This is a genomic window from Amycolatopsis sp. M39 (assembly GCF_001651785.1).
Classification (GTDB): Bacteria; Actinomycetota; Actinomycetes; order Mycobacteriales; family Pseudonocardiaceae; genus Amycolatopsis; species Amycolatopsis rubida.
This window is the reverse complement of sequence record NZ_LWSF01000001.1, coordinates 896418-954088: the sequence shown is the minus strand read 5'-3', so window position 1 is coordinate 954088 and position 57671 is coordinate 896418. Positions and strand designations below refer to the sequence as shown.

Below are 57671 nucleotides of genomic sequence, written 5' to 3'. Positions count from 1 at the left end.
CTGGAGGCCCGCGGCCGCAAGGGAATCACCGTGCTCGACCTCGACTACCGGCCGATGTTCTGGGAGTCCCGCGAGCAGGCGCGCGAATGGGTCGGCAAGGCACTGGACCACGCGACGGTCGCGGTCGGCAACCTCGACGAATGCGAGACCGCGGTGGCGTTGCGCGAGCCTCGGGAAGCGGCGAAAGCGTTGCGGGACAAGGGTATCTCGCTCGCGGTGGTGAAGCAGGGGCCGAAGGGCGTGCTCGCGGCGGACGACACCGGCGAGGTCGAGGTGCCGCCGGTGCCGGTGGAGGTGGTCAACGGTCTCGGCGCGGGTGACGCGTTCGGCGGCGCGCTGGTGCACGGACTGCTGGCGGGCTGGGGCACCGAGCGGATCATGCGGTTCGCGAACGCGGCGGGCGCGCACGTCGCCGGCGAACTCGCCTGTTCGGACGCGATGCCGACGGAAGACCAGGTACTGCGCAGGCTCGGAGGCACGAAATGAACACCGTCGAGCGGATCGTCGCCAAACGAGTGCACGACCCGGGCGCGATCGCCGAAGCCGCCGCCACGCGGATACGGGCGAAATCGCCGTTCAACGACAAAGGCGCGGCGATGATCATCGCCGCCGACCACCCCGCCCGGGGCGCGACCGCCGTCGGCGCGGATCCGCTGGCGATGGCCGGCCGCGGCGAACTGCTGGAGCGGCTGTGCCTCGCGCTCGAACGCCCGGGCGTCACCGGCGTGCTCGCGACCCCGGACGTGATCGACGATCTGCTGCTGCTCGGCGTGCTGGACGGCAAGACGGTGCTCGGGTCGATGAACCGCACCGGACTGGCCGGGTCGAGCTTCGAGATCGACGACCGGTTCGCCTGCTACGACGCGGAAACCATCGCGCGCATGCGGTTCGACGGCGGAAAGATGCTCACCCGGATCTGCCTGGCCGATCCGGCGACACCGAGCGTGCTGGAGAACACCGCGAAGGCCATCGACTCGCTCGCCGACCGGAAACTGCTCGCGATGGTCGAGCCGTTCCTGTCCGGATGGATCGACGGGAAGATCAAGAACGACCTCTCCCCCGAGGCAGTGATCCGGTCCATCACGATCGCCTCCGGCCTCGGCCGGTCTTCGGCCTACACCTGGCTGAAGCTGCCGGTGGTCCCTGACATGGAGCGGGTGCTGGCCGCCTCGACGCTGCCCGCGGTGCTGCTCGGCGGCGAGGTGACCGACCCGGACGCGGCGTTCGCGTCCTGGCAGGAGGCGCTGGCGTTGCCGACGGTGCAGGGTTTGGTGGTCGGGCGGTCGCTGCTCTATCCGCACGACGGCGACGTGGCCAAAGCGGTCGATACGGCGGTGGGGTTGCGGTGAACCAGTTCAGTCTCGAAATCACTCCCGAATCGGCGGGATGGGGCTACTCCGGCCTGCGCGTGCTGGAACTCGACGGCGCCGAGACCGTCTCCACCGGAGACGCGGAAACGCTCGTGCTTCCGCTGTCCGGCAGCTGCTCGGTGTCGGTCGACGGTGAAACGTTCGAGCTGGCCGGGCGTACCGGCGTCTTCGACGCGGTCACCGATTTCGCTTACCTGCCAAGGGATGCCGAAGCGGTCGTGACCGGCCGAGGCAGGTTCGCCCTGCCCTCGGCGAAGACCTCGAAGCGGCTGCCCGCCCGCTACGGGCCCGCCGGCGGTGTGCCGACCGAACTGCGCGGTGCCGGAAACTGCAGCCGCCAGGTCAACAACTACTGCCTGCCGCACACCTTCGACGCCGACCAGCTGCTCGTCTGCGAAGTCCTCACCCCGGGCGGGAACTGGTCGTCCTATCCGCCGCACAAGCACGACGAGGCGCGCGAGGGCGAAAGCGAACTCGAAGAGATCTACTACTTCGAGGTCGCCGGCGGCGGGATGGGCTACCAGCGCGTCTACGGCACTCCGGAGCGCCCGATCGACGTCCTGGAAGAGGTCCGCAGCGGCGACGTCGTGCTGATCCCGCACGGCTGGCACGGCCCGTCGATGGCCGCGCCCGGCTACGACCTGTACTACCTCAACGTGATGGCCGGTCCCGGCCCCGAGCGGGCGTGGCTGATCTGCGACGACCCCGCGCACGCCTGGGTGCGCCAGAGCTGGGAATCGCACGACGTCGATCCGCGGCTGCCGTTCGGAGGCCCGCGATGAGGCTGACCACCGCGCAAGCCCTGGTGCGATTTCTGGCCAGCCAGTACTCCGAACGCGACGGCGTCGAACACCGGCTGATTCCCGGCTGTTTCGGGATTTTCGGACACGGCAACGTCGCCGGACTCGGCCAGGCGCTGCTGCAAGCCGCGCACAGCGGGACTTTCCCCTACTACCTCGCCCGCAACGAACAAGGCCAGGTCCACTCCGCGACCGCGTTCGCGAAAATGCGCAACCGGCTCCAGACGTTCGCCTGCACCGCGTCCACCGGCCCCGGGTCGACGAACATGATCACCGGAGCCGCGCTGGCGACCACGAACCGGCTGCCCGTGCTGCTCTTGCCGAGTGACGTTTTCGCCGGCCGCGGCCCGGATCCGGTGCTCCAGCAACTGGAAGACCCGCGCTACGGCGACGTCTCGGTGAACGACGCGTTCCGTCCGGTGTCGAAGTACTTCGACCGGATCACCCGGCCCGAACAGCTCATCCCCGCCGCGCTCGCCGCGATGCGCGTGCTGACCGACTCGGTCGAGACCGGTGCCGTCACGCTCGCCCTGCCGCAAGACGTCCAGGCCGAAGCCTACGACTGGCCCGAGGACTTCTTCCGCCGCCGCGTCTGGCACATCGACCGCGCGATGCCCGCTCCGGAAGCGCTCGGCCGCGCGGTGGACCTGCTGCGCGCCGCGAAAGCACCACTGATCGTCTCGGGCGGTGGCGTCGTCTACTCCGAGGCTTGGGAGCAACTCCGCGCTTTCGCCGCCGCGACCGGGATTCCCGTCGCCGACACGCACGCGGGCAAGGGAGCGGTGCCGTGGGACCACCCGTGCGCGGTCGGCGGGCTCGGCTCCACCGGTGCTTCCGCCGCGAACGCGCTGGCCGCGGATGCCGATGTGGTGCTGGGCATTGGTACGCGGTACAGCGATTTCACCACCGCTTCGCACACCGTCTTCGGCAACCCGGACGTGCGGTTCGTGAACCTCAACGTCGCCCGGTTCGACGCCGCGAAGCACTCCGCCGAGATGGTGGTCGCCGACGCCCGACGCGGTTTGGAAGCCTTGTCGGCCGCGCTGTCCGGCTGGCAGGTCTCCGGCGCTTACCGCGCGCGGACCCGGCGGCTCGCCGACGAATGGAACCGCGCCGCCGACGCCTGTTTCGGCCTCGGGCACGCTCCCCTGCCCGCGCAGACCGAGATCCTCGGTGCGCTGAACCGTTCGCTGGACGACCGCGACGTCGTGATCAACGCCGCCGGTTCCATGCCCGGCGACTTGCAAATGCTGTGGCGGGCACGGGATCCCAAGGCGTACCAGGTGGAGTACGCGTACTCGTGCATGGGATACGAGATCGCCGCGGGCGTCGGGGTGAAGCTGGCCGCGCCGGACCGCGAGGCGGTCGTGCTGGTCGGCGACGGTTCGTACCTGATGATGGCGCAGGAAATCGTCACGATGATCGCCGAACGGCTCAAGGTGATCATCGTGCTGGTGCAGAATCACGGATTCGCTTCGATCGGGTCGCTGTCGGAATCGCTGGGCTCGCAACGGTTCGGCACGTCCTACCGCTATCGCGCCGAGAACGGCCTGCTGGAGGGCGACGTGCTGCCGGTCGACCTCGCGGCCAACGCGGCCAGCCTCGGCGCGACCGTCCTGCGGGCGTCTACTGTGGACGAATTCCGGGCGGCGGTGAAGCAGGCGAAGGCGAATCCGGTGACGACGGTCGTGCACGTGGCGACGGATCCGCTCGCGCCCGATCCGCCGGGGTCGGCCTGGTGGGAGGTGCCGGTGAGCGAGGTGTCCGATGTGGACTCCACTCGGGCGGCTTACGAGACGTATGTCGCGGAGAAGCGGAACCAGCGGCGTTACCTTTGACCCACGATGGGGTTCCCCTCACGTACGTTCGCACCGGTCCCGCCGCGGAAGCTTCGGTCCGCACCGAAGCGTTCCCGCGCCACGATTGTCCCGTGACCGCACCGACCTCCGCACGCAGGCAACGGCTCGCGCTGCTCGCGCTCTGCCTCCCCTTCTTCATCGTCCAGCTCGACGCGACCGTGGTGAACGTCGCCGTCGAAGCGATCCGGCGCGACCTCGGCGGCGGGCTGGGCGGTGAACAATGGGTGATCGCCAGCTACACCGTCGCACTGGCCGCGGGCATGCTCACCGCGGGCTCGCTCGGCGACCGTTACGGCGCGCGACGAGTCTGCGTGCTGGGGACCGTCGTGTTCGGTGTCGGCTCCGCGCTGTGTTCGCTCGCTCCGACCCTTCCGGTGCTGGTCGTCGCGCGGACGCTGCAGGGCGTCGGCGCGGCCGCGCTGCTGCCGTGTTCGCTCGCGCTGATCGTCCGCCAGTTCCCGGAACCGCGGGCCCGGGCGCACGCGCTCGGCCTGTGGGGCGGCATCGCGGCCATCGGGCTCGCGACCGGACCGGTGGCGGGCGGCGTGCTCATCGCGCTGGTCGACTGGCGGGCGATCTTCTGGGTCAATGTTCCGTTCGCCGCCCTCGCCATCGCGCTGACCTGCCNCCTGCCAGTACGTCGTCGAGTCCCCGCCGAGGGAGCGTCGCCTCGATCCGTACGGGCTCGTCCTCGGCACCGTCGCCCTCTCCGCGCTCGCCGGCGGGCTGATCCAGGTCGGCCGCTCCGGCTGGGCACTTCCGCTGATCGCCGCCGGATCGCTGACCGGCCTCGCGTTCGTCCTGGCCGAGCGGCGGCGGCGCGACCCGATGCTGCCGCTGGCGATCTTCTCGTCCCGTCCGTTCTCCGCGGCGAGCACCGCCGGGCTGCTCTTCAATTTCTGCTTGTACGGCACCCTGCTCTGCCTGTCGCTGTACCTCCAGGGCCCGCTGCACCAGTCCGCGTTCGCGACCGGCATGCTGACGCTCCCGCTCACCGTCACGGTCGGCCTCGGAGCCACCGCCAGCGGACGGCTCACCGCCCGTTTCGGCGCCCGCGTCCCGATGCTGACCGGGTTCAGCCTCGCCGGGCTCGGCGCGATCCTGCTGGTCGCGGCCGATTCCCTGCCGCTGGTGCTGGCCGGCGGCGTGGTGCTGTGCTGTTGCTCGATCGCGATGCCCGCGATGACCTCGGTCGCGATGTCGACGCCTCCCGAGGAGCACACCGGACTGGCCAGCGGGGTGTTGAACACCGCCCGGCAGACCGGTGGCGCTCTCGGCACCGCGGTGCTGGGCACGCTGCTCACCGCGGGCTCGGCGATGTCGCTGAGCGTCCCGATGACCGTGGTCGCCCTCGGTTACGCCGCGGCGGTCGGGTGCACCCTGCTGGCCACCCGGCCGCGGGACCTTGCGGCCCTACCTCGCTGACCCGGGGGGCACGAGCAGCGTCGCCCGGTGCACCAGCCATTCCAGCGGACCGGGCCGCCGCCAGTGCCGCCACGCCGCCGAGGCGGCCAGCAGCACCGCGACCACGATCGCCAGGAACACGAGGGAGTACGGCTTCGGTATCAGCTTCAAGGCCGCGAAATGCGCCGCGTACCAGGTGAAAGCCATCCCGCCGGCCGCGGCGAGCGACCACAGCGCGCGGCGGCCGGAAGGGCGGTCCAAGGCGATCAGCAGTCCGCCGAGCAGCACCATCGCGACGCCGATCGCGCGGGGCGGCGGGCACGGGCTGGGGCTGACGATCGCCGTCGCGCAGGCGCGGGTGCTGGGAGCGGAGCTGGAATTCGGAAACCTCCCCGACGGCGGGGCGCGGGCAATGCTCCGGCTGCCCGGCTCAATCCGTGCCTGACCGATCTCCCACGCGGCCCCGGTGAACGGTCGTGCGGGCCACCCTCGGGGAATCTGATTCCGTCCGGGTTCCCCTCACTGACAGCGGCGGGGGCGGAAGCTGTCCGGTTGTCGGGCTTCTCAAACCCCCGCCGGGATGACAAGCTGCTCACCAGCCGGTCGGCTCCGCACCGGCTCGCATGATGACAACGTTGTCAGCCCTGGAGGTAGCGCGTCCATGTGGTCGCAGAAGAGACGGGTGGCCGCGGTCGCGGCGGCGGGCTTCGCGGTCGCCGGGCTGGTGTCCGGCACGACCGGCACGACCGGCGCGGCCACCGCGAGCACGGCGGCTGCCGCGGATCCGGTGTCGCTGGTCAACCCGTTCGTCGGCACGCAGAACTTCGGCAACACCTTCCCCGGAGCCAGCGCGCCCTTCGGCATGGTCCAGGTCAGCCCCGACACCGGCGGCCAGGGCGGCTACGACTACCAGCAGAACTCGATCTACGGCTTCAGCCAAACCCACCTCTCCGGCGTCGGCTGCGGTGTGATGGGCGAACTCCCGGTCATGCCGACCACGGGAGCCGTCGGCTCCGTCGACAAGAACGCCTACAAATCCGAGTACAGCCACGACGACGAAAAGGCCGAACCCGGCTACTACCGCGTCGGGCTGAAGAAGTACGGCGTCAACGCCGAGCTGACCGCCACCCCGCGCACCGGCTGGCAGCGCTACACCTTCCCGTCGACCGGCCAGGCCAACGTGCTGTTCAACACCGGCCAGGCGAACCAGCCGGTCAAGGATTCCGAGATCCACGTCGTCGGCGACCGGGTCATCGAGGGTCGCGTGCGCGCGGGCGGCTTCTGCGCCGGGCACGACGAGCACACCGTCTACTTCACCGCCGCTTTCGACCGCCCGTTCGCCTCCTACGGCACCTGGCGCGGCACCACCCGCACCGTGGGCAGCCGCGACGCCGCGGGCACTGGCGGCAACGGCGCGTGGGTCAGTTTCGACGCTGCCACTGACCACGACGTCGTCCTGAAAGTGGGGCTCTCCTACACCGGTCTCGCCGGCGCGCGGGACAACCTCGCGAAAGAAACCCGCGACAGCTACGACTTCGACGCCACCCGCACCGCGTTGCGCAAGCAGTGGGCGGACCGGCTCGGCGCGATCAAGATCAGCGGCGGCAGCACCGAACGGCAGACCGCCTTCTACACCTCGCTCTATCACGCGCAGCTGCACCCGAACCTGGCCGGCGACCTCAGCGGCGACTACGCCGGTTTCGACGGCAAGGTCCACCGCGCCACCGGCTACCCGCCGTACCAGAACTTCTCCCTCTGGGACACCTATCGCCCGCAGAACCAGCTGCTCGAAATGCTGGAACCGCAAGTGGCCCGCGACGTCGCGCTGTCCGTGCTGGCGATCGGCCGCGACGGCGGCTGGCTGCCGAGATGGGCGCTGGCGGGCAGCGAGACCAACATCATGACCGGCGACCCGGTAACACCGTTCCTCGTCGAAGCCTGGTCGAAGGGTTTGCTGGCCGGGCACGAGGACGAGGCGTACGCGCTGCTCAAGAAGAACGCGACCAGCACGCCACCCGCCGATTCGCCGTACAACGGACGCTCCGGGGTCGATTACTACAACGCCCGCGGCTACCTCCCGAGCGGCCTCACGCTCGGCAAGGACTGCGCGGCCAAAGGCGGCGACAACGACTGCGAGCATCCGGCGTCGGCGACGATGGAGTACTCCGCCGCCGACGCCGCGCTCGCGTTGATGGCCAAGGGTCTGGGCCACCAGGCCGACGCGCGCATGTTCGCCGACCGCGGCCAGTGGTACCGCAATGTCTGGAACGCCGCCGACAAGCAGTTCCGGCCGCGCACCACCGACGGCACCTGGCTCACGCCGTACAACCCGGTCGACGCCGATCACCAGTTCCACGAAGGCGGCGCCTACCAGTACCAATGGCTGGTCCCGCAGGATCCGGCCGGGCTGGCCGAGCTGATGGGCGGCAAGCAGGCGACCGAAAAGCGGCTCGACTCCTTCTTCGCCTACGGCAATCTGCTCAAGGACCCGGCGGGCACCGCGCGCAAGGACTGGATCGCCAGCCCCTACGACTACTACGCCAAGGCCACCTACAACCCCAACAACGAACCCGACCTGCTTTCCCCGTACCTGTACAACTGGGTCGGCGCGCCGGCGAAGACCGCGACCGTCGTCCGCGCGGCGATGACGCTGTTCACCACCGGCCCGGACGGCATGACCGGCAACGACGACCTCGGCACGATGTCCGCGTGGTACGTCTTCTCCTCGCTCGGTCTCTACCCGACGATGAGCGGCGCGAACTTCCTCGCGGTGTCCAGTCCGCAGTTCGAATCGGCGACCGTCCGGATCGGACAGTACGAGGGCAGGCAAGGCGGCACGCTCACCGTCACCGCGCCGGGCGCGAGTGATACGAACCGTTACGTGCAAAGCTTTTCGCTCAACGGCCGGGACGTCCGGCAGACCTGGCTCGACTGGGCCGCGGTCGAGCACGGCGGTCAGCTCGCCTATCAGGTCGGCGCGACGCCGTCCCGCTGGGGCACGCAGCCGGGCACGGAACCGCCGTCGGTGAACAAGGCCGCCGGCGACCTGCGTCGGCACGTGGACGCCACGCTGCGGCCGAGTTCCGTAGTGCTGCCGCAGCAATCTTCAGCGCAGACTGTCCACTTGAACCTGGACGTGCTCGGCCAGAATCCCGGAGCACAGCCGGTCTTCGTGACCTCGTCGGCACCTTCGGGCTGGCGGGTGCGGACCGACCAGCTGCAGCTGTTGTGGTCCTTCCGGCTGCCGGCGCAGAAGACCGCTCCGGTCACGGTGACCGTTCCGGCGAACACGCCAGCCGGCACGTATTCGGTGCAGCTCAAGGCATCCGGGCCAGGAGCCAATACCGTCGTCCGCACCGCGAGCGTCGAGGTACGGGAACCGGCGGTATGCGCGACGACATCCGGAACCCAGTGCGCGGTCGACCTCGGCCACGACCGCAATCACGACGGGACCGCGACTGTCGCAGCCTCGACGGAGGGCGACTTCGACGGCAGCGGCTGGAGTTACGACGCTGACCTGATGCCGCAAGCCGGAATCTTCGTCCACAATGGAGTTTCCTACGCGGCACCCGATCCCGCTGGCACCGCGGCGAACTTCGTGGAAGCACGCGGGCAATCACTGCTGCTGCCCGCCGGAAAGCACCAGGCGGTGCAGCTGATCGGCTCTTCGCACAACGGCCCGGTGTCCACTTCGCTGACCGTGCACTACAGCGACGGATCCAGCGCGGATCTCCCGGTGACGTTCGGCGACTGGGCCGGTTCGACCCCGTCCGGCACGACCGTCGTGCTCGAACTGCCGCACCGGATCAAGGCGGGCAGCGGGGTCGACGGTCCGCCGGTGCGGCTGTTCGGCATCGCCTCCGCAGTGGACAGTGCCAAGACTGTCCAGTCGGTGAGCCTGCCGAACGACCCGCGCGTCCAGCTCTACGCTCTCACCCTGGCCTGAGCCCGGCCGGGTTCGCCGGATCCCTCCCCTTCGTCCGGCGAACCCGGCCATCCCCCCCGTTCCCCCAGAAGTCTCAGGCGGCCGCGGGCACCGCGGCGACCCGGCCCATCGCCTCGGCGTAGCAGGCCTCGAACGAATCCACAGTGGACTCCAGTGCGTGCCCGGCGATCATCTTGCCGCTCGCCGCCCCCATCCGCGCCAGCGTCGCCGGATCGGCGACCACCGCGTGCAGCCGCTCGGCCAGCTCCCCCACGTTGCCCGGCGCGAACAGCCAGCCGTTGTATCCCGGACGGCACAGGTGCGGCAGCGCCATCGCGTCCGCGAGCACCACCGGCTTCCCCGCCGCCATCGCCTCCATCGTCGCGAGGCTCTGCAGTTCGGCGATGCCCGGCATGCAGAACAGATCCGCGGCCGCATAGGCGTCCAGCAGGTCCTCTTCGGACACGAATCCGCGGAACCGCACCCGGTCGGCGATCCCCAGCTCGCCTGCCAGTTTTTCCCAGCCTGCGCGGCAGGAACCGTCGCCGATGATCTCCGCACGCAGGCGAGGCACGAGCGCGACCGCGCGCACCAGTTCGTCGACGCGCTTCTCTTCGTCAAGCCGTCCGACGAACAACACCGTCGGGTCGTCGGACGTCCGCGGAACCGCGCGCAGCCGGTAGCGGTCGATGTCGATGCCGCAGGACACCGGCACCACCCGTTCCGGGAAACCGTTGTCGTGCAACAGGTCCACCGCACGCGGCGTCGGCGCGGTAACCACGCGGGCCGTCGAGAACACGCGCGTCAGGTCGCGCCAGGCCCACCGTGCGGCCGCGCCGCGCAGCCACGCCGGCACTCGCACGTGGCCGAACAGATTCTCCGGCATGAAGTGGTTCGTCGCCACCCCGGGGACGCCCATCGCCGCGGCGTGCTTCAGCACGTACCTTCCGACCACGAAATGCGCCTGGACGTGCACCAGGTCGGGCCGCAACTCCTCCAGCAGCGCAGCGACGTCCTTGCTCACCTCCCAGGGCAGGCCGATCCGGAAGGTGCGGTGGAACGGGGTGCGATGCGACCGGACGCGGTGCACCACGACGTCGCCGTCTCGTTCGGTGCGCGCCGGGCCGTCCGGGTCGACGCTGATCACGTGAACCTCGTGGCCGCGGCCGGCGAGACCGGTGGACAGCCGGTACGCGAACTGCGCCGCGCCGTTGACGTCCGGCGGATAGGTCTCGGCGGCGACCACGATGCGCAAAGGCCGGTCGTCGTTCACTGGGTGCTCCGATCTGGTGGAATGGACAGAAGAAGAACTGCTGCGGCTCAGCACGGCGACGCCGCCGACCGCCAGCACCGCCGCGGTCAGCGCGACCGCGGTCGCCGCGGCGTCGAGGTGCGTGGCTTCGCCGAGCACCCCGGCGCCGAGACCCACTGCGACCAGCGGATCCACGACCGTCAGGCACGCGACAGCGAGGTGCGGCGGACCGCATCGGTAGGACAACTGCACGAGCCAGCCGCCGGCCAGCAGCGCCGTCACCATCGCGGCGACGGACACCGCGGTGCTGAAGCCGACGCTCCCCTCGCGTATTTCGAGGGAAACCGCTCGCATCAACACCGAAACGAAGCCGTAGGCAGCGCCACCGGCCGCGCCGAAACACAATCCGCGGATCGACGGACGCGAAGCGAGCGCGCCGATCAGCGTCAGCAGCGCCACGGCCCCCAGCACCAGCAACGCCGCCCGCGTTTGCGCGTCGGCACTGACCTCGGTGCTCGTGGTGCTGCCGGCGGCGACGGTCACGAACGTCCCGACGCCGAGCATGGTGACCGCGACCGCGGGCAGATCCCGCCGCCTGCCGAGAATCGCGGTGATCGCCACGGCGATGACCCCGACCGGTTGCACGACGGTCAGCGGAGCCATCCCCAGCGCGACCGCGTGCACGCCCGCCCCCGAACCGAGCAGGACCAGCCCGCCGAGCCAGCGCCGTGCCCGGATCAGCTCCCCGATCCGCGGGCGGCCGGGCGACGCGGTAACGACGCCGTGCTGCAGAAGCGCGCCGGCGGAAAAGAAAACCGCGCCGAGCACGGCAAGCGCGATGGCGAGGATCGTCATGAGTCCGCCTCGGCCCGGGCCATCGCGGCGACCGCGAAAAGCTGTGCGTAGAGCAGGGCGTACAGCACGCGTTCGAACAACCCCAGGAACTCGGGCACGGACTGCTCCAGCAACGGCGCGTGTGCCAGCAGAAAGGCGAGCGAAGCGGCACCGGACGCCAGCGAAAGCCAGCGCACCGCCTTCGCTTCCGGTTGGCGGCGTGCCAGCAACCAGCCCGCCAGCGGCAGGCACACGAACATCGCCGCGCCGGCATACCGGTGCACCGCACCGGAAAGCGACGTCTCCACGCCGGTGGGATCAGTCGGGAAGAACGTCGCGATGACCAATCCGGCCGCCCACAACGCGATCAGCACCGACTCCGGGCCGCGTTTCGGCAGCCCCTGCTTGAGCAGTGCGTGCCGGACCAGCAGTGACGCACCGGCCAGCCCGAGCGAAGCGGCGGCCAGCAGCACCGCCCCGCCCGGCGGGAAAACGTAGTCGCTGATGACGTCGCGGACCGGGTCGATCGTGCCCGCCGCCACCAGGTGCAACAGGAGAATCGGCACCAGCGAAAAAGCCAGCGCGCCGGCAGCGATCACGGGCGCCGCCGCCTTGGCCTTCCGCGTTATGAGGGTCACATCGATCAGCATGCTGGGGGCCGTGACTGCCCGGCATCGGGGAACACCCTGAGATGCACCCCGGGAATCCGCGGCGCCCCTGGGGCCTTTCGCCCCCCCTGGATCGGACCGGACGCGCGCCTCCGGTTCGCCGTCTGCGCAGCCGGGCAAACCGCCCTGACGTGAGCTGAATAGGGCGTTATACACTGCCCGGCGCGCCGCGGTCTCACTGTCCTTTATGGACTTGGCGGGTCCCTCACCCGGGTGGATGTCAGGTCCGGCGGGCGGGGCAGGGAGCCGCCGCCCTCGCCCTGCTGACGGCGCGAAACCGCGTGGTGGCTCGGCGCGTTCACCGGGTGCGCCCCGGTTGCCGCCGCCTTGGCCCCGTGTTCAGATCCCGGCGAACCCAGCCGAAGGAGCGCAATTCTCATGCAGAGGGCACTCGTCAAGGCGGTCGTCGGGGCCGCAGCCGTCGTCGCGCTGGTCAGCGCGTGCGGGTCGGGCGGATCGAACGACTCGTCCGGATCCGGAGCGTCCGGGCAGAACCCCGCCCAGTCCAGCGGAGCCGCCCAGCCCAGCGGGGCCGGCCAGTCCGGCGACGCCGGGCAGAACGGCGCGTCCGGCCAGAACGGAGCCCCCGGGCAGAACGGCGGCCCGGCCGCGCAGGCGGTCACCGCCGCGATCCAGCAGGCCTCGCAGGCCTCGCCGATCAAGTTCGAGCCGGAGAAGGCGGAATTGGCCGGCCAGGCCAAGGAAGGCCTCACCGCGATCGCGAAAGCCATGCAGGGCAACGACGTCAAGCTGAAGGTCGAAACCCACGCCGGCTATCCGGACGCGGACAAGGCCAAGAAGCTGTCCGAGGAGCGCGCACAGGCGATCTCGACCGCGCTCGAAGGCGACGGCGTGGCCAAGGACCGCATCCAGGCCGAGCCGAGCGGAAGCGAGAAGGCTCAGGGCGACCAGGCGTTGGACACGCAGCTCAGCGTCGCTTCGTGACTCGTTCCCGGTAACCCGCCGGCATTGCCTGATCGGGCCGAGCGGCTGTCCGGACTTCGGCGGCGAACTGATCGCCGCCGCCTGGATCCGCCGCTCGGCTCGTACCTAACCGGACGCCGAAGTCCGGGTCCGGCACAGCATTTGTTCGGCGACCCGCACCCGCGGGAAGTCGCGTCCTGGCGCGGGGATCGAACTGCCCGGCACGCTCGACGTCGTGCATCTGATCGGCGGCTACGTCAACGCGCGGTGGCCCTGGCACCTGGGACTGGTCGCCGGGCGCGGCCGGACTGGTGAGCGCACTCGCTGAGCGATTCGACGTCCCCGGCGATTCGTCCGCCGAACTTCTGCACGGTGTCGCGGGTGTCGAACGGTCCTGCGACGACGCCCACGACACCCGAGTTCAACCTGTGCGTGCAGTCGGACATCGGAGCCGAGCGACCGTCCGCGCAGGTGCTCGACCTGGTGCGCGCGTGGCGGCTGCCACCGGGCGAACCCGCTGTGACGGAAGGGATTCCTCGCGTCGACCGCGAGGTTTTCACGTTGCTGGAACACGGACTTCCCGGCGCGGAGTTCCACCCGTTCCGCGACGTGTGGCACCGCGGTCACCAGCCGCTTCCATCTGACGTTTCACCGGAGCACTACACCACGAAGCACCAGAGCCTGATCGAACTCGGTTCCGGGTGGACGCTCGTGGCCGCCGGTGCCGAGAAGCCGCCGGAACGCCCTTCCGGCAACGGTTTTCCGGCGCACGTCCTGCCTCACCGCGCGAGCCTGAAACGCTCGGTCGCCGAAGCCGGGTCCGGCCCCGAACTGCCCAAGACCCGCACCAGGTGGCCGCGGCTCAGTTGAGTGCGTTGCGGCTCTGATCGGCGAGCGCGCCGAGCCCGATGCACAACGCACCCGCGAGGAACAGCAGCGAAACACCCCAGGTCGCGTGCGTCGCGGAGGATTCCACGATCGCCAGCGCGGCCAGCGGCGCGAGCCCGCCGGACACCGCTCCCCCGACCTCGCGGCCGGTGCCGAGCCCGGTCGAGCGGACTTCGGCCGGGAACTGCTTGGCCAGGAACGCTCCTTGCGCCGAGAGCATCGCCGGAACCACGATGCCGGTCGCCATCACCAGGCCCAGCCAGACGAACCAGCTGGTGCCGGTGTCGAGCAGCCAGAAGAACGGGAACGCCAGCAATCCCGTCGCGACCGCACCGGCGACCACGACCTTCTTCGCGCCGATCCGGTCGCTGATCCACCCGGCGATCGGCACCGTCGCGATCGCCGTCCCGCTCGCGATGCTGATCCCCAGCGCGCCGACATTCGCCGGCACTCCGCGGAAATTCGTCAGGTAGGCGAGCGAGAACGTCTTGAACACATAGCTGACGCCGTTGTAGCCGATGGTGATCACCATGACCACCGCGAGCGCCCGCCAGTCGCTGCGGAACAGCTTCACCAGCGGCCGGTTCGCCCAGCCGCGCGGCCGGTTTTTCTCGCTGCGCACCAGGTTCTCGAACTCCGGGGTTTCCGGCACCCGGCGGCGCACCCACAGTCCGACGCCGACGAGCAGGAAGCTGGCCAGGAACGGGATCCGCCAGCCGAACCCGTGCAGGAATTCCTTGTCCAAAGTGGTCAGTCCGGCGACGGCGAGCGAGGAGACGAGCAACCCGACGTTCACGCCCAGCGCGGGCCACGAGCCTTGCCGCCCGCGCTTGCCCGGATCAGCGTGTTCGTACGCGACCGCGATCGCGCCGCCGAATTCCGCGCCGGCGCCGAGTCCTTGCGCCAGCCGCAGCACCACGAGCAGCACCGGCGCGAGAAGCCCGGCGCTCGCGTAACTCGGCAGCAATCCAATGCCTGCCGAGGAAACCCCCATCAGCACGAATGTCCACGACAGCACCTTCTTGCGGCCGATCCGGTCGCCGAGCGCGCCGAAGACGATGCCGCCGACCGGGCGGGCCAGGAAGCCGACCGCGAACGTCGCGACCGAGGCCATCGTCGCGGCCGCGTCGTTGCCGGGCGGGAAGAAGACCTGGCCGAACACCAGCGCGGCCATCGACGCGTAGAGGTAGAAATCGAACCACTCAAGCGCGGAGCCGACGACCACCGCCACGCCGACTCCGCGCGGGGCTTTCCGGGTCGTTCCGACGCTGTCGTCCACAACACTGGGCATGGTCCTGCTCTCCGGAACTGGGGCACAGGCGAGCGGAAGCCAGCCGGCGCGCGCCCTTGCGTGCGTATTTGGGAACGCTTGATGCGTATATCCGGATGCTAAGAGGCGTGCGGGCGCAGGGTCAAGGGGCGGGGGCGGGTCTCGTGAGTGTTGATCACGGTTCTCACCGCGGTCAACACTCGCGAGCAGTCAGCCCTGGCGCGCGGCTTCCCAGCGCTTCACGACCGCCGCGGTGATGCCGGCCAGCGCGTCGCCGATCTCCGGCAGACGGCCGGAAATCCGCGGGGTCGGGCCCGCGACCGCGATCGCCGCGACGACCTCTCCGTCGACCAGGATCGGCCGCGCCGCCGCGCTCACGTCGGGCAGAGTTTCGCCGCGATTGAGCGCGACCCCCTCGGCGCGGACAGTGTCGAGTTCGTCCATCGCGGCCCGCACGCGCTCGGCGTCCGGGAGCACTGACCTCAGGTACGCCTCGCGTCGGCGCGCCGGCCAGTACGCGAGGAAGATCTTGCCCGCGCTCGGCGGATACAGCGGCCGCCGGGTGCGCAGCGGCGCCGAATAGCGGATCGGCTGCTCGGACTCGACCGCGTCGACGTAGATCAGCGAATCCCCGACCGCGGCGCCGAGCATCACCGTCTCGCCGAACCGGCGGCGGAGTTCTTCCAAGGCGGGCCGGGCCGCGGTCGCGATGCCGGGCAGGCCGCCGGTGAGCAGGTTCCCCAGCGCCGGGCCGAGCCGGTAGGCACCGTCGGCCTCGACCAGGTAGCCGGTCGACACCAAGCCTTTGACCAGGCCGAACACCGAGGATTTCGGCGCGTCGAGAGATACCGACAGCTCGTGCAGCCGCATCCCGGGCTGCCGCGCGACGCATTCGAGGATGCTGGTGACGCGGCCGACCGTCCGGTGGGCCTTGGCCGTCGACTCGGTCATGGCAGCCTCCCCTGCGTTCGTACATGCGAACCCTATCGCGGCGACCACCCCGCACGGCGCTTGACCCGAGCCGCGCGCCGTCTTACGTTGGACGTATATCCGAACTTCGCGTTCTCATATACGCACAATGGAGAGCAGCACTGTGGACTTCCAGCTGAGCCAAGACCAGGAGGACATCCGGCGCGCCGTGCGCGAGCTGGCCGCCCGGTTCCCCGACGAGTACTGGGCCGAACGCGACGAACGAGCCGAGTTCCCGCGCGAGTTCTACGACGCGTTCGCCTCCGCGGGCTGGCTCGGCATGGCGATCCCGGAGCAGTACGGCGGCGGCGGGCTCGGCATCCTCGAAGCCGCGCTGCTGCTCGAAGAAGTGGCCGCGTCCGGGGCCGGGATGAACGGGTGCAGCACGATGCACCTGACGATCTTCGGGCTGAACACGATCGTCAAGCACGGCAGCGAGGAAATGCGCCGGGAGATCCTGCCGGGCGCGGTCGACGGTTCGCTGCACGTCTGCTTCGGCGTGACCGAACCCGATGCGGGCACCGACACCACGCGCATCTCCACCTTCGCCCGCCGCGAGGGCGATTCCTACGTCGTGCACGGCCGGAAAGTCTGGATCACCAAGGCCGGCCAGTCGCAGAAGATGGTGCTGATCGCCCGCACCACGCCGCGCGAAGAGGCGGAGAAGCCGACCGACGGCATGTCCCTGTTCGTCGTGGACATCGAGTCCGACGCGGTGCAGTTGCGCGCGATCCCCAAGCTCGGCCGCAACGCGGTGTCCTCCTACGAGGTGCTGATCGACGGGCTGCGGGTGCCGGAATCGGCGCGCGTGGGCGAGGAGGGCAAGGGCTTCCGGTACCTGCTCGACGGGCTCAACCCGGAACGCATCCTGCTCGCGCACGAGGCGCTCGGCCTCGGCCGGGCCGCCCTGCGCCGGGCGGTCCGCTACGCCGGGGAACGGCAGGTGTTCGGCCGTCCGATCGGGCAGAACCAGGGGCTGGCGTTCCCGCTGGCCGAGGCCGCGACCCGGCTCGACGCCGCGGAGCTGATGGCGCGCAACGCCGCCTGGCGCTACGACAACGGCCGGCCGGCCGGCAAGGAGGCGAACATGGCGAAATGGCTGTGCGCGGACGCCGGGTTCCAGGCCGCCGACCAGGCGGTGCAGACCCACGGCGGGATGGGCTACGCGCGGGAGTACCACGTCGAGCGCTACTTCCGGGAGGCGCGGCTGCTGCGGCTCGCGCCGATCAGCCAGGAAATGGTGCTGAACTACGTGTCCCAGCACGTGCTCGGGCTGCCGAGGTCGTACTGATGGGCGCGCTCGACGGGCTGCGGGTGCTGGACCTGTCGCGGGTGCTGGCCGGGCCGTACTGCACGCAGATGCTGGCCGACCACGGGGCCGAGGTGGTCAAGGTCGAATCGCCCGCGGGCGACGAGACGCGCGGCTGGGGGCCGCCGTTCCTGCCCGGCGGGACCAGCGCGTATTACGCGAATCTCAACCGGGGCAAGAAGAACATCGTGCTCGATCTGTCCGGTCCGGACGGCCGCGAGCTGCTCGGCACCCTGCTCGCCGGCGCGGACGTGGTGGTGGAGAACTTCAAGGCGGGCACGCTCGCGCGCTGGGGCTGGCCGGACGAGACGATCCGGGCGGAGCATCCGGCGCTGATTCATTGCCGGATCACCGGGTTCGGCACCGACGGGCCGCTCGGCGGGCTGCCGGGATACGACGCGGTGCTGCAGGCCTATGGCGGGCTGATGAGCGTGAACGGCGAAGCTGAGGGCCCGCCGTTGCGGATCGGGGTGCCGGTGGTCGATGTGGTGACCGGGGTGCTCGGGTTTTCCGGGATCCTGCTGGCGCTGCACGAGCGGGCGCGGTCCGGGCTCGGGCAGCTGGTGGATTGTTCGTTGCTGGACACGGTGATCAGCTTGCTGCACCCGCATTCCGCGGCCTGGCTCGCGGACGGCGCGGTGCCGCGGCGGACTGGTTCGGCGCATCCGTCGATCGCGCCTTACGAGACCTTTTCGACGGCGGACGGGCCCTTCTTCGTCGGCGCGGGAAACAACCGGCAGTTCGCGGCGCTGGCCGACGTGCTCGGCGCGCCTGGGCTGGCTTCTGATCCGCGGTTCGCGTCCAATGCCGATCGGGTCGGCAATGCCGGCGAGTTGCGGGCTGAGCTGAGTGTCTTGATCGGACAGTACAAACGGGACGACTTGGCCGAGTTGTTGCTGGCGAAGGGAGTCCCGGCGGCTCCGGTGCACGACATCGCCGAGGCGATGAACGCGCCGCAGGTGCGGCACCGGGAGATGGTCGTGGAGCGGGACGGGTATCGCGGGGTCGGGGTGCCGGTGAAGCTCGGCCGTACCCCGGGGTGTGCTGCGGAGTCGCCGCGGCGGCCGGGGGCGGATACGCGGGAGGTGCTGGCGGCGGCGGGGTTGTCGCGCGAGGAGGTGGAGGGGGCATTGGCGAAGGGGGTGGTGCGTGAGGGGCGTTCGTAGGGGGTCGTGAGTGGTTATGCCGGTTAGAACCGGCATAACCACTCACGACCCCCTCACTTCCAAGGCCGAACCGGCGTCCCCCGCCACCGGGTCCGCGGCGGAACCGTCTCCCCCGCCATCACCAGCGACCCCGATCCCACCGTCGCCCCCTCGGAAATCGCGCTGCCCGGCAGCTGGAACGCCCGTGGCCCCAGCGTCGCGCCGGAGCCGAGGCGGACCGGATCCAGCCGCATGACGCGGTCGTGGAACAGGTGCGTCTGCAGCACGCAGCCACGATTCACCACGGCGCCGTCGCCGAGGTGGACGAGGTCCGTTTCCGGCAGCCAGTAGCTCTCGCACCAGACGCCGCGGCCGATGCGGGCGCCGAGGGTTCGCAGCCACCAGTTCAGCACCGGCGTGCCGAGGAAGGAACCGGCGAACCACGGGACCGCGAGCGTCTCGACGAACGTGTCGTACAGCTCGTTCCGCCACACGAACGCGCTCCACAGTGGATGCCGTCCCGGCCGGAATCGGCCGACCAGCGTCCATTTCATCAGCGTCGTCAGCAGCGCGGCGAAGAGACCGGCCGAGACGAACACCGCGGGCGCGAGGGCGGCGGCGGTCCAGAAGCCGTCCGCGATGTCCGCTCCGGTCAGTACCGCGCTCACGGCGAGTGCGAGCAGGCCCGCGATCAGCAGCGGCGCGATCCGGCAGGACTCGACCAGCGCGCGGGCCAGCTTCACCCGGCGCGGCGGCGCGAAAGTGCGGGCGGGATCGACGGTGTCGGCGCTCCGGCGAAGCTCCAAAGCGGGGCGGCCGAGCCAGGACGTGCCGTCGGGGACGTCTGCCGGGGTGTCGGACAGGACGCCGACGAGCGAGGCCGAGCCGAGCGTCCGGCCGGGGCCCACGACTGCGGAGTTGCCCACGAACGCGCGTTCCCCGACCTCGGAGACGCCCAGCCGGACCCAGCCCCGGTCGAGTTCGTACGGCGCGGCGAGGACGTCGTCGGCGAGGAACGCGCCGTCCCGCACTCGCAGCAGCGACGGCAGACTGAGCACAGTGGACAGTTCGACGCCACGGCCGATTCGGGCGCCAAGCAGTCGCATCCAGACCGGAGTCGCCAGTGCGGCGTAGAGCGGGAACAGCTGCCGCCGGGCGATTTCCAGCAGTTCGTGCACGAACCAGGCCGCCCAGCCCGCGCGGCTCAGCACCGGATAGACCCCCGGTCGCACGGCCAGGCCGGCCAGCCGCACGAGCAGCACGATCGTCAAGGCGTGCACCACGATTCCGGCGAGGACGAGCAGCGGCGTCCACGGCAGGATCGCCAGTGCGGCGCCGCGCGGGTCGTCCGCCGCCGGGATCAGCAGCAGCGCGACCGCGCCCAGCGGAATCGCGGACACGAACAGGACCATCGACCGCAGCGTCCCGCCCAGCGCGAAAGCCAGCAAGTACCGCTTCGCTCGCGGTGCCGCCGCGGTCGGCCGCGACGGGCGTTCGCCCGCGGGCCCGGCCGGGGAGCCGCCCCAGACCGCGCCGTCCGGTACGCGGGTGTCGAGCGTCGAGCCGGGCAGGAGCACCGATCCGGCACCGAGGTCGGTGCCCGGAAGCAGCGTGCTGCGGCCGCCGGCCCGGGCACCGGCTCCCACGCGGACGCGGCCGATCCGCAGCACCGCGCCGTCCAGCCACCATCCGGCCAGGTCCGCTTCGGGTTCGATCGCGCAGCCGTCGCCGAAGTCGGCGAGCCCGCTCACCGGCGGCGGAGCATGCAGGTCCACGCCTCGGCCGACCCGATTGCCGAGCAACCGGGCATACGGCGCGGCGAGCGGGGTTCCGGCGACTCCGGGCGGACCGGCCACGGCAGCGAACCGTTCCGCCGTCCACAGTCGCATGTGGACAATGCCGCCGCGGCGGTACTCCCCCGGCGCGGGCTTTCCGCGCAGCATCCGCACGCCGCCCGCGGCCAGCAGCATCCGGCCGGGCGGGCTCAGCAGCACCAGCCACGCGGGCACGAGGATCCACCACGACATCCGCGGCAGCCACTGCAACGGCAGCACCAGCGAAACCAGCGAGCCGAGCAGCGAGACCGAGAGCAACCACCGCATTCCGGACAGAGCCAGCAAAACCAGCTGCACCCCGGCCTGCCACCAGCCGCTGCCGCGCACCGGAGCGACCTGCGGCTGTTCCACCTCGACGGTTTCGGCCGGTGCTCCGGCGAGACGTTCGTACAGTTCCCGCGGCGTCGGGCAGGAGTACACATCGGACACTGCCGCGCTCGGATACCGTTCGCGCAGCGCGGAAACCAGCCGCGCGGCGGTCACGCTCGAACCGCCGAGGTCGAAGAAGTCGTCGTCCGGCCCGGCCGCGGCCGCGAGGTGTTCGCTCCACACCCGCAACAGCCATGCCAGCTTCGGATCGGACGGCGCCACCGGCGCGGCGGCCGGTTCCTCCAGCGGCCACGGCAACGCGTCGCGGTCGAGCTTGCCCGACGCGCGCACCGGCAGCTCCGGCACCAACGCGAGCCGGGGCACCAGAGCCGCGGGCAACCGGTCCCGCAGAAGACCGCGCGCGGCGGTGCGATCAAGGCTCTCGCCTTCCGGCACCACGTATCCGACCAGCACCTGCGCGCCGCTGTCCGTGCGCCGCACGACCGTCGCGGCCGCGGCGACTCCGGGCAACGCACGCAGCGCGGCGTCGATCTCGCCCAGCTCGACGCGTCGTCCGCCGATCTTGACCTGACCGTCCGCGCGGCCGACGAACTCCAGGCCCTCCGGCACCGCCCGCACCAAGTCTCCGCTGCGGTACGCCCGGCTCCAGCCGAGGCCCGGCAGCGGCACGAACTTCTGCGCGTCCTTCGCCGCGTCGAGGTACCGGGCGAGGCCGACGCCGCCGATCACCAGTTCTCCGCTGCGGCCCCACGGCACCGGAATGCCCGCCGGGTCTTCCGGGTCGACGACCGCGAGGTCCCAGCCCGCTAGCGGCAGCCCGATCCGCACCGGTTCGCCCGCGTGCAGCCGTTGCGCACACGCGACGACGGTGGTTTCCGTTGGGCCGTAAGTGTTCCAGATTTCCCTTTTGCCGTCGTCGAAGCGCGTCACGACCTCCGGCGGGCACGCTTCGCCGCCGAGGATGAGCAGCCGGACGCCGGCCAGAGTGTCCACTGGCCACAGTGCGGCGAGCGTCGGCACCGTGGACACGACAGTGACGCCGCGCTCGACGAGCCACGGCCCGAGGTCGGCGCCCGCGCGGACGAGCGAGCGCGGTGCCGGGACCAGGCACGCGCCATGTCGCCACGCCAGCCACATTTCCTCGCACGAGGCGTCAAACGCGACACTCAGCCCGGCCAGCACGCGATCGCCCGGGCCGAGCGGCCGCGCGGTGCAGAACAGCCGCGCTTCAGCGTCGGCGAAGGCCGCGGCCGCGCGATGCGTGACCGCGACGCCCTTGGGCTTGCCGGTGGAACCGGAGGTGAAAATGATCCACGCGTCGTCCTGCGGCTGCGGACGGACTCGCGGCCACTGCGGTCCGCGCGCGGGCGGCAACCCCGCATCGCTCAGGACCAGGCTTACCCGAGCTTCCGTCCACACCGTCCCGGCGCGGTCGGCCGGATCGTCGGCGTCGACCGGAACATAAGCCGCACCAGCGGAAAGAACGGCGAGAATGCCGCGGTACAGCGCCGCGGTGCCGGAGGTCATCCGGATGCCGACGCGGTCGCCCGGCCGGACCCCGGCGGCGCGGAGGCGTCCGGCGAGTTCTTCGACCTGCGCGGCGAAATCGCGGTACGTCGCGCGCTCGATTCCGTCGTCCAGCGCGAGCGCGTCGGGGTGTTCGCGCACCGTTTCGGCGAAAATGTCGCAAAGCGTGCGCATGACGGGTGCGGGGCCCGCCCGGTAAACCGCCGTCGCCTTTTCGGCGAGCCTCTCGGGCGCGCCTGTGCGCGCCCGATCCGCGTCCAGCGTCACAGGAAAACCTCTTTCCAGGAGAACAGGAGTGACGAAACCGGCCGGACGCCACTCAACAACGGGCGACGTGAGGCCGGGCTGAAGCAGCAGCGCCGTTCCCGGACGCTGAGATCGGAACAAAAACAGATATCGGGCAATCCCCCGGCCGCTGCTGTGCGGCTCGTCACGCGGATCCGGACATGAGCGGACGGAGTGCCGCCGACGTCACTCGGCAGAGTTAATTTCGGAATTCGTTCTCATCGGGTTCACCGGATCTTTGTGCCTCTCCCGTTCACCGCACGCAGGGCACCCCGCCTCCGGACAGTTCGTCGGCGGGCGAAACCGGGGCGACCGGCACCGGGTCCACCTGGCCGTCCTTTTCCCGGAAATCGGTGCCGAGCACCAGTTTCAGCTCCCCCGCGGCCAGCGCGCCGTCGTAGCCCACGCCGTATCCGCCGCCGAGCGCGGCCACGAGTTTCGCCGCCGCCGCGGAATCCCCGCGCCCGTAACGGACGACGGTGCGATGGGTGTGCCGTGCGTTGGACGTGCGCCCGGCGCGGTATCCCCGCGACGGGAGCGTCCTGAGCACCCGGGCAGCCGCGCCCGCACGGCCGCTCGCGTTCACCACGTCCACCGCGGGCCCGGCCGTCGCGGCGGGCGGCGGCGGGACCGTCCGGCCGAGCAGCCGGGCCGCGGCGGCGCGGATCTCCACCGGATCGACGATGTCGACGTCTTCGCCGCGCGCGTCTTTTTCGAACCGTTCGACCGGAAGCGACGCCAACGTCAGATCCCCGCCTGCGAACGATTCCGCCTGCCGCGCCAGCGCGTTGAGGTCGAGTCCGGAATCGGTCGCGACATTCTCCCGCGCGACCGAAACCAGCTGCCCGAGTTTCTCCGGGTCGCCGAACACCCGGCTTTCTTTCAGCTGATGCGCCAGCGAAACGAGAAACGCCTGCTGACGCCGTTCCCGGTCCAGGTCGGTGAACTCGTGCCGGGAATCCCGGCGCTGCCGCACGAACGCGAGCGCCTGTGCCGCGGAAATCCGCTGCTGCCCGCTCGGGAAATCCGCGTCCGAGTAGCTGTCGTGCGCGGCCTCGGTCAAACACACCGTGACCGGCTGCACGACCTGAGCCAGCTGATAGAACGCGACCAGGGTGACTTCGACGAAATGGTCCACCGCGACTCCGCCGAGGAACTGGCGCACCGTCGCGACTTCCGCCGCGCGACCGGCGTCGCGGGACCGCTGTTCTCGATCCGCCTTCTCGGTGACGCCTTGCGCGGCAAGACGTTTGGCCGCCGCGGCGAACGCGTACCCGTAAGCCTCCTTGATCCTGCCCTGGCACACCCCGTCCGGACAGCCGGCGAGATCGGTGTAATCGTCGCGCGGGACGGAGATGACCGTCGGATGTCCGCCGTCGGCCGGAACGTGCAGCAGCATCAGCACATCGGTGTTGTAGCCGCCGACGTGCTGGTCTCCCGCGTGCAGCTGCTCGTACAGCTCGGCGGGCAGCGGTTCGCCCCGCTCGTCGAGCCGCGAATCGAGTCCCATGACGAGGATGTTCGTGTCCCCGCCCGGCCGGGCCTGCCCGTCGAGCGCGGTCGACGCGGTCACCCCGGACAGCAGCGCGCGCAGCTCGGCCCACCCGTAGGCGGCTCCGCCCAGCAGAACCGAGACCAGCGCGACCACGCCGATCCGCTCGGCCCAATGCCCGTTCGCGCGCTCCATCGTGCACCGCTCCTCCCTCCGGCGCACCCGGTCTACTCCGGAGTTGCTGTGAGAGCGATGAGAGGAAAGGCCCGCCGGGCGGCCCGCCAAGGTCAACCGGGCACCCGCCGGCGAAGCTCACACTTTGGCGGGTCGGCACCGCCTGGTTCGGCGGACCCGGCACCGGACGCCGGCAGGGAGGGTCAGCGGCGGCGTTCGCGAAGATCGCCGGGCCGGACGCCGACGAGCAGCACCACGACGGCGAGCAGGATGATGCCCGCGCTGATCTGCAGTCCCAGCGACAGGCTTCCGGTCGAGGACTCGATGAACCCGAGCAGCGACGGCGAAGCGGCGGCCGCGAACGAACCCATCGACGTCACCACCGCGATTCCGGTGGCCGCGGCCCGGTCGGTCAAATAGATCGACGGGATCGAGTAGAACACCGTAAGCCCCGAGTAGTGTGCCGCCGCCATCACCGCGAGCAACAGGATGACCACCACGACGTTGCCGCCGGACACCGAGATCGCGAGCATCGCGAACACCGCCACGATCCAGCTCGTCGCCGCGTGCCAGCGCCGTTCCAGGGTCCGGTCGGAATGCCTGCCGACCAGCAGCATCACCACGATGCCGAGCAGCGGCGGGATCGCCGAGAAGAACCCGAGGTTCAGGACGTTGCCGACGCCGGCGTTGGCGATGATCCGCGGCGTCCAGTACGAGACGGCGTTCGCCAGCGTGTACGCGCCGCACGCGCAGAGCCCGAGGATCCAGACCTTCGGGTCGCGCAGGGCGAGCAGCAAGCCGCTGTGCTTTTGCGTCTCCGCGCCCTTGTCCCGCAGGTCCGCGTCGAGGTCCTCGCGCACGGCCGCCTTCTGCTCCGCGGTGAGCCACTTCGCCTGCTCCGGGCCGTCGGTGACGAAGAGCAGCACGAGCCCGGCCAGCAGGATCGGCGGGATCCCCTCGATCAGGAACAGCCACTGCCAGTCCGCGAGCCCGCCGACGCCGCCGAGCGAGTGCATGATCCAGCCCGACATCACCGAGCCGAGCGCGCCGGACACCGGGATGCCGATGAAGAACACGGCCGTCATCCGGGTCCGCCGCGACGACGGGAACCACAGCGACAGCAGGTACAGCGCGCCGGGGAAGAACCCGGCTTCCGCGACGCCGAGCAGGAAGCGCGCGGCGTAGAACATGATCTCGTTCTGCACGAACAGGGTCACCACGGTCATCACGCCCCAGGTGGCCATGATGCGCGCGAGTGTCTTGCGCGCGCCGATGCGGGCCAGCAGCGCGTTGCTCGGGACCTCGAAGAGGATGAAGCCGACGAAGAACAGCGTGACGCCGAGCCCGTACACGGCGGGACCGAAGCCGAGATCCCGTTTGAGACCCTGCTGCGCGATCCCGATGTTGGTGCGGTCGATGTAGCTGACGACGTAACACAGCACCAGCAGCGGCATGACGCGCCGGGCGATCGTGCGATAGGTCGCTTTGCGGTCACCAGCGGCGGTTGCCGGAGCGCCGGTGACAGCGGATGGTTCGGCCACGGCTGAGACTCCTTCGTCCGGATCGGGCGAGTGGCAGTCTCCGCATCAAGTGTTGAGTTTGTCAACACCCAGCCGGTAACGGCTACGATGCACGGCCATGGCCGAACGCGCGGACGGACACGACCTGGTCCCCATCTCCGGACTGCTGTCCTACCGGCTCTCGCGCACGTCGTCGGCGATGTCGCGCAGCGCCGCGGTGCGCTACCGGCGGGACTTCGGCGTGAGCCTCGGCGAATGGCGCGCGATCGCGCTCATCGCGGCCGACCCGACGCTCACGCTCAACCGGCTCGCGCGCCGCGCCGGACTGGACAAAGCCCAGATGAGCCGAGTGGTCAGCCGGCTGACCGACCGCGGACTGGTGAACCGCACGGCCGGGTCCGGGCGCACGTCGCAGCTGGCGCTGACCGCCGAGGGCACCCGGGTGTACCGCGGCCTGATCACCGCCGCCAACGAACGCGACGCGGACTTCCTCGCCACCCTCACCGGCGAGGAGGCGCGAGTGCTGGACCGCGCGCTGGACAAGCTGGCCGAGCACGCGCTGGCCGTCGAGGAGAGTGAGCGGGCTCACTCGGCCGCCGAGTAGTGTTGACTTTATCAACACCCTCGCGTACTTCTGGATCCACCGACGAGGAGGTGGGCCCAGGATGTCCGACGCCGTCACGATCTGCGAGTGCTTCGCCCGCGACGGGCTGCAGCACGAGCCGGAGCCCGTGCCGACCGCGACGAAGATCGCGCTGCTGAACTCGTTCGCGCGCACCGGTTTCCGCCGGATCGAGGCGACCAGCTACAGCCACCCCGCGCGGGTGCCCGGATTCTCCGACGCCTCCGAGGTGCTCGCCGGGATCGACCGGCGCCCGGGCGTCGCGTTCAAGGCGACCTGCCCGAACCCGCGCGCCGTCGAACGCGCGCTCGCGGACCTCGAAGCCGGGCACGGCGCCGAGGAACTGAGCTTGCTGGTGTCCGCCACCGAAGCGCACACCAAGCGGAATCTCCGCACCACGCGGGCCGGTCAATGGGAGCGCGTGACCGAGATGGTCAAGCTCGCCGACAGCCGGTTTCGCCTGGTCGGAGTGGTTTCGGTGGCGTTCGGCTGCCCGTTCGAGGGCAAGGTCGACCCGGGCCGGGTGGCCGAAGACGTCGCGCGGTTCGCCGACCTCGGCGCGAGCCTGGTGACCCTCGGCGACACCACCGGCGTCGCGACCCCGGGCTCGGTGCGCGCGCTCTACACCCGGCTTTCGCGCGAGAACCCGGACCTGCCGCTGGTCGCGCACCTGCACAACACACGCGGAACCGGGATCGCGAACGCTGTCGCCGCGTTGGAGGCCGGGTGCCGCCACTTCGATTCCGCGATGGGCGGCGTCGGCGGGCATCCGGCGAAGATCGGCTACGGAGCCGGGCTCACCGGCAACGTGTGCACCGAGGACCTGGCCAGCCTGTTCGCCGCGATGGGCGTCGAAACCGGCCTCGATCCCGACCAGCTCGCCGCGGCGTCCGCGGCCTGCGAAGAAGCGCTCGGCCGCCCGCTGTACAGCATGGTCGCCCGAGCCGGATTCGCCACCGCCTGACTTTCACTGGAGAACCTGTGCTGCTGACCGAAGACCACGACGCCGTCCGCGTCCTCACGTTGAACCGGCCGGACAAACTCAACGCCCTCGACACCGCGCTCACCCGCGCGCTGGACACCGCGCTCGACGAAGCGGGCCGCGATCCCGGAGTCCGCGCTGTCGTGCTGACCGGGGCCGGACGCGGGTTCTGCGCCGGTGCCGACCTCAACGAGTTCTCGTCGCTCACCCCGGACCAGCCGGACGCGGTCCTCGAACGCGCCGCGCTCACCGCCCGGCTCCAGACGCGCATGCAGCAGCTGCCGGTGCCGGTGGTCGCCGCGGTGCGCGGCGCGGCGGTCGGCGGCGGGGCCGGGCTCGCGATCGGCGCGGACATGGTGGTCGCCGGGTCCGATCTGAAGTTCGGCTACCCGGAGTTGAAGCATTCGATCGTGCCCGCGCTGGTGATGACCGGGCTGGTCCGGCAGCTGGGCCGGAAGCCGGCGTTCGAGCTGGTCAGCACCGGCCGGCTGCTCACCGCCGCGGAAGCCCTGTCCTACGGGCTGGTGAACCAGGTGGCCGAACCTTCCGAGATCGTGCCCGCGGCGCTCGCCATCGCGCAGCGCTGGGCCTCGGTCGAGCCTCGCGCGCTCGCCGCGGCCAAGGACCTCTTCTACCGCGTCGCGGACCTGCCGACGGACGCCGCGATGCGCGCTGGCCAGGACGTCAACGCCCTGATGCGCGGGTTCCGCTCATGACCGGCCCGCTCGCCGGAGTCACGGTGCTGGATCTCTCCCGGGTCCTCGCCGCGCCGCTGGCCACCCAGATCCTCGCCGAACTCGGCGCGACCGTGATCAAGGTCGAACGCCCCGGCACCGGCGACGAAACCCGCGGTTTCGAGCCCCGGCTGCCGCACGGCGAGAGCGCGTACTTCTTCGCCTTCAACCGTGGCAAGCAATCGGTCACTGTGGACTTGAAGGACCCGCGCGGCCGGGATGTCGTCCGGAAGCTGGCCGCGCGCGCCGACGTCGTCGTGGAGAACTTCCTGCCCGGCACGCTCGACCGGCTCGGCCTCGGCTACGCCGAACTGTCCGCGGAGAATCCCGGCCTCGTGCTGGTGTCCGCGACCGGTTTCGGCCAGACCGGGCCGGACGCGCGCCGCAAGGGCTACGACACGGTGTTCCAGGCGCTGTCCGGCGTGATGGCGATGACCGGCGATCCCGCCGGCCCGCCCGCGAAGACCGGGGTGCCGGTGGCGGACCTGACGTCCGGGCTGTGGGTGGTGATCGCCGTGCTGACCGGGCTCGCCGGGCGATCGTCGGAGGGCCGCGGCCGGCACCTCGACGTGGCGATGATGGATGTCCAGCTCAGCCTGCACGCGCTGAACGCCGCCCGGTTGTTCGCCCTCGGCGAGGATCCCGTCCGCACCGGAACCGAGCATCCGGGGCGGGTGCCGTCGGCGGCGTTCCAGGCCGGGGACGGCGAATGGCTGCACATCAGCGGCAGCGACCAGCATTGGGGGCCGCTGTGCACCGTGCTCGGCTTGTCCGCTTTGGCCGCTGACCCTTCGCTGCGGCACAACGCCGGCCGTGTCGAACACCGCGCGCGCGTCATGAAGGCACTGCGCGGTGCGATCGCCCAGCATGACCGAGATCAGCTGGTCAAAGAACTGCAGGCGGCCGACGTCCCCGCTGGCGGTGTGCGTTCGGTGCGCGAGGCGCTGGCCGATCCGCACGCCGTCGCGCGGGGCGTCGTCGGGGAGTTCACGCATCCCGTCGAAGGCTCGTTCCCAGCGCTGCGCACGCCGTTGCGCGAGACTTCCGGAGACGCTCCGGTACCGGGAACGCCTCCGGTGCTCGGCGCGGACACTGACGTCGTGCTGCGTGACCTGGCGGGACTGACGGCCGGCGAGATCGAGGGCCTGCGGGCCGCGGGAGTGATCTGATGAACGAACGTGTGACGCTGGATGTCACCGACGGAATCGCCCGCGTCGAACTGGCCCGGCCCTCGGCGCGCAACGCCGTGGATCTCGCGATGTGCCACGCGCTGAAGGAGGCCTTCGACGCCGTTGACCGCTCGGACGCCCGGGTGGTGCTGCTCAGCGGCGCGGGTCCGGTCTTCTGCGCCGGTGCCGATCTGAAGGAACGGACCGGCAAGGACGCCGCCTGGGTCCGCCGCCGCCGAGTCGCGTCCTTCGCGGCCTACGCGGCGATCGAGGCCTGCCGGTGTCCCGTTGTGGCGCTGGTGCACGGCACCGTTGTCGGCTCCGGCGGGGAGATCGCCCTCGCCGCCGACTTCGCTCTCGCCGCGCCGGGCACCGTTTTCCGCTTCCCTGAACCGCATTGGGGCACCGTCGGCGCGACCCAGCGGCTTCAGCGCGCCATCGGCAAACGGCGGGCCAAGGAACTGTTGTTCACCAACACGCCGTTGCCCGCTTCCGAAGCCGCCGCCCTCGGCCTCGTCAACCGCGTCGTCCCCGACCTGGCCGCCGCCGGAACCGAGGTGGCCACCGCGATCGCCGCCGCCCCTCCCGGCGCGATCGCCCTGACCAAACGCGCCGTGGACCTGGGCTCGGAAACCGACCTGGACCGCGGCATCCGGATCGAAATGTCCGCCATCGAACAGAACCTCGCCGACGGCAGCTGGCGCGACGGCGTCGCCCGGTTCACTGGAGAGACCCGATGACCGACCTGCGCACCGCCTGCCCGCTCACCGTCCAGGACGCCCTCGCCAGGGCCGCGCTCCTGGCCCCCGACGTCGAGGCGGTCGTCACCGCCGATGCCCGGATCACCTACCGGGAACTGGCTTCCGAGGTCGCCCGAGTACGCGGTGCGTTGGCCGCCGCCGGGATCGGCCGAGGCTCCCGCGTCGGGCTCTGCCTGGGCAACACTCCTGAGTGGGTCACGCTGTTCCTCGCCTTGGGCTCGCTGGGCGCGCTCGTCGTCCCGGTCAACACCCGCTTCACCGCCGAGGAGGTGCACTACACGCTCGCCCACGCCGGTGTCAGCACTCTGTTCGCCGCCGAGCGTGTCCTCAACGTCAATTTTCCTGAGCTGTTCGCCGGCGCCGGTATCGAACCCGGCTGCGCTTCCCTTCCGTCGCTGGAACGCGTCATCATCCTGGGTCAAGACAGCTGGACCGATTTCCTGGCCGCCGGTTGCCCTGCTGAACCCGTCGCCACTCCGGACGACCTCCTTCTCGTGCAATACACCTCCGGCACGACGTCGCGACCCAAGGGCGTCCTCCTGACCCACCGAAGCATGTGCGCCGACGCCTTCTTCTCCGGCGCCCGCATGGGTTTGCGCCCCGGCGACCGGTTCCATTCCGCGCGCCCGTTCTTCCATGTCGCCGGAAGCACCCTTTCCGTACTGGCCTCCCTGCAGCACGCCACCACTCTGGTGACGATGCCGAAGTTCGAACCGGCAGAAGCGCTGCGGCTGCTGGAAACCGAGCGGTGCACGCACTTCTCCGGCAACGACACCATCGCCCTGCTCCTGCTCAACCACCCCGACCGCCCGCACCGCCGCCTTTCCCTGCGCGGCGCGTGGGTCGCCGCGTCCCCGACCGTCGTGCGCCGGGTCATCGAAGAGCTTGGCGCCCGCGAATGCGTTGCCGGATACGGACTTTCCGAAGCGTCGCCGAATGTCGCCCAGTCCGCCTGGTGGGAACCGGAAGAAATCCGCGCCTCCGGAGCGATGGCACCCGAGCCAGGCGTGGAGATCCGCATCCGGTCCCTGGACGACACCCGCGACTGCGCCCCCGGCGAGCCCGGCTCCGTGCTGGTTCGAGGCTGGAACGTCATGCGGGGCTATCTGGACGACCCCGTGCGCACCGCCGAAACCATCGACGCCGAAGGCTGGCTGTCCACCGGAGACGTCGGTGTGCTCGACGACTCGGGCCGGTTGCATTTCACCGGCCGCACCAAGGAAATCATCCGGGTCGGCGGGGAAAACGTCGCCCCCGCGGATGTCGAGGACGTGCTGCACCGGCATCCCGCCGTGCGGCAGGCCGCTGTCGTCGGGGTCCCCGACGAGCGATTGATCGAAGTGCCCTTCGCCTTTGTCGTCCTGACTTCACCGGGCATCTCGGAAGAAGACTTGCTCCGGTGGGCGAAAGAGCGTTTGGCAGGTTTCAAAGTCCCGCGGCACCTTCGCATTGTCGACGGTTTCGAGGCCATCGGCATGACCGCCAGCGCCAAGGTGCAGAAGAACCAACTGGCCAGCTACGCCCGGGCCTTGCTGGAGAACTCATGACGCGGCTGCGTACTTCGGTCACCGATGTGCTGGGCCTGGACCTGCCCGTCATCCAGGCCGGAATGTCGTGGGCCTCGTCGTCCTCGGCACTCCCCTTGGCGGTGTCGAACGCAGGCGGCCTTGGCGTCGTCGCCGCCGGTCCGATGCGCCTGCCCGATCTGGCGCGGGTGCTGGACGAAATGGCCGCCGGGACCGACCGTCCGTGGGCGGTGAACCTGCCGCTCTACCGGGCAGGCGCCGACGAGGTGATCGACCTCCTGCTCGCCCGCCGCCCGCCGGTCCTGATCGCCTCCCAAGGCGGCCCGCGACGGTATCTCGATCGGTTCCACGCTGCCGGCACCCGGTGCCTGCACGTCGTCGCCGGGGTTTCGCATGCGGTGAAGGCCGCCGCCGCCGGCGTGGACGGTTTGGTGGTAGTCGGCGCCGAGGCCGGCGGACATCCGCCGCCGCAGATGGTGACCACGCAGGTTTTGGTGCGTGCCGTGGTCTCCGCGGTCCCTGACGTCCCGGTCATCGCCTCCGGCGGAGTCGCCGATGGCGCCGGATTGGCCGCGATGCTGGCTCTGGGTGCTGGCGCGGCTCAGTTCGGGACCCGATTCCTGGCGAGTTCCGAGGCGACTGTGCACCCGTCCTATCAGGAGGCGGTGGTTGCCGCCGGCGTCGATGACACGCGGACAGTGGGTCATGGGCTGGGGGTGATCCGTGCGCTGTCGAACGATTTCACCGCCCGGATGGCGGAGCTGGAAGCTTCCGGTGCCGAGGAGTCATTGCGGCGGAAGGTCTTCCAGGCTTCGTCGTTGAAGGATGCCGCTCTGCACGGGGATGTCGCGACGGGGAAGGTCGAGGCCGGCCAGTCGGCCGGGCTGATCGCGGACGTGCTCCCGGCGGCGGAGATCGTCTCGCGGATCGCGGAGGAGTACGCGGCCGCGGTGCGTCGGCTGCCGCGACTCGCGGGTGCCTGACTGCTAGGGGGTCGCCCCGGCGTCGCCGGGCGCGGCGGCGATTCCCCGACCGGAGCCGCGGGTCGCCCCCGCGACGAGGGCGATCCGGCCGTGCCGATCAGGCGGCATCGGGCCAGCGCGGCCCCGGCCGCCGGAGAACTCAGCTCGAAGCGGTGCTCAGCTCCCGGCCCCGCAGCGCGAATCGCTGGATTTTCCCGCTCGGCGTCTTCGGCAGTTCCGGCACGAAGTGGATGCGCCGCGGGTACACGTGCGCCGCCAGCCGGGATTTCACCGTCTGCTGCAGTTCCGCGACCAGTTCGTCCGAACCGGACACTCCCGGGTTCAGCACGACGTAGGCCACCACCAGTTCCCCGCGCAGTTCGTCCGGCGCGCCGATCACCGCGGCTTCCGCGACGGCCTCGTGGTGCGTCAGCGCGCTTTCCACCTCGAACGGGCCGATCCGGTAGCCCGCCATCAGGATCACGTCGTCGTCGCGGGAGCCGAAGGTCAGGTAGCCGTCGCGGTCCCGGGCGGCGATGTCGCCGGTGTAGTACCAGCGGCAGTCGGCGCTGAAGCGTTCCGCGGTCCGCTCGGGGGCGTCGCGGTAGCCGGAGAACGGCATCAGCGGGCTGGCGGACACGTCGATCGCGACGCGGCCGGTCTCGCCGGCGTCGGCGATCTCGTCGCTGCCCGCCTTCAGGACCTCGACGGCGAACCCGGGCAGCGGCCGTCCCATCGAACCGGTCTTGACCGGCGCGATCAGGTGCGGATGCCAGGCGTTGCCGACGACCATGCCGGTTTCGGTCTGGCCGTAGTGGTCGCGCACCGGGCAGCCGAGGACCTCCTCGGCCCAGGTCACGACGTCCGGCGTCAGCGGCTCCCCCGCCGACGAGCAGTGCCGCAGCCGCAGACCGGCCGGCACCGGCAGGCCCGAGCTGCGCAGCGCGCGGTACACCGTGGGGCCGGCGGTGAAGTTGGTGACGCCGAAGCGTTCGAGCACCTGCCAGGTCAGTTCGGGACTGAACCCGGCGTGCAGCAGGATGCTGCGCCGTCCGGTCGCGAGCGGGCCGAGCAACGCGAAGTACAGCCCGTACGCCCAGCCCGGGTCGGCGGCGTTCCAGAAGACGTCCTCGTCGGTCTGGTCGAGACCGAACTCCTGGTAGGCGTGGATCCCGGCGAGTCCGCGCAGCGGCACCGGCACGGCCTTCGGGGTGCCGGTCGTGCCGGAGGTGAAGATCTCGACCAGCGTGCCGTCGCCGCCGACCGCGACCGGGCCGGGCAGCGGGTGCGGTTCGTCCAGCAGCGCCTCGAACGACAGGTCGCCGCCGGACGCTTCGCCGGTGGTCACGATGATCCGCGACGGGTCGGCGGGCAGGTCATCGCTGGGGTCGAGCTTCGCACGCTGACCTGCGTCGGCAACGACCACCCGGGTTCCGTTGCCGACGATCCGCTGTGCGATCGCGGGCGGCGCGAACGCGGTGAACAGCGGCACGTGGACCGCGCCGAGCCGCCAGATCGCGAGCAGCGCGGTGACCAGTTCGGCGGACTTGCCCATCAGCGTCGCGACCCGGTCGCCGGGCCGCACGCCGTGCGCGGCCAGCGCGGCGGCGAACCGGGCGGAAGCCGCCTCGAGCTGGCCGTAGGTGAGGTCGCGGCTGCTGAGGTCGGCCTCGACGAGGGTGAACGCGACGGCGTCGGCCGGATGCCGTCCGCACAGCAACTGGGTCGCGTCCGCGTCCGGCGCGGCATAGGTCTGCAACAGGTCGAACATGGTGCGTTCAGGGCTCACGGGGCTGCTCCACGGTCATCGTCGGCCGGTGTCGGCACATCGTCACCGCAGGCAGGCCGGCCGGCCACCCCCGAACAGGGGTGGCCGGCCCTCCCGTCACGCCGTGGTCCGCGCCGGGACGTCCGCGTCCCGGCCCGCGTCCTGGAGTTCGATGCCCTTCGTCTCCGGCAGCAGCCAGAAGGTGACGAGGGTGACCAGACCGCACGCGATGGCGTAGATGTTGAACACCGCCGACTTCCCGATCTGCGACAGATAGGTCTGCAGATACGGCGCGGTGCCGCCGAACAGGCCGACCGTCAGCGCATACGGGACCGCCAGGCCGAGCGCCCGGATGCCGGTCGGGAACAGCTCGGCGGTGATCGCCGGGCCGGTCGCGTTGAGCACCCCGTTGAGCACGACGCCGATCGACATCGCGATCAGCAGCTGCCAGGCCTCCCCCTGGATCAGCAGGGTCAGCGGATAGAAGAGCACCAGGAAAACCGGCCACACGATCAGCAGCAGTTTCCGGCGTCCGATCCGGTCGGACAGCATGCCCCACAACGGCATCGCGACGATGTAGAGCGCGGTGGCGATCGCGCCGGCGATCATCGCGCCGGTCTGGCCGGTGTGCCGCTGCGAGATGGCGAATGTCGGCGCGTTGATCGCCCACACGTAGTAGACGATGGTTCCGCCCACGTTGATGCCGACCACCTGCAGCATCGGCCGGATGTTGGCCCGCAGCAGCCGCCGGACCGGTTGTTTCGGCGCGCGTTTCGGCGCGCTCTTCGCGGCGTCGGAGAAGATCTCCGTCTCGGTGAATTTCCGGCGCAGCACGAACGCGTACAGCCCGAAGAACCCGCCGAGCAGGAACGGGATCCGCCAGCCGAAGTCGGCCATCTGCTGCGCCCCGAGCACCGCCGACAGCACCGCGCCGAGCCCCATCGAGAACAGCGTCCCGATCCCGCCGGAAACGTAGATCAGGCTGGACCAGGCGCCGCGGCGTCCGGGCGGGGCGATCTCGGCCAGGTAGGTCTGCACCGACGGCAGTTCGCCGCCGTGCGCGAGGCCCTGCGCGAGCCGGGCGATCACCAGCAGCGCCGGAGCGAGCAGCCCGACCTGGTGCGCGGTCGGGGTCAGCGCCATCACGAAACTCGCTCCGGCCGACATCGCGATGCTGAGCGTCATCACGGGTTTCCGGCCGACGCGGTCGGCCATCCAGCCGAAGAACATCCCGCCGACGGGACGGGCGACGAAGCCGATCGCGAACACCGCGAGTGCTTTCAGCAGTTCGGAACCGGCGCTGCCGCCGGTGAAGAACTGGCCCGCGAAGAACACCGAATAGGCGGCGTAGACGCCCCAGTCGTACCACTCGATGGCGTTGCCGAGACCGAGTCCGACGAGGACCCGCACGCGCGAAGGGGCGGCGTTCATGCGCACAGCCTTTCCGCGGCGAGACCGGCCAGCAACGCCGCCGACCGGCCGAGCACCGCACTGTCGAATCGGGCGAGCGGCGAGTGGTTCGCCGCCGCGGCCGCCGGGTCCGCGCCCGGCGCGTGGGCGCCGAGGAACATCAGCGCGCCAGGCACTTCCTGCAGTACGCGGGAGAAATCTTCCGATCCCTGGGTCGGATGGCTTGGCGCGTCGAAGCACTCGGCGCCGAACAGCTCTTGCGCGACAGCGCCGACATGCTCCGCTTCCCCGGCGTCGTTGACCGTCGCCGGATAGCCGGGGACGAGCCGGACGTCCGCCACGACGCCGTGCGCCGCCGCGATGCCGGTCAGGTAGCGCGTGAACACCTCGCGCAGCCGTGGCTCCGCATCCGGATCGACAGCGCGGACCGTGGCGTCGAACGACGCGTGGTCCGGGATGATGTTGGCGGCCGTGCCCGCGCGCAGGACCCCGACCGTGACGATGACCGGCGACGACACGTCGAACGACCGGGTCACCGCGGTTTGCAGCACGCTCACCATTTCGGCGGCGGCGACCACCGGGTCCTTCGCCTCGTGCGGGGTCGCGCCGTGCCCGCCGGTGCCGCGGACGACCACCTCCAGCGTGTACGACGCGAACAACGTGGTCCCCGCTCGGGCCGAAACCAGTCCGGACGGCAGCCGATGCGGCACGACGTGCAGCGCGTAGGCGTGGTCCGGACGGCGCCCGGCCGCGGTGAGCACGCCCTCCTCGATCATCACCCGCGCGCCGTCGTGACCTTCCTCGCCCGGCTGGAACATGAACACGACGTCCCCGGACAGCCGGTCGCGATGCGCGCTCAGCAGCCGGGCCGCGCCGACCAGCCCGGCCGTGTGCAGGTCGTGCCCGCACGCGTGCATCGAGCCGTTGGCCGACGCGAAGTCCTCGCCAGAGCGCTCCCGCACCGGCAACGCGTCCATGTCCCCGCGCAGCAGTACGGTCGACGGCTCGGCCGGGCGCTTCCTCGCCGTGCCGCGCAAGACCGCGGTCACCGAGGTCGTCCGCACGCCGGTACTGATCTCCAACGGCAATCCGGACAGCTCTTCGAGCACCCGTTCCTGCGTCCGAGGCAGGTTCAACCCGACCTCCGGTTCGCGGTGCAGCTCCTCCCGCAACCGCGCCAAGTCCGGCAGCAACGCTCTCGCGTCGTCCAGCAGATCCACGCCGTGCACCTTTCTCCGCTCGTCACCTCGGATCTAGAGTGTTCACGGCCACGCCAAAGTGGCCCGGAAATCGCTCGATCCGATCACCGCCACCGGAAGTTATGAGAAGAAACGTGCAACTGGACTTCTCCGAGGAGGACCTCGCGCTCATCCACGCGCTGCAACTGCGGCCCCGCGCGCCCTGGTCCTCGCTGGCCGGGGTGCTGGGTGCTTCGCCGACCGCGCTGGCCCAGCGCTGGACCCGGCTGCGCGAGGCGGGGCTCGCCTGGATCACGGCGTATCCGGTGCACGGCGTGCTGGCCGGAGGTGCGATGGTCGCCCTGGTCGAGATGGACTGCCTGCCCGGCACTGTCGACGATGTGGTGCGCCGGCTGGAGCAACTGCCCCGCGTGCACAACATCGAGTACGCCGCACAAGGCCGGGATTTGCTGCTGACGGTGTCCGCGGCGTCGATGGAGGCGCTGTCGGCGCTGCTGCTCGACGAGCTGCCGCGGTTGCCCGGAGTCGCCTCGCTGCGTTCGCACATCGGCGGCCGGATGCACATCGAAGGCAGCCAATGGCAGCTGGATTCGCTCGACGCGGGACAGCGCGCGGCCATTCTGCAAGCCGGGCACGAGGAACACGACCGGCCGAACGAACCGATCTACCTGCGTTCACCGGTCTTCGCGCCCCTGGTGTCCGCGCTCGCGTTCGACGGCCGCGCCACCGCCGCCGAGCTGGCCAAACAGCTGGACCGGCCCACCTCGTCGGTGCGCAGGCAGCTCTCGGCGCTGGTGCGGTCCCGGACGCTGCGGATCCGCTGCGAGGTCGCGCAGCTGCACACCCGGTGGCCGATGCACGTGATCTGGTGGTGCCGCCTGCCCGGCCGCGATCTTCCCGCGGCCGTGGCACGGCTGCGGGAGAACCCGCGCGTGCGCCTGTGCATGTCGGTCACCGGCGCGGCGAACCTCGTCGTCAACGCCTGGACCGCCGACATGGCCGAGCTGCTGGCCATGCAGGACAGCCTCGAACAGCTGCTGCCCGGCGGCGGGATCCTCACCGGCTCGGTCATCCTCCGCACCCGCAAGCGCGTCGGCTGGCTGATGCACCCGGACGGCCGCTGCGCCGGCGAGGTGATCCCGCTGCCCGGTCCGCTGCCTGACCAGGTGTTTCGACCCGTACGCGGCGACAGCGGAGGCGCGGCTGGGTAGAATCGCACCTCCTGCCGGAGCCTCCCGTGCCGCCGAAGTGGGGTGCCTGCCGTGACGAGTGCCGCCGAGACCACCGCCGAAGTGCGCCGCGCCCTGGCCCGGCTCCGCGGCGCGGCGGGCGTGCCGCTGTCGTTCGGCGGCGAGGTCGTGGACGGCAAGCGGCTGCGGATGACCGAACTGCTCGGCACCGCCACCACGTCGCTGCTCGGCCTCGTCGTCGCGGAGGGCAAGGGCCTCGGCGGCCGCGCGATCGGCGTGCGGAAACCGGTGGTGCTGCCGGACTACTACACCAGCGACGCGATCAGCCACCACTTCGACCGGGCGGTCAAGGCCGAGGGCGTGCGCTCGGTGATGGCGGTGCCGGTGATCGTGCAGCGGACCGTCCGGGCGGTGCTGTACGGCGCGGTCCGCGAACACGTCCGCTTCGGCGACCGGTCGGTCACCGCGATGGTCGAAGTGGCTCGTGACCTGGAACAAGAGCTGGCGGTGCGCGCCGAAGCGCACCGGCGGCTGGACCTGCTGGCCCCGGAGCCGGAACGCGCGCCGCCCGGGAAACCGGCCGAGCTGGAAGCGCTCCGGGAGAGCCACGCGGAGCTTCGCCGGATCGCCGCCGCTGTCGACGACCCGGAACTGCGCGCCCGCATCGACGCGGTGTGCCAGTCCCTGACCGGCGACCCGGCGCGCGGGCCGTCTTTGTCGGCGCGGGAACTGGACGTCCTCGAAGGAGCCGCGGCCGGGCAGACCAACGCGGGCATCGCGGAGGCGCTCGGCCTGGGCCCGGAGACGGTGAAAAGCTACCTGCGCAACGCGATGCGGAAGCTGGACGCGAAGACCCGCCTCCAGGCCGTCAACGCCGCCCGCCGGGCCAATCTGCTGCCTTGAGGCCAATGAAGGATGCCCTGAGGGAAGCTGATTCCCGCGAGGAGTCCTTCACCGACCGCCTGGCCGCAGCACGGTCAAACACCCGCCGTCCGCGCCCGGCTGGCCACCGCCAGCGTTTCCAGCAGCGGAACCGTCCGCTCCCACCCGAGGCAAGGATCCGTCCGGCTCACCGCCCGATCAGCGGGCACCCGGTCCGGATCCTGTGCCCCGTCCCGCAGATACGACTCGATCATCACCCCGGCCACCGCTGCCCCGTCGCGCACCTGCTCCGCCACGTCGGCGACCACCCCGGGCTGCCGGTTGTGGTCCTTTCCGCTGTTGCCGTGCGAGGCGTCGACCACCGCTCTTCGCGGCAGGCCCGCCTCCCCGAGCACCTTCGTCGCCTCCGCGACCGACGCCGCGTCGTAGTTCGGCACCGGACCTCCGCGCAGGACCAGGTGCGCATCCGGATTCCCGCTGCTGCGCAAGGTTTTCATCCGCCCGTCCACGCCGAGCCCCGGAAACGCGTGCGCCGCCCCGGCCGCGCGGATCGCGTCCACCGCCGGCCCCAGCCGTCCGGACACGCAGTTCTTCATCCCGATCGGCATCGGCAGCCACGACGCCAGCTGCCGGTGCGGCTGGCTGGCCACCGTCCGCGCCCCGATCGCGCCCCAGCTCACCGTGTCCGCGACATACGGCGCCAGCACCGGATCCACGAACTCGTACGCCAGCGGCAGCCCGGTCGCGGCCGCGTCGAGCAAGAACTGCCTGCCCAGCCGTACTCCGGTGGCGAGATCGCCTTTGCCGTCCAGCGTCGGGTCCGGCAGGAAGCCGGTCCACCCGGTCACCGACCGCGGTTTCTCCAGGTATGCCCGCAAAACCACCACGAGGTCGTCGGCGTACCGAGCCGCCGCACCGGCCAGCAGCTCCGCGTACTCCAGCGCGGCCGAGGGATCGTGCACCGAGCACGGACCCACGATCACCAGCAACCGCGGATCGCGCCGGGCCAGCACCGCCGAGACCGTTTCGCGGTGCCGGGCGATGTCCGGCGCGGCTCCCGCCGTCACCTCCACCGGGCTGGGCAACGTGTCCTGCATCTACCGGCTCCTTTCCTTAGGCAGCTTCGCCGCCCCGGCAGCCGCCACCACGACCAGTCCGAGCACCCACCAGAACGTGTCCGCGAAGGCCGCCGCGACGTCCGCGCCCCGTGCGGCCAGCCGGTTCTGCAACACCAGCGCGAGCACGGCGGTCCCGACCGAACCGCCGAGAGTGTTCAGCAAATTCAACGCACCGGCCGCTTTCGGCAGCTGGGTTTTCTCCAGGCTGCGATACACCAGCGCCAGCACCGGCGCACTGATCATCGCCGCCCCGAACCCCCGCAGCACCAGCGAAATGACCAGCACGACATCCGGAAGTTCCGGACCCAGCTGAGTGAACGCCGCGGTTCCGAGCGCCACCAGGCCGATTCCGGACACCACCAGCGTCCGCGGCGCTGCCCGATCCACCAGGCGATGCACCAGCACCGACCCGGCGGCCGCCCCGATCCCCTGCGGCACCAGCAGCAATCCGGTGTCCCACGCGCCCAGTCCGGCACCGCGCCGCAGATACAGCGGCAGCAAGAACATCGTGCCGAACACCGAAGCGCCCAGCACGACCAGCGCCAACGCGGCGGCCCCGAACGGCGGCCGGGTGAACAATCGCGGATCCAGCAACGGCGCCCGCACCCGCAATCCGTGCCGGACGAATGCGGCCAGCATCAGCAAACCCGCCACGACCGCAGTGCCGGAAAGCCATTTCGGATACCCGTCGGAGAACCCGGTGAGCCCGAACACCACCGCGGCCAGCCCGGGCGAGAGCAAAGCCGCGCCACGGAAATCGAACGGCTCGCGCGGAGCTGCCGGCTGGTCCGCCGCGACATACCGCAGCCCCAGCAGGACCGCGACGACGCCGACCGGAAGGTTGACGTAAAACAGCCACGGCCAGTCCGCGACGGCGAGGATCGCCCCGCTGGCCAGCGGACCCAGCACCGGCGACAGCAACGGCACCACGCCGACGACGCTGATCAGCCGCCCGATCCGCTCCGGCCCCGCCGCGCGCGCCAGCAACGCCTGCCCGGTCGGCGGCAGCAAACCGCCCGCCAGCCCTTGCAGCACCCGGAACGCGACCAGCGTCGGCAGCGAGTTCGCCAGCCCGCACAACAGCGACGCCGCCACGAACACGACCACAGCCGTCAGCCACGTCCGCCGCCCGCCGAACCGCGCGGCCAGCCAGCCGGACGCGGGCACGGCGGTCACCACCGCGAGCAGATACGCCGTGGTGACCCACTGGACCTCCGTGACGGACGCGTCGAACCGCTCCGCCAGCGTCTCCACGCCGACCGAGACGATCGTGCTGTCCAGCGTCGCCATGAACGTGCCCAGCACGAGCACGAACGCGGTCCGCCACAGGTTCACCGCAACCACTCGCCCGCGTCCTCGTCCAGCCGCGAGGGAAGCTCGGCCAGGAACCGCAGCAGGTCCGCGACCAGCGACCGGGCCTCCGCAGCCGAGAGAATCCCCGCCTGATAACCGAAAATGCCGGACCAGCCGCCCGCGAGTTCGGGCACCACGGTGACCGTCATCGGATAGTGCGTGCGCTCGCGGAACCGGGTCCCGGTGATCGCCAGCCCGGGAGCCGGTTCCCGCAGTTTCGCCGGGTCCACCGGGTAGTTCTCGAACACGACGAGGCTGTCGAACAACCGGTCCCGCCCGGTCAGGGCAGCCAGTTCCGCCAGGCCGGCGTGCTGGTGCGCGAGCAGTTCCTGGTGCCGGGATTGGGTTTGCCTCAGGGTCTCCGCCACGGTTCCGGCGAACCGCACCCGCACCGGAACCGTGGTGGCGAGCAGCCCGAGGATCTCCTCGACACCGTCCACTTCGGACGTCCGGCCGGAAACCATCGCGCCGAAAGCGACATCGGCGACCCCGGCCCGAGCCGCGAGCACCGCGGCCCACGCACCCTGCAGCAACGTTCCCGCCGTGACCCCGTGTTCGGCACCGGCCCGCGTCAGCGAAGCGACGAGCGGAGCGTCCACAGCGAACAGTTCCGGCTCGACCGCCGCGGGCTGCCCGGCCAGGAGTTTCCGAGACGGCAGACCAGCCAGTTCCCTCCGCCACGCATGCCCGCTGACCGCGTGGTCACGCGCCGCGAGCCACCGCGTGTACCGCGACACCGGCACCGCTTCGGGCAGCGGCTCCCCCGAGTACCCGGCGAACAACTCGGCCAGGATTCGCGGCGCCGACCAGCCGTCCGACAGCACATGATGGCTGGTGAGGACGAGTTCGTGCCGATCCGGGCCGTGCCGGAGCACGGTGACCCGCAGCAACGGCCCCGCACCGAGATCGAACCGCTCGGCGAGGTCTTCCGCGAGCACCTGCTCGACGTTCCCGGACACCTCGCGCACCCGGAAGCCGATCTGCGGCTCCGTCGGCAGCACCTGCACCTCGTGCCCGGCGGGGAAGACCGCGCCCAGGTTCGGATGCCGCCGCACCAGCGCGTTCGCCGCAGCCGCCAGCGCCGCCAGATCCAGTGCTCCGGCCAGCGAAAACGCTGCCTGCACCGGGTAGGGATCCTCGTCGGCGGCCCGCGATTCGCGCAGGATCAGCTCCTGCAGCGGAGTCAACGGCAGCAGCTCTCCGGCCGGCACCTCGGCGGCCAGCGCGGCGAGTTCTTCCTGGAACGCCGCTCCCAGCGCCGCGATCTCGTCCGCGCTGAACTCCGAGGACGGCCAGGTGAACCGCGCCGCCAGCCGGTCGTCGCGCACCATCGCGTTCACCGTCAGCGCGTGCCCGAGCGGTCCTCCGGCGGAGCCGAGCGGATCGGCGTCCGGCGGGCGCTGCCACGGCGTCTCCGCCCGCGGCGCCGCCTCGAACCGGCCGAGGTAGTTCCAGCTGACGTCCGCACCGGTCGAGGTTCCGCCGAGGATGCCGAACCCGAGCCCGTCGCCCGCGGCACGGAGCTGGTCGCGGACCGCGGCGACAGCCGTCTCGTCAGAAGGCGGCGCGATCCGTGCCGGGTACATCGCGGTGAACCAGCCGACCGTGCGGGACAGATCGACGGTTCCGGCGAAGTCCGGCGTGTGGTCCGGCCGGCCGTGGCTCTCCAACGCGACCAGCAGCTCCGAGCCGCACCAGGCACGGTAAGCCCGCGCGAACGCGGTGAGCAGCACGGCGTCCGGGCCGGTCCGGTACGCGCCCGGCAACGTCGTCAGCACCGCCTGCGTGGTTGCTTCCGAGACCTCGATCTCGTGGTGCCGCGCGGTCCCGCTGACCGGACGCGCCGTTGCCGCCATCCGTTGCCAGTGCGGGCCTTCCACTTGCCGCGCAGGCTTGGCCGCGGCCAACGCGCGCGCCCAGCCGAGGAACGACGGCCCGCGCTCCGGCAGCTGGTGGCCGAGACAAGCCTGCTCAAGGTCGTCGAGGAGGATCCGCCACGACACCGCGTCCACCACGAGATGGTGCGCGACCAGCGCGAGCCGCCCCGGTCGCGCGGGCCCGGCGTCCACCCACACCGCCCGCAGCATCGGGCCGGTCCGCGGGTCCATCGCGGCCCGGACAGCCGCGATCTGGTCGTCCAGCAGCGCCCGCAGATCCGCGTCCTCGCCCGCCGGGACGACCATCAGCACGTCCGCCCCGGTCACGGTGCCCGGTTCCGGGACGCGCAGCACGTCACCGGCCAGGCGAGACCGCAGCACATCGTGCCGTTCGAGGAGCACGTCGAACACCGCCCGCCACTTCGGCACGTCACCGCCGGACGGCACGCACACCTCGACCCACTGACAGAAGCTGTCGGCGTCCGAACCAGCGCGTTCCAGCAGTTCACGCATGACGGGCGTCAGCGGCGCGTCCCCGACCGCAGGCGTCAGGTCCGGCGAGACCACTACGGTCCGGTCGCTGCACCGCGCCGCGATCCCCGCGATCGTGCCGCCCTCGAAAACATCCCGCGCGGTCAGGTGCAGGCCCTCGCGACGAGCACGCGCGACCAGCCGGAGCGAAGCGATGCTGTCGCCGCCGGCGTCCAGGAACCCGTCGTCGATCGTGACGTCCGGGCCGAGCAGCTCCCGAACCACTTGCAGCAACACGGTTTCCGCCTCCGTCGCCGGTTGCCGAGCCGCGGCGACGGTGCGCGGACCGGGCGCGGGCAGCGCCGCCCGGTCGAGCTTGCCGCTGGGCCCGAGCGGCAGCCGTTCCAGCGAGAGCACCGCCGACGGCACCATGTGCGCAGGCAGTTCGGCGGCCAGATACTCGCGCAGCGCGGCCGGATCCGGGTCCGCGCCGTCGACCGGCACGACGTAACCGACCAGCCGCCGGTCCCCCGGCCGGTCCTCGCGCACGAGCACGACCGCGGCCCGCACGTCCGGATGCCGTGCCAGCGCCGACTCGATCTCGCCCGGCTCGATCCGGAACCCGCGCAGCTTCACCTGGTGGTCGGCGCGGCCGAGGAACACCAGCTGCCCGTCCGGCCGCCAGCGCACGAGGTCTCCGGTGCGGTACATCCGGTCGCCGGGCGCGCCGAACGGATCGGCCACGAACCGCTCCGCGGTCTGCCCCGGCCGGTTCACGTAGCCGCGCGCGAGCTTCGGCCCGGCGAGGTACAGCTCGCCGGCGACACCGGTCCCGACCGGCCGCAGGCCCGCGTCCAGCACGTACGCCCGCACCCGCGGGTCCGGCCGTCCGATCGGCAGCGGCCCGGGGTCGTCGGCGGAGTACACCCAGGTGACGGAGTTGATCGTGACCTCGGTCGGGCCGTAGGCGTTGAACAGCGCCCGCCGCCCGCCCCAGCGGTGCGCCAGCTCCGGGTCGAGCCGTTCGGCGCCGACCACGAAGAACACCTCCGGGTCCACCGTCGCGTCGTCCGGCATCGCGGACAGGAACGACGGCAGCAGGTTCAGCCCGGTGACGTGGTGCGCGGCGGCGTAGGCGAGCAGGTCGTCGCCGGAGCCGCGGACCTCCTCCGGCGCGATCACCGAGGTGCCGCCGGACAGCAGCGGCAGGAAGAACTGCCAGTAGGAGACGTCGAAACTCGTGGACGCGAAGTGCAGGTACCGCTCGCCGCGGCGGATGCCGACGATGTCCTCCTGCAACGCGACCAGGCTCGGAATGCCGCGATGGGTGATCGCGACGCCCTTGGGCTTTCCGGTGGTGCCGGAGGTGTAGATCACGTACGCCAGCGAGTCCGGCGACGGAACGACGTCGTCCCAGGCAGCCGGTCCGCTCAGGACCGCCGGGTCGATGGCCGGGATGCCGAAGCCGGGATCCGAAGTGGACACCACCGCGGCGGGCGCGCTGTCTTTCACCAGATGCGCCAGGCGTTCCGCTGGGTAGGCCGGGTCCATCGGCACGTGCACCGCACCGGCCTTGAGCACGCCGAACAGCGCGACGACCAGGTCGATGTCGCGTTCCAGCAGCACCGCGACCGGGTCCTGCTCCCGCACCCCGGCCGCGCGCAACGCGTGCGCGAGCTGGTTCGCCTTCCGGTCCAGTTCCGCGTAGGTCAGGCGGCGATTCCGGCACACGACGGCTTCGGCGTCCGGAGTTTCCCGCACCCAGCGGGCGAATTCCTCCAGGCAGGTACCGGCTTCCCGCTTCGGCTCGGGCCCGGTTCCCTGACGCAGCAGGGCTTCTTCCTCGTCCTCGGGGAGAGAACGCAGCCGGGCGACCGGTTGCCGCGGGCCGGCCACGAGTTCGCGCAGCAGCGTCGTCAGCCACCGGGCGTAAGCCCGCACGGTCGGCTCGTCGAAGGCCTGCGGCTGGTAGCCGAAGCCGATCGAGATCTCGTCGCCGGGCAGCACGATCACGGTCAGCGGGTAGTGCGTCGCGTCGGTGATGTCGACGCCGGCGAGGTCGAGCCCGGGCGCGAGCGGTTCGCGTTCCCGGCTGGAGAGCGGGAAGTTCTCCATCACCAGCATCGTGTCGAACAGATCGCCGACGCCCGCCGCGCGCTGGATGCCGGGCAGGCCGAGGTGATGGTGGTCGGTGAGCCGCGCGTTCTCGTCCTGCACTCGTGCCAGCACCTGCTCGGCCGGATCGGACGGCGCGAACGCCACGCGCACCGGGATCGTCGTGCCGAGCTGGCCGATCATCGCCTCCACGCCGGGAACATCGGACGGGCGGCCCGACACCGGGCAGCCGAACACGACGTCCTGGCGTCCGGTGAGCCGTGCCAGCAGAACGCCCCACGCGGTCTGGAACACCGCTGTCGACGTCACTCCGCGTTCTCGGGCGAAGCCGCGCAACTGCTCGCTGAACTCCGTGCCGAGTCCCACCCAGATCCGCTGTGGACGGTCCGAAGCGGACTCCGTGGTCGACGGGGCGAGCCGGGTTCCTTCTTCCAGCCCGGCCAACGCGGTCTGCCAGGCCTCGGCTGCCGCGTCGTGATCCCGGGCGGCCAGCACCCGGTGGTACTCGGCCAGCGGCGGTGCCACCGGAGCGGCCGCTCCGCCGTCCAGCTCGGCGTAAGTGGCCAGCAGGGCGCGGCCGACGAGCGGCATCGACCAGCCGTCGAGCAGCGCGTGATGGATCGTCAGCACCAGCCGGTGTTCGGCCGGGTCGAGGGTGAGCAGCAGGAACCGGATCAACGGCGGTATCGCCGGGTCGAACGGCCGGGCCAGTTCGGCCGCGCATTCGCCGTCGGCGCTCGCCGGGTGCTCGACGTGCCGCCAGTCCAGGCGCACGTCGGCAGGCACGACCTGCACGACCTCACCCGCCGCTGTCGTGTGCAGGTGGACGCGCAGCGCCGGATGCCGCCGCAGCAGTTCCTCGGCGGCGGCTCGCATCCGGTCCGGATCGAGCTGTCCTTCGAGCCGGGTGACCGCCTGCACGGTGTAGACGTCCGGTCCGCCCCGCGTCAGCGTGTGGAACGACAGCCCGGCCTGCAACGGCGTCGCGGGCAGGACGTCGGCGACCGGGCCCTGCTGTTCGAGGGCGTCGATGTCGTCCTGGGTGAGCGTGACCAGCGGAAGGTCCGACGGAGTGAGCCCGCCGGTGTTCTCCCGGGCATGCGCGGCCAACGCGGCCAGCGCGGCGGCCCACGCTTGCTGGAGGCGTTCGACCTCTTCCGGCGGCAGAACCCGGCTCGCGGCGGTCCATTCGACCGCGATCCGCGGCACGCCGTCCTCGCGGACGAAGCAGTTCAGCGCCAGAACCTGCTCCAACGCCTTCGCGGGCGGCTCGATCACGGCGAACGGATCCTCGTCCGGCAGCTGCCAGCCGCCCGACAGCGGAGTGAACCGGCCGAGGTAGTTGAGCAGGACGTCCGGCATTTCCGGCGCGAACTCGGCACCCGGGTCCAGGTACCGGAGGACGCCGAACCCGATCCCGCCCTCCGGCACCGCGCGCCGTGCTTCCTTGACCGCGCGCAGCAACCGGTCGAGGGTGTCCACACCGGACAGTTCAATGTGGACGGGGTATTCGGCGGTGAACCAGCCGACGGTCCGGGCGAGATCCAGCCCTTCGCGGCCGTGGCCCTCCATCGTGACGGTGAGAGCGTCTTCGTCGCCGCGCAGCGTCAGCACGAGCGCGGCGAGCAGCACCTCATCGACACCTGCGCGATAGGCAGCGGGCAGTGTCGTGAGGATCGCCGCGCTCTCTTCTTCAGCCGCGAGCGTGACCGAACGGTGTGCGGTGGCAACGGTATCCAGCTTCGGGTCGAGCTTGCTTTTCCGCGCCGACCGCCAGTGCGCCAGCTCTCCGCGCCGCGCACCGCTCGCCCCCTGTTCGGCGAGCGCCAAGGCATGGCGTCGCCACGAATTGCGCACGGGTTCGAGCACCCCGCCCTCGCAGGCCGTCTGCAGATCAGGCAGCAAGATGCGCCAGGAAACCCCGTCGATCGCCAAGTGGTGCACGACAATCACCAGCTGGTCGCCCACCAGCGCGACGCGCAGCATCTCCCCGGCGCGTGGGTCCAATTCGGACGCGAGCCGTTCCGCCACCTCGGCCGGATCCCCGGTCGCCTCGCTGACCGACGCCGCGACCGCTCCCCGCGGCCGGATCACCAGCGAGCCATCGGATTCGACCCGAAGCCGCAACACGTCGTGGTGATCGAGAACCGCCTGCACGCCTTCGCGCAGCCCCGGCACCGGGCCGTCCACCCGGAGCGCTGTCCACTGCGCATAGCCGGCAATCGCGTCCAGGTCCGGATTCAGGTCGAACAACGTCCGCACGATCGGCGGCGCCGGAACCTCGCCGATCGGCTCGTCCGGTTCGCTGTCCGGTTCGGACAGATCCCGGCTCGCCGCCGCCAACGCCGCGAAACTGCGCCGCGCCAGCAAATCCCGCGGCCGCAGGTCCAGCCCGTGCGCCCGCAACCGGCTGCTCACCCCGATCGCGGTGATGCTGTCGCCGCCGAGAGCGAAGAAATCGTCGTCGACCGCGACCCGCTCCACGCCGATCACCTCGGCGATCGCGGCGCACAGCAACCGCTCCCGCTCGGTCCGCGGCTCCCGTCCGCCCTCAGCCGCCGCGGGCGCGGGCAGCGCGGCACGATCGAGTTTTCCGTTGCTGGTCACCGGAAGTTCGTCCAGCACCACGACCGCGGCCGGGACCATCGCCTCCGGCAACCGCTCCGCGAGCGCCGCCCGAACGTCGTCCGCCGCCAGCCCGGTGCCGACGACGTACCCGATCAGCCGGGGCCCGCGCACCGCCGCCGCGGCAGCCCGCACGCCGGGCACCGCACCGAGCGCGCCCTCGACCTCGCCCAATTCCACGCGGTGGCCGCGAATCTTGACCTGGCCGTCGCGCCGCCCCAGATACTCCAGCCCCCGGCCCGGCACCCAGCGCACGATGTCGCCGGTGCGGTACATCCGCTCCCCCGGCGGCCCGAACGGATCGGCGACGAACCGCTCGGCCGTCCCGCCCGGCCGGCCGAGATAACCACGTGCCAGATGCGGTCCGGCGAGGTACAACTCCCCGCGACTGCCCGGCAGCACCGGCCGCAGCGCGGCGTCGAGCACGTACGCCCGGGTCCCCGGCACCGCGAACCCGATCACCGGCTCGTCCCCGGTGATCGGCGCACTGGCACCGTCCACAGTGGCCTCAGTCGGGCCGTAGATGTTGCGCGCCCGGATGCCGGACGAAGCGACCCGCTGCCACAACGCCGGTGCCGTCGCCTCGCCGCCGAGCACCAGCAACGCCGGGTCGAGCGACCCCGCGTCCAGCAACGGAGCTGCCATCGACGGGGTCGTGTCGATGACGTCGATCCGGTCCCGCACGAACGCGGCGTGCAGTGCGTCGACGTCGCGCGCGGTTTCCGTGTCGTAGACGTGCAGTTCGTGCCCGCACAGCATCCACAGCAGTTGTTCGATCGCCGAGTCGAAGGCGAAGGAGTAGGTGTGCGCCACGCGAAGCCGCCGCCCCTGCGCGGTCTCGGCGACCGTGGTCGCGCGGTGGTTCCGCAGCAACGTCTCCAGTCCGCCGGACCGGACCAGCACTCCCTTCGGCTGCCCGGTGGAGCCCGAGGTGAAGATGACGTACGCGAGGCTTTCCGGGTGCCGGTCTCCCTGCTCCCGCACCGCCGAATACCCGGCGATCTCCTCCCGTACTGCCGGATCGTCCAGCCGAAGCTGCGACACTCCCGGCAGCAGATCCGAGACCGTCACGGCGAGCTTCGGGGTCACCTCGGCGACCAGCGAGCGCAACCGTTCCGCCGGATGCGCCAGATCCAGCGGCAGGAACGCGGCCCCGGCGTCGAGAACCGCCAGCAACGCGACGACCAGATCGACCGACCGCGGCAACGCCAGCGCCACCACGTCGTCCGCGCCCACGCCCCGCGCCCGCAACGCGCGCGCCAGCCGGTGCACCCGGTCCCGCACCTCGTCGCCGGTGAGCCGCTCGTCCCCGCGGACCAGCGCGGTTTGCCCGCCGAGCCCGTCCAGGAACCCTTCTCCGGTCGCAGAAACCGCGGGAGCCGACCATTCGGCGAGCAAGGCATCGACGTCCGGCACCAGGTCCACCCCGCCGACCGACGGCGCGTCCGCACCGGTGAACGCGGAGATCACCGCCTTCAACGCGGTGAGCTGCGCATGAACGCCATCCTGGTCCTGCGAACGCGCGTCGACCTCGAAACCCAGCAGCAGCCCGCCGCCAGCCGTCGGCAGCACGCTGAGCCCCATGTCCTCCGGCGGCCCGCCCGCGACGTTCCGCATCGTCCCGCGCGCCTCGCCGAACGCCAGCTCCAGGTCGAACGCCTTCAGGTTGATCCCGCGTCCGTGCAGCAACGCCCCCGCGCCGGGCACCGCCAAGTCCTGCGGCAGATTCTCGCCCCGGTACCGCTGGTGCGCGCGCATCTCCCGCAACGCCTGCGCGACCCGCGCGGTCAGCTCCTCCGGACGATCGCCCGGCCGCACGCGCACCCGCAACGGCAGCACGTTGACCGCCATCGCGGGAGTCCGCAACGCCGCGCCCACCCGGCACATCAACGGCACCGCGAACACGACGTCCGCTGTCCCGAGCACGCGGTGCAGGAACGCCGCGTAGCACGCGATCAGCGCGTCACCCCAGGTCGTCCCCGCGCGCTTCCCCAGTTCGCCAAGCCCGGCGACCTCGTCCGCGGTGAGTTCGGCGCGCGCGGTGAACGTCGCTTCCGGCAGCCCGGCCGCGCTCGCGTCCTCGGCCAGCTCCGGCATCGGCGTGAACCGATCACACCAGTACGCGCGGTCCTGCGTGAACCGTTCGCTCATCCGGTACGAGCGATCGGCTTCCACGAGATCCGCGAACCGGCCGAACGTCGAGGGCGGCACCTGTTCGCCTCGCACCGCCGCGGTGTACCGGGCGGCGGTGCGCCGGGCGAGCATCGCCGCGGTGTAGCCGTCGAACACCAGGTGATGGCCGAGCTGCGTGAACCACACCTCGGTATCGGAAAGCCGGAGGATCAGGTGCGAGAACAACGCCCGGTCCAGCATCCCGCGGCACGCCTCGGCCACCCGCCGCCGCTCCGCCGCGACCCGCGCGTGCGCCGCGGCCAGCGGATCCGGTTCCCCTCGCAAATCAACGACTTCCGGCAACGGCACCGGCTCGGCGGACACGGCTTGCCGCGGCCCGTCCGGAGTGTCGAACACCCGCAGCCGCAGGCTTTCGGCCTCCTCGGCGGTCGCCCGGACCGCCTCGGCCAGCGCCGCGAGGTCGACCGGTGCGCCGCCGGAGCTCCCGGAGACCTCGATGACGTCGCCGACCAGGTAGTACGGCGAATCCGGTTCCAGCCGCTGCGCGTTCCAGATGCCCAGCTGGGCGCTGGTCAGCTCCAGGGTGGCGAGTGCGGTGCTCAACTGGTGACTCCCGGGTTCAGAGCGACGGCACGACCATCGGCGTGCCAGTGACCGGATCGGGCACCACGACGCTCGGCAGGTCGAAGACTTCCTTGATCAGCGCGGCGTCCACGACGTCGCCGGGCTCGCCCTCGGCCACGACCCGGCCCTCGCGCATGGCGACGACATGGTCGGCGTAGCGGCAGGCCTGGTTGATGTCGTGCAGCACCGCGATCACCGTGCGGCCCTCGTCGCGCAGCCGCTTCAGCAGCTCCAGCACCTGGTACTGGTGCGCGATGTCCAGGAACGACGTCGGCTCGTCGAGCAGCAGGTACGGCGTGCGCTGCGCGAGCACGACCGCGATCCACACCCGCTGCCGCTGCCCGCCGGACAGCTCCTGCACCGGACGGTCGGCCAGCCCGGCGACCCCGGCCGCGGTCATCGCACTGACCACCGCGGTCTCGTCTTCCTCCGACCACGACGACAGCAGCGACTGGTGCGGGAACCGCCCGCGAGCGACCAGCTGCCGCACGCGGACGTCCTCCGGCGCGGACGGATCCTGCGGCAGGAAGCCGAGCTCCCGCGCCAGCGCCTTGGCCGGATACGCCCCGACCTCGCGGCCGTCGAAGGTCACGCCGCCCTCGGACGGGCGGAGCAGCCGGACGAACGCGCGCAGCAATGTCGATTTGCCGCACGCGTTCGGGCCGACCACCGCGGTGAACGCACGGTCGGGCACGTCGAGCCGCAACTGCGTCGACACGACGCGGTCTCCGTAGCGCAGGGTGAGGTCCCGCGCGGTCAAGCGGGCAGTCACTTCCGCCGCACCTCCTTGGTGAGCAGCCAGATCAGGTAGCAGCCGCCGATCGCCGTGCTGACCACGCCGACCGGCAGCGAGACCGGGGCGAGCAGCATTTGCGCGACGAGGTCGGCTCCGGCGAGCAGCAGCGCGCCGGTCAGCGCGGCGGGCAGCAACGGGATGCCCGGCGCGCGGGCGAGCCTGCGGCCGATCTGCGGGGCGGCCAGCGCGACGAACGAGATCGGCCCGGCCACGGCGGTGACCGTCGCCGTGCAGGCGACGCCGATCACCACCAGCTGCAGCCGCAGGGATTCGTGCCGGACCCCGGTCGTCACCGCGAGTTCCGTGCCGAGCGCCGACTGGTGCAGCGCGGGCGCCCGGGTCAGCAGCACCGCGAACAGCACGGCCAGCACCCCGAACGGCACCACGACGTCGCTCCAGCCGATGCCGTTGAGCGAACCGGCGCTCCAGCCGACCGCGGCGATCGCGACCTCCAGGTCGGCCCGCAGCACGATCCACGAGTTCAGCGCGGTCAGCATCGCGTTGATCGCGATCCCGATGACGATCAGCCGCAACCCGGACCGGCTGCCGCCCATCGAAAGCAGATAGACCGCGGCCGCGGTGAGCAGCCCGCCGGCCACCGACGCGAACGTCAGCTGGGCCGGCGATCCGGACAGCACCGTCATCGCGATCAGCGCGCCGGTGTAGGCGCCGGAGTCGAGCCCGATCACATCCGGGCTGCCGAGCGGATTCCGCGTGACATTCTGGAAAATCGCCCCGGCCAGCCCGAGCGCGGCGCCGAACACCAGCCCGGCCGCCACCCGCGGCAGCCGCCATTCGCGGATCACCACGCCCGGGCCGCCGCCGGACCCGCCGAGCGCGGCGAACACCCGCGCCGGACTCGCCCAGGCCGCGCCGTAGCAAAGCCCCAGCAACGCGAGACCGGCGAGAACCACGCCGAGCACGGCGACGAGAATGACCGTGCGGCGCTCGACCCGCAGCGAAATCCGCCCGCGGCGGAACACGAACGCGGTCACAGCGCGGCCGTCCCGTACTTGCGGACCGCCCAGATCAGCACCGGGCCGCCGACGAACGCCGTCACGATCGCGACCGGCACCTCGCCGGTCGGCAGCAGCACGCGCGAGCCGATGTCCGAGATCAGCAGCAGAATCGGGCCCAGCACCACCGCGAACGCGGTCAGCCACGGCACCGACGCGCCCGCCGCGCGCCGCGCGAGATGCGGCACGATCAATCCGACGAACAGAATCGGCCCGGCCACCGCTGTCGCCGCCCCGGCCAGCAGGGTGATCAGCAACAGCGTCACCGCACGGATTCGCGCCACGCGCGCGCCGAGAGTGTGCGCGACGGTGTCGCCCAGCGCGAGCGCGTTCAGCTGACGGCTCAACAGAAACGCCGCGACCACGCTCACCGCGATCACGATCAACGGAACCGTCAGCGGCGCCTGTTCCCGTCCGGCCAGCGAACCGACCGCCCAGAACCGGTACCGGTCGAAGGTGTCCGGCAGCAACAACCGCAGCCCGAGCGAAACGCCGCTGAGCACGAACGTCAGCGCGGTGCCGGTCAGGACCATCCGCAACGGCGACCGCCGGCCGACCGCGTACACCAGCAGGGTCGCCAGCACCGCGCCGAGCACCGCGAACAGCAACTCCCCCGACGCGGAAACCGCGATGCCGAGCGCGGAACCGATCGTGATGGCGAACCCGGCCCCGGCCGTCACGCCGAGCACGCCGGGTTCGGCCAGCGGGTTGCGCGACAGCACCTGGACGAGCACCCCGGCCACCGCCAGCGCCGCGCCGACGCCGACCGCCAGCAGCGCGCGCGGCGCGCGGACGTCGCGTACTACCGCCTGATCAGCCGGATCACCGTGCCCGAAAATGGCGCGGAGCACCTCCGCCGGCGCGATGCCGTGCGCGCCGATGCCCACGCTGACCACGGCCACCGCCGCCAGCAGGACGACGGCGGCGGCCAGCAGCGCGGTCCGGCTGCGCGCGGTCACTTCTTCAGCAGCGGCGCGAACGCCTGGTCCACCGCGTCCAGCGTCTTCATCGCCGCCCGGTAGGTGGCCGCTTCGGTGTAGCGGAAGGCGAACGTCTTGCCCGCCTTCACCGCGGGAAGGTTCTTCCACAGCGGCGAATCGAGCACGTACTTCACCGCGGGCGGGACCGAGCCGTCCGGCTTCACCGAGTAGGTGATCGCGTCGGCCTGCGCGAACGCGGTCGGCAGCTCCTCGATCGACGGGTACTCGCTGACGTCCTTCGAACCGCCGCCCTTGACCTTCACCTGACCGTAGTACTTCGCGCCGAGGTCCTGGGCGATGTTGGTGCCCCAGGAATTGTCGAACTCGCGCTGGAAGTTGCCCTTCGCGACCTCGCCGTACGCGCCGACGTGGCCGAGTTTCAGCTGCGGCAGCACGGCTTTGTACTTGTCCGCGAGCTGCTTCGCCTTCGCCTCGTACTCCTGGCGCGCGGCGTCGAACCCGGCCAGCGCGCCGGCGGCGTCGGACTGCTTGCGCGAAAGCTCCCGCCACGCCGAGGGCACCGACGGGCCGATCGCCACGACCGGCGCGATCTCCTGCAGCCGCTTGACGTCGATGTCGGCGAGCACCGGCTTCGGCACGCCGATCACGATCAGGTCCGGATCGGCCTGCGCGATGGCCTCGTAATTCGTCTCGGCGGCCTGCTCGCCCGCGACCTTCGGCAGCTCGTCGTACTTCTTGCGGTCCTCGGTCGTCATCATCGGAAGACCGCGCTTCCACGTCGAGATCCCGACGAGCGGAGCCTTCGCCTCAAGCAGCGCCGGGACGGCGTAGCCGGTCGCGATCACGCGCTTGGGCTTGACCGGGATCTTGATCTCGCCGTTGTCGGCGGCGAACACGCGGGTCGGGGCGTCGCCCCCGCCGCTCTGCGCGTCGCCGGAACCGCAGCCGGCGACGACGGTGAGGGCGACCGCGAGCGCGGCGGCGGCGAGACGGGTCGTTCTGGTGACGGTCATGCGAGGGTCCTCAGGTAGGGAGAGCGGTGCGGGGGGTGGGGGTGTCGTGAGTGGTCGTGCCGGTTCTAACCGGCATGACCACTCACGAGGCGTCAGTGGTCGTGCTCGTCGTCGAAGTCCGCGACGCCGCGTTTCCAGTAGCCGGTCACGTCGCAGTCCTCGCGGGCGAGCCCGAGGTCGTCGCGCAGCCAGCGGCGCAGCGGCTTGATCGCGCCCGCTTCACCGGCGATCCACGCGTAAAGCCGTTCGCCTTCGGGCACCTTGACTTCACGCACGGCGCCGGCGAGAAGCTCGACGCTGCCCGGCGCGGCCGCACCGCGGTGCAGCCAATGGACTTCGACACCGTCCGGCGCGTCGAGGTCGATCTCCTCGCTCGCGTCGGCCACCTCGGCGAACGCCCAGCCCACCGCGGTCCGCGGCAGTTCCTCCAGCCAGCGTGCGAGCGCGGGCAACGCCGTGATGTCGCCGGCGAGCAGGTAGCGGTCGTAGGTGTGCGGCACGATCAGCCCGCCCGGCGGACCGGCGACGTGCACGGTCTCGCCCGGCCGCACCGCGCGCGCCCAGTCCGAACCGAGCCCGCCGTCGTGCAGGGCGACGTCGAGATCCAGCTCGCCGGAGGCCGGGTCGTAGCGGCGGACGGTGTACTCGCGCGAGATCGGCGACGGCTTCGGCCAGCGGAGCATGTCGCCGTTCGCCTCGGGCAGCCGCAGCTGGCCGTCGGCGTCCGGGAACAGGATCTTCACGTGCTCGTCCGGCGAATGCGCCTCGAACCCGTTCGTGCCCGGCCCGCCGAGGGTGACCCGCAGCAGCCCGGCGCCGACCGCGCTGGTCCGCACGACCTCCGCCCGCCGGATCCGGATGGGGTACGGCACTTTCTCGGCCTGACGCCCCGCGCGGACCTCCGCGATGCGGGCGGTATGCCGGTGCCGGTGCGTATCCCGGCTCACTGCGCGCCGCCGGTGAGCAGCTTCGTCCAATGCCCGAGCCGCGGGTCTTCGGCGAGGTCGGCGAATTCCAGCTGCGCCGCGCCCGCGCCGCGCCACTTCTCGACCAGGCTCATGATCCGCATCGAATCGAGGCCGAGGTCGGCGAGATCGGTGTCCGGGGTCAGCTCGTCGAGTCCGCAGCCGAGCAGTTCGGCGACGTCCGCGTTGACCTGCTCAGCAGTCAGTTCGGGGGTGCTCATCGAGGTGCTCCTGCGGGAATCGGCGCCGACAGCGCGGCGAGCGCGTCGGCAGTGGTGGTGACGACGCCGCAGCGTTGGGCGACATACTCGCACGCCTGGTCGTGCCGGGAACGGTCGAAGTCCGCGACCGCGTCGCTGATCAGGAACGGCCGGACATCGCGCATGAACGCCTCGACCGCCGTGGTCTGGCAGCCGATGTGCGCGTAGACGCCGGTGATCAGCAGCTGGTCGCGATCGCCGAGCTGCTCGCGGAAAGTGCTGCGCTGGAAGGCGCTGTAGCGCCATTTGTCCAGCACGGTGTCGCCCGGCCGCGGGGCCAGCTCGTCGACGATGTCCGCCGCGCGCGGATCGTCGTCGATCACCGCGCCGATGCCGTCGCCCCAGAACTCGGTGAGCAGCCCGCGATCGGCGGCGGGCTGCTTGCCCGGCTGCGCGGTGTAGAACACCGGCATGCCGCTGCCGCGCGCCTTTTCCGCCAGCTCCGCGATGTTCGCGAGCATCTCCGGAATCGGGGAACCCTCATAGGGGGCAAGGAAATACCGCTGGACGTCGTGCACGAGCAGAGCCGCCCGCGCCGGGTCGGGCCGCCAGTCGACCCGCCCCGGGGGCAGGTCCGCCGCCGTCGGCAGCGGATACGCCCGGATCTTCGGCAGGGACACGCCTCACCTCTCCTTCGCCNTCCTTCGCCAGGGCGGCCAGCGCCGCCCGCAGTTCGCGTTTGCTGGTCTTGCCCACGCCGGTGACCGGGAACTCCCCGACCACCTCCACCAGATCCGGCACCTTGAACGCGGCCACCCCGCGCCCGCGCACGAACCGGCGCAGTTCCGCCGCACTCGGCTGCTCCCCGTCCGCCGGAACGACGTACGCGCAGGTCCGCTCGCCGAGGTACTCGTCCGGCACCGCGACGACGGCGGCGTCGAGCACGCCCGGATGCGCCATCAGGTGGTTCTCGACCTCTTCCGCCGCGACCTTTTCGCCGCCGCGGTTGATTTGCTCCTTCGCCCGCCCGACGACCTCGAGATGCCCGGATTCGCGTTGCCGCACCAAATCGCCAGTGCGGTAAAACCCGTCCTCGGTGAACGCGGTCTTGTTGTGCTCGGCCGCGTTGTAGTACCCGCGGATCGTGTACGGCCCGCGGGTAAGCAGCGCACCGATTCCGCCCGGCTCGACAAGATCGCCCGACGTCGCCAGCGGATCGTCCGGATTCACCACGCGCACCTCGTCGTCCGGCGAGATCGGCCGCCCCTGGGTGCTGAGGACGAGGTCCTCCGGGTCGTCCAGCCGGGTGTAGCAGACCAGCCCCTCCGCCATGCCGAACACCTGCTGCAGCCGGCACCCCAGCGCCGGGCCGACGCGTTCGGCGAGCTCCCGTCCGCACTTGGCCCCGCCGACCAGCAGAACGTCCAAAGAGGACAGGT

The 57671-nt window shown here is 71.2% G+C and carries 41 protein-coding genes and 1 pseudogene (2 of these 42 cut by a window edge); 20 read left to right on the top strand and 22 right to left on the bottom strand.

From position 1 onward, the window contains the following. The 6 genes and pseudogenes from iolC to A4R44_RS49980 all read left to right on the top strand — a co-directional run. Nucleotides 1-486, top strand: the 3' portion of a protein-coding gene (iolC, locus tag A4R44_RS04445) for a 5-dehydro-2-deoxygluconokinase (RefSeq protein ID WP_067576443.1). The gene continues 462 nt to the left of window position 1, outside the view; only the last 486 of its 948 coding nucleotides appear in the window; the start codon falls outside the window, past its left edge; the stop codon is at nucleotides 484-486. Then, nucleotides 483-1349: an aldolase gene (locus tag A4R44_RS04440; RefSeq protein WP_067576442.1), complete on the top strand. Its 867-nt coding sequence runs from the start codon at nucleotides 483-485 to the stop codon at nucleotides 1347-1349. The genes iolC and A4R44_RS04440 overlap by 4 nt, the downstream gene beginning before the upstream one ends. Next, entirely contained in the window at nucleotides 1346-2152 is an 807-nt protein-coding gene (gene iolB, locus A4R44_RS04435) for a 5-deoxy-glucuronate isomerase (protein WP_067576441.1), read from the top strand. The genes A4R44_RS04440 and iolB overlap by 4 nt, the downstream gene beginning before the upstream one ends. Continuing rightward, entirely contained in the window at nucleotides 2149-4008 is a 1860-nt protein-coding gene (gene iolD / locus A4R44_RS04430; protein ID WP_067576440.1) for a 3D-(3,5/4)-trihydroxycyclohexane-1,2-dione acylhydrolase (decyclizing), read from the top strand. The genes iolB and iolD overlap by 4 nt, the downstream gene beginning before the upstream one ends. Continuing rightward, nucleotides 3909-4676 (top strand): annotated as a pseudogene (locus tag A4R44_RS52185) (MFS transporter); the annotation flags it as partial. The gene iolD and the pseudogene A4R44_RS52185, both read left to right, overlap by 100 nt. Before the next feature lie 256 nt (nucleotides 4677-4932). Then, entirely contained in the window at nucleotides 4933-5454 is a 522-nt protein-coding gene (locus A4R44_RS49980) for an MFS transporter (protein ID WP_369805813.1), read from the top strand. Here A4R44_RS49980 and A4R44_RS04420 read toward each other — a convergent pair. Next, the gene (locus tag A4R44_RS04420; protein ID WP_067576439.1) at nucleotides 5443-5724 is read right to left on the bottom strand and encodes a DUF418 domain-containing protein; all 282 of its coding nucleotides are present in this window, start codon (nucleotides 5722-5724) and stop codon (nucleotides 5443-5445) included. The genes A4R44_RS49980 and A4R44_RS04420 overlap by 12 nt on opposite strands. A gap of 370 nt (nucleotides 5725-6094) precedes the next feature. Between A4R44_RS04420 and A4R44_RS04415 the strand changes: the two genes are divergently transcribed. Beyond that, nucleotides 6095-9379 carry a GH92 family glycosyl hydrolase gene (locus A4R44_RS04415; RefSeq protein ID WP_067576438.1) on the top strand — a complete coding sequence of 1095 codons (3285 nt, stop codon included), beginning with the start codon at nucleotides 6095-6097 and terminating at the stop codon, nucleotides 9377-9379. Nucleotides 9380-9452: 73 nt separating this feature from the next. Here the strand turns inward: A4R44_RS04415 and A4R44_RS04410 are convergent, their stop codons facing one another. Then, nucleotides 9453-11465: a glycosyltransferase gene (locus A4R44_RS04410; RefSeq protein WP_067576437.1), complete on the bottom strand. Its 2013-nt coding sequence runs from the start codon at nucleotides 11463-11465 to the stop codon at nucleotides 9453-9455. Beyond that, entirely contained in the window at nucleotides 11462-12094 is a 633-nt protein-coding gene (locus tag A4R44_RS04405; protein WP_067576436.1) for a DUF998 domain-containing protein, read from the bottom strand. Before A4R44_RS04405 ends, A4R44_RS04410 begins: the two co-directional genes overlap by 4 nt. Nucleotides 12095-12490: 396 nt before the next feature. Between A4R44_RS04405 and A4R44_RS04400 the strand changes: the two genes are divergently transcribed. Both A4R44_RS04400 and A4R44_RS49975 read left to right on the top strand, forming a co-directional pair. Further along, a complete protein-coding gene (locus A4R44_RS04400) occupies nucleotides 12491-13057 on the top strand; it encodes an OmpA family protein (protein ID WP_067576435.1) in 567 nt (188 codons plus the stop codon). 360 nt (nucleotides 13058-13417) lie between these two features. Then, complete coding sequence (locus A4R44_RS49975) at nucleotides 13418-13906, top strand: hypothetical protein (protein ID WP_232791492.1); 489 nt, start codon at nucleotides 13418-13420, stop codon at nucleotides 13904-13906. Here A4R44_RS49975 and A4R44_RS04390 read toward each other — a convergent pair. Both A4R44_RS04390 and A4R44_RS04385 read right to left on the bottom strand, forming a co-directional pair. Beyond that, entirely contained in the window at nucleotides 13899-15215 is a 1317-nt protein-coding gene (locus A4R44_RS04390) for an MFS transporter (RefSeq protein WP_067576433.1), read from the bottom strand. The genes A4R44_RS49975 and A4R44_RS04390 overlap by 8 nt on opposite strands. Before the next feature lie 189 nt (nucleotides 15216-15404). After that, nucleotides 15405-16145 (bottom strand): IclR family transcriptional regulator, encoded by a 741-nt coding sequence (locus A4R44_RS04385; protein ID WP_067576432.1) that lies wholly within the window; start codon nucleotides 16143-16145, stop codon nucleotides 15405-15407. Nucleotides 16146-16272: 127 nt separating this feature from the next. Here A4R44_RS04385 and A4R44_RS04380 point away from each other — a divergent pair, with 127 nt between their 5' ends. Both A4R44_RS04380 and A4R44_RS04375 read left to right on the top strand, forming a co-directional pair. Beyond that, nucleotides 16273-17454: an acyl-CoA dehydrogenase family protein gene (locus A4R44_RS04380; protein WP_202505974.1), complete on the top strand. Its 1182-nt coding sequence runs from the start codon at nucleotides 16273-16275 to the stop codon at nucleotides 17452-17454. Then, the gene (locus A4R44_RS04375) at nucleotides 17454-18638 is read left to right on the top strand and encodes a CaiB/BaiF CoA-transferase family protein (protein WP_067576430.1); all 1185 of its coding nucleotides are present in this window, start codon (nucleotides 17454-17456) and stop codon (nucleotides 18636-18638) included. Before A4R44_RS04380 ends, A4R44_RS04375 begins: the two co-directional genes overlap by 1 nt. Before the next feature lie 53 nt (nucleotides 18639-18691). Here A4R44_RS04375 and A4R44_RS04370 read toward each other — a convergent pair whose 3' ends face one another. From A4R44_RS04370 to A4R44_RS04360, 3 genes are all read right to left on the bottom strand, one after another. Then, complete coding sequence (locus A4R44_RS04370; protein WP_067576429.1) at nucleotides 18692-22576, bottom strand: Pls/PosA family non-ribosomal peptide synthetase; 3885 nt, start codon at nucleotides 22574-22576, stop codon at nucleotides 18692-18694. 271 nt (nucleotides 22577-22847) lie between these two features. Further along, nucleotides 22848-24281 (bottom strand): LCP family protein, encoded by a 1434-nt coding sequence (locus A4R44_RS04365; protein ID WP_067576428.1) that lies wholly within the window; start codon nucleotides 24279-24281, stop codon nucleotides 22848-22850. A gap of 182 nt (nucleotides 24282-24463) precedes the next feature. After that, nucleotides 24464-25801 (bottom strand): MFS transporter, encoded by a 1338-nt coding sequence (locus tag A4R44_RS04360; protein ID WP_067576427.1) that lies wholly within the window; start codon nucleotides 25799-25801, stop codon nucleotides 24464-24466. Nucleotides 25802-25898: 97 nt separating this feature from the next. On the opposite strand from A4R44_RS04360, the gene A4R44_RS04355 reads away from it, so the two are divergent. From A4R44_RS04355 to A4R44_RS04325, 7 genes are all read left to right on the top strand, one after another. Beyond that, a complete protein-coding gene (locus A4R44_RS04355; RefSeq protein ID WP_067576426.1) occupies nucleotides 25899-26384 on the top strand; it encodes a MarR family winged helix-turn-helix transcriptional regulator in 486 nt (161 codons plus the stop codon). Nucleotides 26385-26445: 61 nt separating this feature from the next. Further along, the gene (locus A4R44_RS04350) at nucleotides 26446-27366 is read left to right on the top strand and encodes a hydroxymethylglutaryl-CoA lyase (protein WP_067576425.1); all 921 of its coding nucleotides are present in this window, start codon (nucleotides 26446-26448) and stop codon (nucleotides 27364-27366) included. Nucleotides 27367-27383: 17 nt separating this feature from the next. Continuing rightward, nucleotides 27384-28100 (top strand): enoyl-CoA hydratase/isomerase family protein, encoded by a 717-nt coding sequence (locus A4R44_RS04345; protein ID WP_232791491.1) that lies wholly within the window; start codon nucleotides 27384-27386, stop codon nucleotides 28098-28100. Continuing rightward, nucleotides 28097-29287: a CaiB/BaiF CoA-transferase family protein gene (locus tag A4R44_RS04340; RefSeq protein WP_067576424.1), complete on the top strand. Its 1191-nt coding sequence runs from the start codon at nucleotides 28097-28099 to the stop codon at nucleotides 29285-29287. Before A4R44_RS04345 ends, A4R44_RS04340 begins: the two co-directional genes overlap by 4 nt. Further along, on the top strand, nucleotides 29287-30027 hold the full coding sequence (locus A4R44_RS04335) for an enoyl-CoA hydratase/isomerase family protein (protein ID WP_067576423.1): 741 nt from the start codon (nucleotides 29287-29289) through the stop codon (nucleotides 30025-30027). The genes A4R44_RS04340 and A4R44_RS04335 overlap by 1 nt, the downstream gene beginning before the upstream one ends. Then, nucleotides 30024-31595: an AMP-binding protein gene (locus tag A4R44_RS04330; protein ID WP_067576422.1), complete on the top strand. Its 1572-nt coding sequence runs from the start codon at nucleotides 30024-30026 to the stop codon at nucleotides 31593-31595. The genes A4R44_RS04335 and A4R44_RS04330 overlap by 4 nt, the downstream gene beginning before the upstream one ends. Then, complete coding sequence (locus A4R44_RS04325; RefSeq protein WP_067576421.1) at nucleotides 31592-32557, top strand: nitronate monooxygenase family protein; 966 nt, start codon at nucleotides 31592-31594, stop codon at nucleotides 32555-32557. Before A4R44_RS04330 ends, A4R44_RS04325 begins: the two co-directional genes overlap by 4 nt. 139 nt (nucleotides 32558-32696) lie before the next feature. On the opposite strand, the gene A4R44_RS04320 is transcribed toward A4R44_RS04325, so the two are convergent. The 3 genes from A4R44_RS04320 to A4R44_RS04310 form a co-directional block, all read right to left on the bottom strand. Continuing rightward, nucleotides 32697-34325, bottom strand: coding sequence for an AMP-binding protein (locus A4R44_RS04320; RefSeq protein ID WP_198545149.1), 1629 nt, complete (start codon nucleotides 34323-34325; stop codon nucleotides 32697-32699). 96 nt (nucleotides 34326-34421) lie between these two features. Beyond that, entirely contained in the window at nucleotides 34422-35735 is a 1314-nt protein-coding gene (locus A4R44_RS04315; RefSeq protein WP_067576633.1) for an MFS transporter, read from the bottom strand. After that, the gene (locus A4R44_RS04310; protein WP_067576631.1) at nucleotides 35732-36934 is read right to left on the bottom strand and encodes a M20 family metallopeptidase; all 1203 of its coding nucleotides are present in this window, start codon (nucleotides 36932-36934) and stop codon (nucleotides 35732-35734) included. The genes A4R44_RS04315 and A4R44_RS04310 overlap by 4 nt, the downstream gene beginning before the upstream one ends. 113 nt (nucleotides 36935-37047) lie before the next feature. Between A4R44_RS04310 and A4R44_RS04305 the strand changes: the two genes are divergently transcribed. Next, on the top strand, nucleotides 37048-38124 hold the full coding sequence (locus A4R44_RS04305) for an Lrp/AsnC family transcriptional regulator (protein ID WP_232791490.1): 1077 nt from the start codon (nucleotides 37048-37050) through the stop codon (nucleotides 38122-38124). 51 nt (nucleotides 38125-38175) lie between these two features. Next, nucleotides 38176-39006, top strand: a complete 831-nt coding sequence (locus tag A4R44_RS04300; RefSeq protein WP_067576418.1) for a LuxR C-terminal-related transcriptional regulator — start codon at nucleotides 38176-38178, stop codon at nucleotides 39004-39006. 74 nt (nucleotides 39007-39080) lie between these two features. Here A4R44_RS04300 and A4R44_RS04295 read toward each other — a convergent pair whose 3' ends face one another. The 11 genes from A4R44_RS04295 to A4R44_RS04245 form a co-directional block, all read right to left on the bottom strand. Beyond that, nucleotides 39081-40082, bottom strand: a complete 1002-nt coding sequence (locus A4R44_RS04295) for a 3-deoxy-7-phosphoheptulonate synthase (RefSeq protein ID WP_067576417.1) — start codon at nucleotides 40080-40082, stop codon at nucleotides 39081-39083. Next, entirely contained in the window at nucleotides 40083-41393 is a 1311-nt protein-coding gene (locus A4R44_RS04290) for a DHA2 family efflux MFS transporter permease subunit (protein ID WP_093577113.1), read from the bottom strand. A gap of 41 nt (nucleotides 41394-41434) precedes the next feature. Continuing rightward, nucleotides 41435-51280 (bottom strand): non-ribosomal peptide synthetase, encoded by a 9846-nt coding sequence (locus A4R44_RS04285; protein WP_067576415.1) that lies wholly within the window; start codon nucleotides 51278-51280, stop codon nucleotides 41435-41437. A 16-nt stretch (nucleotides 51281-51296) separates the two neighbouring features. Further along, nucleotides 51297-52073 (bottom strand): ABC transporter ATP-binding protein, encoded by a 777-nt coding sequence (locus A4R44_RS04280; RefSeq protein WP_067576414.1) that lies wholly within the window; start codon nucleotides 52071-52073, stop codon nucleotides 51297-51299. Next, complete coding sequence (locus A4R44_RS04275; RefSeq protein ID WP_067576413.1) at nucleotides 52070-53092, bottom strand: iron chelate uptake ABC transporter family permease subunit; 1023 nt, start codon at nucleotides 53090-53092, stop codon at nucleotides 52070-52072. Before A4R44_RS04275 ends, A4R44_RS04280 begins: the two co-directional genes overlap by 4 nt. Beyond that, complete coding sequence (locus A4R44_RS04270; RefSeq protein WP_067576412.1) at nucleotides 53089-54072, bottom strand: iron ABC transporter permease; 984 nt, start codon at nucleotides 54070-54072, stop codon at nucleotides 53089-53091. The genes A4R44_RS04275 and A4R44_RS04270 overlap by 4 nt, the downstream gene beginning before the upstream one ends. Next, complete coding sequence (locus tag A4R44_RS04265) at nucleotides 54069-55067, bottom strand: ABC transporter substrate-binding protein (RefSeq protein WP_067576411.1); 999 nt, start codon at nucleotides 55065-55067, stop codon at nucleotides 54069-54071. Before A4R44_RS04265 ends, A4R44_RS04270 begins: the two co-directional genes overlap by 4 nt. Nucleotides 55068-55159: 92 nt before the next feature. Next, nucleotides 55160-56014 carry a siderophore-interacting protein gene (locus tag A4R44_RS04260; RefSeq protein WP_067576410.1) on the bottom strand — a complete coding sequence of 285 codons (855 nt, stop codon included), beginning with the start codon at nucleotides 56012-56014 and terminating at the stop codon, nucleotides 55160-55162. Further along, nucleotides 56011-56253, bottom strand: coding sequence for a phosphopantetheine-binding protein (locus A4R44_RS04255; RefSeq protein ID WP_067576409.1), 243 nt, complete (start codon nucleotides 56251-56253; stop codon nucleotides 56011-56013). Before A4R44_RS04255 ends, A4R44_RS04260 begins: the two co-directional genes overlap by 4 nt. After that, complete coding sequence (locus A4R44_RS04250) at nucleotides 56250-56882, bottom strand: isochorismatase family protein (RefSeq protein WP_232791498.1); 633 nt, start codon at nucleotides 56880-56882, stop codon at nucleotides 56250-56252. The genes A4R44_RS04255 and A4R44_RS04250 overlap by 4 nt, the downstream gene beginning before the upstream one ends. Beyond that, nucleotides 56773-57671, bottom strand: partial view of a (2,3-dihydroxybenzoyl)adenylate synthase gene (locus A4R44_RS04245; protein WP_232791489.1) — the 3' portion only. The gene runs 856 nt beyond the window's last position; only the last 899 of its 1755 coding nucleotides appear in the window; its start codon lies beyond the right edge, outside the window; its stop codon occupies nucleotides 56773-56775. The genes A4R44_RS04250 and A4R44_RS04245 overlap by 110 nt, the downstream gene beginning before the upstream one ends.

Bases quoted from the DNA above. Each gene is read 5' to 3' on its own strand.
- A4R44_RS04440 (WP_067576442.1), top strand. From the start codon at position 483: ATGAACACCGTCGAGCGGATCGTCGCCAAACGAGTGCACGACCCGGGC.
- iolD (WP_067576440.1), top strand. From the start codon at position 2,149: ATGAGGCTGACCACCGCGCAAGCCCTGGTGCGATTTCTGGCCAGCCAG.
- A4R44_RS04420 (WP_067576439.1), bottom strand. From the start codon at position 5,724: ATGGTGCTGCTCGGCGGACTGCTGATCGCCTTGGACCGCCCTTCCGGC.
- A4R44_RS04415 (WP_067576438.1), top strand. From the start codon at position 6,095: ATGTGGTCGCAGAAGAGACGGGTGGCCGCGGTCGCGGCGGCGGGCTTC.
- A4R44_RS04410 (WP_067576437.1), bottom strand. From the start codon at position 11,465: ATGACGATCCTCGCCATCGCGCTTGCCGTGCTCGGCGCGGTTTTCTTT.
- A4R44_RS04405 (WP_067576436.1), bottom strand. From the start codon at position 12,094: ATGCTGATCGATGTGACCCTCATAACGCGGAAGGCCAAGGCGGCGGCG.
- A4R44_RS04400 (WP_067576435.1), top strand. From the start codon at position 12,491: ATGCAGAGGGCACTCGTCAAGGCGGTCGTCGGGGCCGCAGCCGTCGTC.
- A4R44_RS04390 (WP_067576433.1), bottom strand. From the start codon at position 15,215: ATGCCCAGTGTTGTGGACGACAGCGTCGGAACGACCCGGAAAGCCCCG.
- A4R44_RS04385 (WP_067576432.1), bottom strand. From the start codon at position 16,145: ATGACCGAGTCGACGGCCAAGGCCCACCGGACGGTCGGCCGCGTCACC.
- A4R44_RS04380 (WP_202505974.1), top strand. From the start codon at position 16,273: ATGGAGAGCAGCACTGTGGACTTCCAGCTGAGCCAAGACCAGGAGGAC.
- A4R44_RS04375 (WP_067576430.1), top strand. From the start codon at position 17,454: ATGGGCGCGCTCGACGGGCTGCGGGTGCTGGACCTGTCGCGGGTGCTG.
- A4R44_RS04365 (WP_067576428.1), bottom strand. From the start codon at position 24,281: ATGGAGCGCGCGAACGGGCATTGGGCCGAGCGGATCGGCGTGGTCGCG.
- A4R44_RS04355 (WP_067576426.1), top strand. From the start codon at position 25,899: ATGGCCGAACGCGCGGACGGACACGACCTGGTCCCCATCTCCGGACTG.
- A4R44_RS04350 (WP_067576425.1), top strand. From the start codon at position 26,446: ATGTCCGACGCCGTCACGATCTGCGAGTGCTTCGCCCGCGACGGGCTG.
- A4R44_RS04340 (WP_067576424.1), top strand. From the start codon at position 28,097: ATGACCGGCCCGCTCGCCGGAGTCACGGTGCTGGATCTCTCCCGGGTC.
- A4R44_RS04335 (WP_067576423.1), top strand. From the start codon at position 29,287: ATGAACGAACGTGTGACGCTGGATGTCACCGACGGAATCGCCCGCGTC.
- A4R44_RS04330 (WP_067576422.1), top strand. From the start codon at position 30,024: ATGACCGACCTGCGCACCGCCTGCCCGCTCACCGTCCAGGACGCCCTC.
- A4R44_RS04325 (WP_067576421.1), top strand. From the start codon at position 31,592: ATGACGCGGCTGCGTACTTCGGTCACCGATGTGCTGGGCCTGGACCTG.
- A4R44_RS04315 (WP_067576633.1), bottom strand. From the start codon at position 35,735: ATGAACGCCGCCCCTTCGCGCGTGCGGGTCCTCGTCGGACTCGGTCTC.
- A4R44_RS04295 (WP_067576417.1), bottom strand. From the start codon at position 40,082: ATGCAGGACACGTTGCCCAGCCCGGTGGAGGTGACGGCGGGAGCCGCG.
- A4R44_RS04290 (WP_093577113.1), bottom strand. From the start codon at position 41,393: ATGGCGACGCTGGACAGCACGATCGTCTCGGTCGGCGTGGAGACGCTG.
- A4R44_RS04265 (WP_067576411.1), bottom strand. From the start codon at position 55,067: ATGACCGTCACCAGAACGACCCGTCTCGCCGCCGCCGCGCTCGCGGTC.
- A4R44_RS04255 (WP_067576409.1), bottom strand. From the start codon at position 56,253: ATGAGCACCCCCGAACTGACTGCTGAGCAGGTCAACGCGGACGTCGCC.